The sequence below is a fragment of the Kribbella sp. NPDC049174 genome (genome assembly GCF_043197365.1).
Classification (GTDB): Bacteria; Actinomycetota; Actinomycetes; order Propionibacteriales; family Kribbellaceae; genus Kribbella.
In genome coordinates this window covers 57672-112963 of sequence record NZ_JBICSZ010000015.1, presented here as the reverse complement: position 1 = coordinate 112963, position 55292 = coordinate 57672, and the positions used below count along the sequence as shown (strand labels likewise).

Below are 55292 nucleotides of genomic sequence, written 5' to 3'. Positions count from 1 at the left end.
CCTTTGGATCGGTGCGGGCCGTGCGATGGATGTCATGGGTGCCGACCGATCACGCGGCCGTTGTGTGGGCGTGGGTGCGTGAGGTGGTCGCCCACCGGCGAGGGATGGCCCGCAACTGCGTAGCGATGTACACCGCGGAGAGCCCGACCAGCCCGTAAACGATCCGGGTCAGCGCGTTGGTCTCCCCGAACTCCATGCCGAACACAGCCGCGACCAGATCGAACCGGGCGAGCGCGACCAGGCCCCAGTTCAGGCCACCGACCACGAGCAGTACTACTGCGACAAGATCCAGCTTCTTCATTTTGTCCAACCTCCGTCTAGGTTTTGTCTAGACTATAGGAGCGGTTCTGAGAGGTTGTCAAGAATCCGTCTAGGTTCTGTATGGTTAGGGCATGGCCACGAACGAATCGCCCGCGGTACTGCGCATCGGTGAGCTGAGTCGCCGGCTCGGCGTCAGCGATCACGTGCTGCGCGCCTGGGAGCGGCGCTACGGCCTGCTCCAGCCGGTGCGGTCGGCCGGCGGATTCCGGCTGTACTCCGAGGCCGATCTTCACCGGGTCCAGCGGATGCAGGACCATCTTGCGCACGGATTATCCGCCGCCGAAGCCGCCCGCGCCGCCATCGGCGAGCAGCGGACGGCCGAGCCCTCCGAGCGTGCGAAACAGCCGAGCGAAGTAGGTCTCGACGGCCTGGCCGACGCCGCACGGACGCTGGCAACCGCACTGGACGAGTTCGACGAACCGGCCGCGCAGGCCGTCATCGATCACCTGCTGAGCATGCTGACCGTCGAGACCGTCATCCGCGACGTGCTGATGCCGTATCTGGGCGAACTCGGCGAGCGCTGGGCGCGCGGCTCGGTGAGCGTCGTCCAGGAGCACTTCGCGTCCAACGTCATCCGTGGCCGGCTGGCCGGCCTCGGCCGCGGCTGGGGGCACGGCCACGGGCCACGGGCGCTGCTCGCCTGCCTACCGGGGGAACAGCACGAACTGGCGCTGCTCGCGTTCGGGGTGGTCCTCAACCGCAACGGCTGGCGGATCAGCTACCTCGGCGCAGACACCCCACTGAACGAACTGACCCAAGCCACCACAGCAGCGCCGCCGGACCTGATCGTGCTGGCCGCGACCGCACCGGAGCGGTTCGACGGCCTGACCGAGCAACTGGCCCGGCTGGCCCGGATCGCGCCACTCGCGATCGCGGGCGCCGGCGCGACCCAGGAGATCGCAGACGCCATCGGTGCCCGGCTGCTGACCGAAGACCCCGTCACCGCCGCGGAACAGACGCCGGGCGCCACCCGCCCCCACACATCCGTGTAAGTGCAGACAGGCGAGCCCCGCCGCGGGACGCGGCGGGGCTCGTTGGTTGGCCGATCTAGTGGGTCATCGGCGCCGGCTCGCGGTGGCCGGTGTCGATGGCGAGGTCACCGACGTAGTTGTTGCGCAGGGTGAAACGGTCCCGACTGTTGGCCTTCACCCAGTCCGCGGCCTTCGCGGCGGCTGCGTCGGCCTGCGCCCGGGTCTCCCAGGTGCTGATGGAGACGAACGCTTCCTTGTCGATCTGGGCGACTCCGTAGGACACGAAGCCGTTGCTGTCCTTGAACAAGGGGACCATCCCGGCCTTCGCCTGGCTGACTACCTCGTCGAACGTGCCGGACTTGATGTCGTAAAGAGCAACGCGCGTGCAGCGCATGATGTGCCTTCCTATCGCGGAGCGGCTTGCGTAGACCCGCAAACCAGTTCCACCATCGAAGCTACGCTAGAATTTCAATACTGGCAATGCAGTTCCTAGATCTAGGCATCCAGTATGCTCCGTGTCATGGCTTGGGGATTTCTGACGAACCACGCGCAGGCGCTGCTGTGTATCGCGCATGACCCAGGCGTGCGACTGCGGGAGATCGCGACCACGCTCGGCATCACGGAGCGCGCGGCGTTCGGCATCGTCACCGATCTGGTGGACGCCGGATACGTGGTCAAGGACAAGAACGGCCGTCGCAACCGGTACGGAGTCCAGGTCGACAAGCCCTTGCCGGAGCTTCTGCTGCGACAGCGAACGGTCGGCCAACTGGTCGAGCTCCTCGCGCACACGGAACTGGAGACGCACGACGACACCTGAGATCAGGCTGCCAGGTCTGCGACGGTGGCGGCGACGAAGTCGATCTCTTCGGTGGTGTTGTAGTAGTGGGGCGACAGGCGTAGGCACCAGTCGACGTTCTTGTCGGTGAAGTCGAACTGGGCGAAGTCGTGGAAGCTCAATGCCGAGTTGATCCGCCTCGCGTCCATGGCCGCCTTGAACGGGTGCGGCTGCCAACCTTCGATCTCGAAGGTCACCAAGGCACCCAAGGTCGTTCCGCGGTCGAGGACGCGCACACCGGGGATGTCTGCGAGCTTCTCCCGCAGTCGAGCCGCGAGGGCAGGGGTACGACGAGCGATGGCGTCCAGCCCGATCTGGCGCGCATAACGTACGGCGGCAGCGCAACCCAGCACGGTGGCGTACGGGAACTCCCATTCCTCGAAGCGGGCCGCGGTAGCGGTCGGCTCGTAGCGGTCCGGTGCGACCCAGCGGGAGCCATGCATGTCGATGAACAGCGGCTCGTATCCCGCGGCCAGGACCCGGTCCGAGACGTACAGGAACCCTGAGGCCCGAGGCCCGCGCAGGAACTTGCGGCAGGTGGCGGTCAGCAGGTCGCATCCGATCTGCTCGACGTCGATCGGGTACTGGCCGACCGACTGACATGCGTCGACGAGGTAGAGCAGGTCCAGCTCGCGGCAGTGAGCGCCGATCTCGGCGACCGGCTGGACCAGGCCTGCATTGGTAGGGATGTGAGTGGCGGTCACCAGCCTGGGCCGGTGGGTGCGCATCAGCTTGGCCATCGCGGCGACGTCCACCCCACCTTCGGGCAGGTCCGGAGCGTGCACGATCTCCACGCCGAAACGTTTGCGCAGGGACAAGAACGCGATCTGGTTGGAGATGAAGTCGTTGCGGGTGGTGAGGATGACATCGCCGCGTTCGAACGGGATCGAGGACAAGGCAGTGGCGTAGGCATGCGTCGCGCTGCCGGAGAACGCGATGTTGCGCGGCGCGCAGTTGATCAGACCGGCGACCTCGTCGTAGAAGGCGCGCACCTCCTCGGCCCGGGCGGCCGACGCCTCGTAGCCCCCGATCGCCGCCTCCAGTTGGAGGTGCTCGACGACCGAGGTGAGAACCGGAGTCGCGAGCAGACCGCAGCCGGCGTTGTTGAAGTGCACGACGTTCTCGCAGCCGGGGGTGTCGGCGCGCAACCGCAGAAGTGATTCCGGAGTAATGCCAGTAGTGCTACTATGCAGCGTCATGTCAAACGGTAGCACTACTGACACCCTCGTGACGCGCCTGCGGACCCTCGTAGCCGACCTCGGCCCGGGCTCGAAGTTGCCGAGCAGTCGCGAGCTCATCGAGCGCTACCGGGTCGGACCGGGAACCGTCTCTCGTGCGATCGCCACCCTGACCGCCGAAGGCGCCGTGGTCACCCGCGCCGGTGTCGGCACGTTCGTCGCACCGCGGGTGGACCGCCCGGACGTCGTGAGCGACATGTCCTGGCAGGAGGTCTCACTGGCCGGCCGGGAGTACGACCCGGCCAACGCCGTCGAGGCGACTCATCTCCCCACTGGGGACGGGATCGCGTTGTCCGGCGGCTATCTCCACGAGTCACTGCAGCCAACCCGGTCGCTGGGAGCTGCCCTGGCCCGCGCCGCTCGCCGCCCTGACGCCTGGCATCGCGCTCCGACCGCCGGTCTGGAGCCGCTGCGTGCCGTTTTCGCACGTATGGCGGGAGGCGCGACCACCCCGCAGGACGTGCTCATCACCGGAGGCGGTCAGGGCGCACTGTCGATGTTGTTCCGCGCGATCGTGGCACCGGGTGGCCCGGTGCTGATGGAATCGCCCACCTATCCCGGCGCTCTCGCCGCGGCCAGAGCCGCCGGGCTGAGACCGATCCCCGTACCGATGGACGACGAGGGCATCCGGCTCGACCTGCTGGCCGACGTCTTCGCCATGACCGGCGCCCGGCTGCTCTACTGCCAGCCCACCTTCCACAACCCCACCGGAGTCGTGCTCGCCCCCGATCGGCGGCGCCGGCTCATCGAGGTCGCACGGTCCGCCAACGCGTTCGTCATCGAGGACGACTTCGCCAGGCACCTCCGCCACGGACTCGCTGCGCCGGCACCCCTCGTCACCGAGGACCACGACGGGACGGTCGTCTACCTGACCTCGCTGACCAAACCCGCCTCCCCCAGCCTGCGCATCGGTGCGGTGATCGCCCGCGGTCCGGTGATGCGTCGCCTGCTCGGCATGCGGTACGTCGACGACTTCTTCATCGCCAGGCCATTGCAGGAGGCCGCCGTCGAACTGCTCAGCACTCCCGGATGGGATCGCCACCTCAACTCGTTGAGGGCTGAGCTGAGAGACCGCTGTGCTGCCCTCGTCGGCGCGCTGGCGCGTCAGGTTCCCGACTACACGGTGTCCAACGTCCCGTACGGCGGGCTGCATCTGTGGGTGCGGTTGCCACCGGATCGCCAGGCGGCTGCCGTGGCTGACGCGTGCCGGGCCCGCGGCGTACTCGTCGATGCGGGTGATCGCTTCTTTCCCGCTGAACCGCCCGGGGCCTACCTGCGGCTGAACTTCGCCGCTGCCGGATCCGTGGCCGAACTCGCGAAGGCAGCGTCCAAGCTCAGCTGAACCCGGACAATCGGACTGGACTGACATCCGAGGGAGGACGTATGGGCTTGTCGGCGCGGCTAGTGGCAGCTGTTGATGCGTTACCGCTTGCACCCGGGATGCGGGTGTTGGAGATCGGGTGTGGGCCGGGGGCGGCGGCTCGGGAGGTGGCCCGGCGGGTTGGGCCGGAGGGGTTTGTGCTGGCTGTTGATCGGTCGGCCAAAGCGGTGGCTCAGGCGTTGGCGGGGTCGCCGGATGAGGTCGCGGCGGGGGCGTTGGCGGTTCGGCAGGTGGCGGTTGAGCGGTTTGCGCTGGAGGAAGGCGAGGCGCTGTACGATCTCGCGTTTGCCGTGAGGGTTGGGGCGCTCGACGGGCGGCATCCGGAGCTCGAGCGTGAGGCGCTGCAACGGATTTGGGCTGCTTTGGTGCCGGACGGGCGGCTGTACGTCGATGGCCGGGAGCTACATCGGTGACGTGTGCCAGGGGGTCAGCTTCGTCGGGTTGAGGACGATGTAGATCGTGGCTATCTGGGTCGCGGTCGTGGTCAGGGTGATTACCGCGATGGCCTGCGTGGTGTGGCGGAGGACCAGGCCGGGGTGGCCGTTGACTGGTTCGGTGGTGAGGTGGGTGCCGGGGCGGCGTCTCAGGAGGGTGGCGACGTAGACCGCTACCTGGTCGGCGCCCTGGAGGGGGTGTGGGGAGGTCCTGAGGTTGCCGCCGGTGTCGGTGATGACGGTGGCGTCGTCGGCGAGAGTGGCTCGGAGAGCTGGTACGTCGCCCGTCGTACAGGCGAGGGCGAAACGGTGGACGAGCGGGTCCACGTCCTCGGGTTCGAGTCCGTCGAGGCTGATGCTGCCGGCGACTTGGGCCAGCCAGGCTCGGGGTTCGGCGATTCGGGCTCGCTCGAGCGGGTCGAGGGCGTACCAGCGGCGGTAGGTTTCCTGGACGATGCGGTCGGCCGTGGCCGGGGATCCGAACCTCCAGCGGGCGATCTCGAGGAGGTGCTCGCGCTCGTCGAGCAGTTCGGCCAGTGATTCGACGGTTTCCATGTCAGTTCCCGAACGTCGTGAGCTTGTCCGGATTCAGCTGCCACAGCACCTGTTCGATTCCGTCCGCGGACGCGGTCACGGTCAATGCGGCGAAGGCCACACCGTCCCGGCGCAGAACCGCGACCGCTTGGCCGTTCGCCGTACCCAGCTCGACTTCGGCCCTCTCCCAGAAGCGATCCGCGAACGCCTTGTGGTACTTCGCCACCCGTTCCATCCCCACCACCGGGAAGCGGGAGGCGCGGACGACGCCGCCGCCGTCGGAGTAGCTGATGGCGTCCTCGGCGAGCAGTTGCTCGAGTGCCTCCAGGTCACCGGACCGGGCCGCGGTGACGAACGCACTCAGCAGTTCCCGCTGCTCCTGATCGGTGACGGGATTGTGCCGTCCCGCGACGATGCGTTTCCGCGCCCGGCTGACCAGCTGACGCGTCGCCGTCTCGGTGGACCCGATGATCTCGGCGATCTGGCTGTACGGATAGTCGAACGCCTCGCGCAGGATGTACGCCGCCCGCTCGGTCGGCGAAAGCCGTTCCAGAATCAGCAGTACGGCGAACTCCAGCGCCTCGTTGCGTTCGGCACCGAGCAGCGGATCCGCGCTGGTGTCGACCGGCTCCGGCAACCACGGCCCGATGTAGGTCTCCCGCCGTACCCGCGCGGACTGGGTCACGTTGATCGCGAGCCGGGTGATGGCCGTCGCCAGGTACGCCGCTGGATTCGTGACCGTACTGCGGTCGGCCGTCTGCCAGCGCAACCACACGTCCTGGACCAGGTCCTCGGCCTCGGAAGCGCTGCCGAGCATCCGGTACGCGATCCCGAACAGGCGCGGCCGTACCTCGGCGAACACCGCCGCGGCCTGCTCCAGATCCATCGAGGTCATTCTTCGCGGAACTTGATCTCGCGATGAGTGCCGTCACACAACGGCTTGTTCGCCGAGTGACCGCACCTGCACAAGGTCACCCGGTTGCGGGTCTCCAGGTCCTGTCCATCGGCCCGGTGGACCGGCAGACCGCCGGTGATCCACAGTGCGCTGGCCTGACCGTCCTCCTCCTCGAGGACCGAGATCGCCCGCGGCAGATCCGGCTCGATCGACTCCCCGCCGCGGCGAAGAGCGTAGCTGTACGACCCCGACGGGCAGTGGTCGATCCGTCCCATGACATCGGAGCGTACGTCGCTGTCCCCGGTGTCGGCGAGCATCTTGGCGATCGGCCGGGTCCGCCCGATGCAGAAGGCCGCGTGGATGCACAGTTCGCCGACGCGCTGCGCCGAGATGCCGACCCCGTCGTGCACATGCTGCAGTTCGCGGTACGGCGGCATCAGCGAAGCCTCCTTCCCGTCGAATCCGACCACCGCATGGGTCCCGTCGCAGAACGGTTTGGAGCCGGACTGACCACACCGGCAGAGTGCGTAGGTGTCCTCGGTCTCGATCTCGGGCCCGGTCTGCCAGGTGAGCGAGTCGTTGTTCTCGGACACGATCTTCTGCTTGCGCCGCAGCGGCACCCGGCCGTAGACGACGTACGGACCATTCGGCAGTACGGCGACCCGCTGCGACGCACCGACAGCCCATCGACGCGACGACGGTGCGACATAGTCGAAAGTAGGCCCTGCCGTACGACCGTCGTCCTCGGGCATCTGCATCAGCGCCGAGGCCTGCGCCTTGAGCGCATACATGGTGCCGGTGGCAACGGCCAGCATCCGCGGACTGCCGTTGAAGGCCTGCTCGAGCAGATGCAACACAGCGCAGTACGTGTGGTTGAACTCCTCCTGCGCAACGCGGATCGGGTGACCCTCAGGATGGTCGGTCAGGCGCGGGTTCGGCCGCATCGGGTGTACGCCGTCCGCGTCGAAGCCGATCGCCTCGCCGGTCGGGCCGGAGTCCGGGGTGTCGCCGCGCTGGAACCTGCGGCCGAGCTTGAGTTCCTGGAACCGGTAGTAGTGGGCGACCTCGTCGCGGTCCGGGTGGAACATGTCGGCGTCCCCGTCCCACACCTCGCCGCGCGCCGTACCTTCGCCCTGCTCGACGATCTCCTCCAGGGCCTCCAGCGCGGACTTGAGGCTGTCGACGACGACCAGCCGCCCGCCGCTGTGCCGGAAGTGGGCGTTGCTCACCTGCCGGGCGGGATCCCCGGAGAAGACCGCCTCCTCGCCCAACGTGGAACACAGCGACCGCAGTCCCTGTTCGATCGCGTCGTAGAACTGCCCGATCGTCTCGTAGTTGTCTCCTTCGGCCGGACCGCCAGGTGGTGCCGGCCGCTCGATCCGGAGGAACATCTCCAGCGCTTCAGGACCGAAGGGCGCCAGCGACAGTTCGAGCGAGCGGTCGCCGTGCGGCATCCGGCGCGGATGCGGTGGCAGCATCTCCGGCTTGTCCAGCTGCGGCCGACCGCCGACGGCGTTCAGGATGTTCGCGGCCAGCGCGAGGTGCAGCATCTCTTCGGAGAAGACACTCCCGACGACCTGGACGGCCTCCGGATTCCGCTGCGGGTCGAGCGAGTAGAGAGCGCAGAGGTACGGCGGAAGCGTCGCGTGCTCCAGTTCGACTGCCCACTGCAAGTGCTCTCGGAGGCTCTCCAACGTCCACGTCATACTGTTCTCCCCAGTCTGGTCGCGTGAATCAGTTGCATCGACAGGTGTCCGCCGTCGAAGAGACCGGCGAGCCGCCGGCCCTGACGAGCGGCGAGTGCGTACGCGCCCTTGGCGCGATGACGGGCCTCGACCATCGCGGCGACCTCCTCGACACGCCGGGACCACGATCGCGGCACCTCGGCAGGCCGATCGATCTGTTCCACGACGTCGAAGCCGGCGTCTCCGAGCAACGCATCGAGTTCCTCCTGGCCCGGGAAGTGGTTGCCGTCCGGCGGCCGGAGCAGATGTTTGCCCTGTGCAACGACAACGAGCAGTCCGAGCGACCCGCCGGGCACGAGCACACGATGGATCTCGCTGAGCAGGGCAGCCTTCTCCTCGACCGTGCAGAGCACCCCCAGACACCACGCGACGTCGACCGACGCCGTACGGAGTGGAATCCGACCGCCGTCAGCCAGTACGACGGGGAGCCCGAACAGCGTGGCCGCGGCACGGCAGGCGGCCGGCATCGGATCGAGCAGGATCGGGTCGACGCCGAACCGCTCGGCCGCCCACGCCGCAGGTCCACCGACGCCCGCACCGACGTCGAGCAGGCGCATACCGGCCGACAGTTCGCAGGCTTCGGCCAGCCAGGCCAGCGCGGTAGGGCTGGAGCTGCCGCGACAAGCGGCCGGTATCGCGTACCGATCGCCGAGCTGCCGTACGGCATCAGCCGTCCACCCAGCCACATCGTCGAACTCGGCAACCATCGCCGCAGCGGTCATCCCAGTCTCCCGTGAACGATCAGAAGCGGGGCCCCGGTTGCCGTCCGCTCGACAGCTAAGACAGGTCAGCTCGCCGCCGTGTGACAGCCGTGACACCGGGGCCCGGTCACAAACGCGCAAGCTGCCATGTCTGAGCTGGTGACATCCACTTCACGAAGGAGTTCCTGATGACTGACCAACGTCCTGTCGTCGTCCTCGTCCACGGCGCGTTCGCCGACGCCAGCAGTTGGAACGGTGTCGTCGAGCGACTACTCGAGCGGTCGATCGAGGTCGTCGCCGTCGCCAACCCGCTGCGCAGCCTGACCACCGACGCCGCCTACGTCCGCGACGTCATCGCGGGCATCGGCCGGCCCGTCCTGCTGGTCGCTCACTCGTACGGCGGCATGGTCATCACCGAGGCCGCGGCGCAGAACGACAACGTGATCGGCCTGGTGTACGTCGACGCGTTCGCCCCCGACCACGGCGAGAACGCGTTCCAGCTCTCACTCAAGTTCGCCGGCAGCACCCTGGGCGACGCGCTCAACGCCTACCCGGTCGCCGGCGGCAACGAGCTCGCCATCCGGCAGGACGTCTTCCAGCAGCAGTTCGCCGCGGACGTCCCGGCGGCGGAGGCGGCCCTGATGGCCGCGACCCAGCGCCCGGTCACCGAGGCCGCCCTGACCGAGGGGCTGCCGACCGAGACCCCGGCCTGGAAGTCGCTGCCATCCTGGTTCGTCTTCAGCGACGGCGACCGCAACATCCCCGTCGAGCTGCACCGCTACCTGGCCGAGCGTGCCGGCGCCAAGGGCAGCAAAGAGATCGCCGGCGCCTCCCACGCGCTCAGCGTCTCCGAACCGGCCGCTGTCACCGCAACCATCCTCGAAGCGCTCGGCAGCTGAACCCACCAGACCCCTGCCGGTCAACGCTGGCAGGCGCATCCCGGCAGGGGTTTGGTGACCAGGCGGGCTCCTCTCGTTCAGATCCTCGCGAGGTCCGCCCAGAGTTCCTCGGGGATCTCCGCGCTGTGAGCGGCGAGATTCTGGTGGACCTCCGCGGGCGTGCGCATGCCCAGGACGACGGACTTGATCGCCGGGTGGCGCAGGGGGAAGGCGATGGCGGCCTCGGGCACCGTCACGCCGTGCGACTCGCAGATGTCGGCGATGCGATTGGCCCGCTGCAGTACGTCGGGTGTCGCGGTCTGGTAGTCGAACTTCGCGGCCGGATCGGGGCGGGAGGTAGCGAGGATGCCGGAGTTGAAGACGCCGGCGGCCACCACTGAGACATCACGCTCCACGCACGCGGGGAGGAACGTGTCCAGGGCAGGCTGCTGAAGGAGCGTGTAACCGCCGGCGAGCATGACCACATCGACGTCGGTTTCGCGGACCAGGGTGGTCAGCTGGTCGACGTCGTACATGCCGGCACCGATTGCTTCGACCACGCCCTCGGCACGGAGTTCGGCCAGGGCCGGGTAGCCGAGGCGTAGTGCTTCGTCGAAGTGTTGCTCGGCGTCGTGCAGGTAGAGGATGTCGATCCGGTCGAGGCCCATCCGCTCCAGGGAGTCCTCGACGCTGCGTCGTACGCCGTCGCGGGAGAAGTCCCACACCCGGCGGTGCGTGGCCGGCACCTGGAAGGCCTCGTCCATGCGGCCCTGCGGATCCTGGGGCACCAGCAAGCGGCCCACCTTCGTCGACAGGACGAACTCGTCCCGTGGCTTGTCCCGCAGCAGCTCGCCGATGCGTCGCTCGGAATGACCGATCCCGTAGTGCGGCGACGTGTCGTAGTACCGGATCCAGCCGTCCCAGCCGGCCGCCAGTGCCGCGGCCGCGGTGGCATCGTCCAGCGGCTCGAACAGACCACCGAGCGGACCGCCGCCGAAGCCGAGTTCAGGGATTCTCACTGCTCGTTCTCCTTTGTCCGACGGGTGTGGGCCAACGCGGCGGCGCCGGCGAGCGCAGCCACGAACGACGGTACGGCCCACCATCCCAAAGCCTCATACAGCCGTACGGCGGCCCACGACCCGAGACTGCCGGCCGCGTACGCGCACACCATGTAAGCGGTGTTCATCGCGCTCCGGGAGCGTGGCGCGAGACGGTACATCCTGGTGACGTTGGCGACCATGCCCGACTGCATCGACACATCGAGCACCAGCACCCCGGCGACCAGAAGGCCGAGCCCGAGCGGTCCACCCAGAAGCGCACCCAGCATGAGTACGGCGGCCGCGCAGGTGCCGGCCAGGATCCACGATGTGACCACGTCCGGGCTTCGGCGATCGACCAACCGACCGGTCACCGGAACCAGGGCCATCGTGGCGATCGCCACCAGACTCACCCACCCAAGCGCACCGGCGCCGAGACCGAACTCGTCCCGCAGGACCAGGACCAACGTCGCCCAGGTCCCGGTGAACCCCGCGAACGAGCAGGCCTGGTAGAACGCCGATCGGCGCAGCCCGGGACGCAGCCGCAACTGATCGAGCGGTCGCCGTAAGTACCCCGGAAAGTCCACCGGCTCGACGCTCTCCGGCACCGGCAGCCGCGTCCACGCGACCACCGCGCACACCACTGCGAGGGCGGCCGCACCGAAGTACGCGTACCGCCAGGAGTACTCCTCGCCGAGATAGCCGGCCACCGCGCGCGAGGCGATCATCCCGGGGATGCCGACGCTGAGCAGGACGCTGTTCACGCTGCCCAGCCGTCGGGATCCGGTCATGCCCGCGACGTACGGTCCGATCACCGGGGAGGCCACGGTCGCGCAGCCCATCAGGAACGAGGCCAGCACGAGGACCGGCAACGACGGTGCGACGGCCGCGGTGAAGGCGAAGACCGAGACGCTGCCGAAGAGGATGGTGAGCAGGCGGCGCTGCGCCCCGGTATCACCGAGCGGTACGACGGCCAGGATGCCGGCGGCGTACCCAGCTTGCGGCGCGGTCACAACCAGGGCCGCATCCGCGGGCGGCACCTGCAGCGACGCGGCCACGTACGGCAGCAGCGCCTGCGGGAAGTAGACCATGCCGACACCGACGGCGGAGCACACTGCCAGTACGCCGAGCAGCGCTGTCTGTGGTCGTGCGTCGGGGGGAGCCTCGGTGAGCATGGGCTCGACTGTCCCCCGGCGTTCTGTCCGGCCGGGAACGATTTAGGATCCGGCTACATCGACGGAGGTGACGGCTGTGCTCACCTATGAGCTGACTTCGCGAGATCTCGAGGACGTCCGGTTCGCGATCTCGCCGGCCGCCGAGACCGTGCTGTCGCTGCGGGCGCTGCAGGACCCCGGCCGCTTCCCCTTCCAGCTGCCGTGGGTCCGCGCGGTTCAGCCGCTGCTCCCGGCGCTGGACTGGAGCGTGCTGCGCCTGCTGGTCAACGACACGATGGGCAGCCCGGACTTCCTCACGCCGCGTCCCACCTCGCCGCTGACCCAGATCCAGGACGAGCTCGATATCATCGCGGCGGTGGACCGGGCCACCTTCGACCGGCAGCTTGTCGCGGTGAACCGGGAACTGCCCGGCGAGCTGGCCGGTTCCGACGGCGTCTCCAGAGTGGTCGAGGCCCTGCGCGAGTACTGGCAGACGGTGATGGCGCCGTACTGGCCGCGGATGCGTACGGTCCTGTCCGCCGACATCAGCTTCCGCGGCCATGTGATCACCCAGCACGGCACCGGCGTGATGCTCAACGAGCTCGGGCCCGCGATCAGTTACGCCGACGGGCTGCTACGCATCGATCGGGTCGCCAATCCGAGCCGAACCGAGCGGATCGACGGCCGCGGACTGGTCCTGCAGCCGACCCTCTTCGGGCCGCACGCGGTCATTCCGTTCGACATCGGCGCGGAGCCGTTGCTCGGCTATCCACCGCGTGGTCAGGGACACCTCTGGACCGTCGCCGAACCACCGTCGCGGCGGGATCTCGGCCGGCTCGTCGGTACGGCGCGTGCCCGCATCCTGGCGCTGCTCACCCATCCCCGGACGACGAGCGACATCGCCGCGGAGCTGAAGGTCACCCCGTCCGCCGTGAGCCAGCACCTCCAACTGCTCCGGCGTACCGGACTGGTCGAGCCGCAACGCACCGGAAAGCAGGTGCTGTACCGGCCGACGGAACTCGCCGCGCTGCTCACCGGCACCGATCTGTTAGGGTCGAAAGTGCCGCGGGAGCTCACACCGGAGTGGGCTGAGAGGGCGACTGACGAGGGCGTCGCCGACCGCTGAACCTGAATCGGGTAATTCCGGCGTAGGGAGGAAGCGATGAACTACGACGTATGGGTCAACGGCACGGCCACGACCGTTCCACCGGATCGATCTGTGGCCGATCTGGTCCGGGAGTACTCCGACCGGCAGACCGGGATCGCGGTCGCGGTCAACCAGACCGTGCTCACCCGGGACGAGTGGGCCGCCACCATACTCACCGACGGCGATCGGGTCGAGATCGTCAGCGCGGTCCAGGGAGGCTGACATGGACGATCCACTGGAGCTCGGCGGCCGGACCTACACCTCCCGGCTGATCATGGGCACGGGTGGTGCCGCGAACCTCGAGGTGATGGAGGAGGCATTGATTGCCTCTGGCACCCAACTCACCACGGTCGCGATGCGCCGGCTCGGCACCGGCCACGAGGGCTCGATCCTCGACGTACTGAAGAAGCACGGCATCGAAGTACTGCCCAACACCGCCGGTTGCCACACGGCGGCGGAGGCTGTGCTCACCGCGAAGCTCGCCCGCGAGGCGCTGGAGACGGACCTGATCAAGGTCGAGGTTGTGGCCGACGATCACCTGCTGATGCCGGATCCGGTCGAGTTGCTGGATGCCGTGGACGCGTTGATCGCGGACGGATTCACCGTGCTGCCCTACACCAACGACGATCCGATCCTGGCGCGTCGACTCGAGCAGGCCGGATGCGCCGCGGTGATGCCGTTGGCCGCGCCGATCGGGTCCGCCCTCGGCATCCGCAATCCACACAACCTCGCGCTCATCGCCGAGGCCGCGAACGTCCCGGTGATCGTCGACGCCGGCATCGGTACGGCGAGTGACGCCGCGCTGGCCATGGAGCTCGGCTGCGACGCCGTCATGCTCGCCACCCCGGTCACCCGAGCCGAAAAGCCCGCCCTGATGGCCGCCGCGATGCGCGATGCCGTCAACGCCGGCCGTGCCGCCCGCCTGGCCGGCCGGGTCCCCCGCCGCTGGCACTCAGCCCTCGCCTCGTCCCCGGTGACAGGCCTACCGACCTTCTGAGAGGACCCTCCCAGCCAGGTCCGGGGCCTCGGTGAGGTCGATGGAGCGGTCGAGCAGTAAGGCGGTCAGGGACAAGGAGAGGTCCTGGTCGGGCTGTAGCGCCAAGGCGCTTTGCCAGGCCAGGGCTGGGCCGGCGCCTACGTAGTCGGTGGAGCGGAGGAACCACGGGCGCACACCGTCGGACTGCACGAGTAGCAAGGTGGTGACGGTGTCGCCGCGTTGCTGGACGAAGGCCAGCCAGGGGCTCAGGGAGCCGTAGGCGGCGTCAGTGCCTTCGCCGGCTTCGCTCAGCACCACAGTGGTTTCCGCGGACGGCAGTCGCCAGAAGATGCCGCCGTACCCGGCGCCGGGCCGTCCCGCGGTGGCCGGGCTGTCGATGCGGATCGGGCCGTAGCGGGCGGTGAGGACGCTGTTCCAGTCGAGTCGCCAGCCGCCTTCGGCCAGTGCGCCGCTGAGTCGTCGGCGTTCGACCAGTTGCGGCCGGCCCTGTTCGTCGTACCAGGTGATCTCGTCGGTCAGCGAGTTACCCGGACCGTCGTCGACGGTGACACCGCGGCTGCGCTGCTGGCCGTGGTTCGTCAGCAAGGTCGGACCGCGGCCGGGGAGGAACGTGCGGCCACCCCAGTGTGACGTTCCGTTGACTCCGGCAACGGCCAGTGAGACGCCGTAGTGATGCCGGTGATCGACCGGGCTCACCTCGGTCAACGGGTTGCCGCCGAGGGTTCGAACAGGATGCAGATAAGGCCGCGGTGAATGCACCTGCGGCATCCGACGGCCGAACTCGTAGTGCGCCAGCAGCCCCGACGAGGAACCCAGCACGAAGATGTCCCCCTGCTGCTGCCAGCGGATCGGCCCCAACCGCCCGCGCGGCGCATCCCCTTGCAACCGGGTCGCCTGCGGCACCGGACCGGTACTCGCCCGCAATGCCAGCCGCAGATCCGGTACGCCGTCCACCTCGCCCTCCGACCCCGCGATCTGCGCGTACAAGACCTGCCAGGCCAACTCACCCAACCCCTGCTGCGGAACCCGCACCGTCGTCAGCGACGGAACGGCGAACCGCGACAACCCGATGTCGTCCATCCCGGCCACCGACAGATCAGCCGGTACGGCGACGCCGACCTCGTTGAGCCTCGCCAGCAGACCGAAGGCGACCAGATCGTTGAACGCGACGACGGCCGTGACCTGGGACTCCAGCACCCGCTCGACCGCGGCGTACCCGTCCTCGATCGACGAACCGCACTCCAACCGGACGATCTCCAGCCCGGGGATCTCCCGCTCGGCGATCTCCAGTGAGCGCAGGCGATCCGTATTCGACGCGCTCCCCACCGGCCCGGCCAGGTAGGCGAGCCGCCGATGTCCGAGGCCGACGAGATGGTCGACCACGATCCGCACCGCCCTGCCGAAATCGACCCCGACCGTGGCGACGTCGGACGGCCCCTGGCGATTGACCAGGATGACCGGCTTCACCTCCGGCAGCAGCTCGAGCAGGCTGTCCTCGGCCAGCCGCGGCGAGACCATGATGAGCGCGTCGCACCGGCGCCGGGCCTCCACCGCGATATCCGCCTCGGCCATCGGGTCCTCGTCGGTTTCGGCGACCAGGACCCGGTAGCCGGCCGCGGCCGAAGCGTTGGTGATACCGCGCATGATCTGCTGGAACAGTGGGTTGCCCAGGTCCGGAACCACCAGCGCGACCATGTTCGTCCGGCCGAGGGACAGGTTGCGGGCCAGGTCGCTGGGCCGGTAGTTCAGCCGGTCGGCGGCGGCCCGGACGCGTTCGGCGATCTCCGGCGCGACGGTGAGGCGGCCGTTCATCACCCGCGACACGGTCGCCCGCGACACCTCCGCCGCCCGCGCGACGTCGGCGATCGTGATCGAGTCCTTCGGTGTCCTGCCCATCAAGCCGTCTCTCGCTCGGTTACCCGGACCGGGCCGAACACGGCCCCGCCACCATCCATCGTGCCTTGTGGCGCCGCCGCGAACAGCCCCACCTCGGCGCCGATCCACCGTCCCTCCACAGCCTGGAAGACCTTGGCGATCTCCACCCACTCACCGCCCGCCCGATAGGAGAACCGCACCACCGCATTCTCATCGACGTCAGCGGCCAAATCGACGTATGGCGTCTCCACTGGAGCCTGGTGGAGGAGGTCCTCATCCGGTGTACCGCGCTCGCGCAGTACGACGTCCGTCCCGGTCGGCGTGCGATGGAGGCCGATCCACGCATACGTCTGGCCCAGTACGACGAGACCGGCTCGAGCACCCGGCCCGCCGCCGTCGAGCCGGACGGACGTCTCGAACCGCCGGCGATGTCCGGGTAGCTGCTGCCCGAGCACCTGCGGGAGATTCCGCAGATCGCCGTCGTCGTCCGGGAACACAGCCAATCGCAATGAGCCGTCCTTCGGAGCGTCGTACCAGTCGGGCCGCGGGTTCGCCTGCCAGTGCCAGATCGGCGACAACTCCGGCCCCTCGAAGGCATCGCTCCGCTCGGGCTCACGCTGCTCGCCGGCCGGTAGCGGATGCCGCAGTACCGGCTCTCCGCCATCACCGATGACAGGCCAGCCGTCCTCCCAGGTCATCGGCTGCAGATGTACGACGCGACCCGCCGGACCGCGATCGGAGAAGTGCAGGAACCAGTCCTCGCCGGCCGGTGTGTCCACCCACGCACCCTGATGCGGCCCGTTGACCGGCGTCGATCCCTGCGCCAGTACGACGCGATCCTCGTACGGCCCGTACGGCGACCGGGCCCGGAACGCGGACTGCCACCCGGTCGTGACCCCTCCGGCCGGGGCGAAGATCCAGTAGTACCCGTCCCGCTTGTAGAACTTCGGCCCCTCGAGCGTCGTGTACCCGGGCAACTCGTCTCCGTCGATGACGGTCCGGGCCGGCCCGACGACTCGATCGAGGGCCGGCGACACCTCGCGGACGGTCAGCCGGTTCTTGATCCCGGCCCGGCTCTTCGCCCAGCCGTGCACGAGATAGCAGCGCCCGTCGTCGTCCCACAGCGGGCACGGATCGATCAGGCCGCGGCCGGCCAGCAGCAGCCGGGGCTCCGACCAGGCGCCCGCCGGATCGGCGGCGCTGAGCACGAAGATCCCGTGATCAGGATCGGGATAGACGATCCAGAACCGCCCGTCGTGGTGCCGGATGCTCGGCGCCCAGACACCGCCGCCGTGCCGCGGAATCCGGTAGTGCTCGACCGGCGGCACCTCGCGCAACGCATGGTTCACGAGCGTCCACGAGACCAGGTCGCGCGAGTGCAGCACCGGCAGTCCGGGCGCCCGGTTGAAGCTGGACGCGATCATCCAGTAGTCGTCGCCGACCCGGACCGCATCCGGGTCCGGCCAATCCGCGTCCAGCACCGGGTTGGCATACACAGGTCTCGCCCTCCGATCGGGAAACCGCCTTCCGAACCCTATTGCGAGCCCGGTGCGCTGTGTTACTTTCTCACGAAGAAACCGGTTTCTCAAACTGTTCCGGCGTGGAGAGAAGGACCAGATGACAGGCAGAGGGTGGATCCGGGCGACAGCGACGGCCGCGACCCTGGCGCTGGCGATCGGCGGTTGCGCCGGCCCGACCAGCGGCGGCGGCAGCGAGGCCGCGAGCAACCCCGACGACTGGGGTGAGGCGAAGGGCACCGTCCAGTTCTGGGACACCAACGCCAATCCGGCGCTGACCAAGAAGTGGGAGAAGTTGATCGGCGAGTTCAACGCCGCCAACCCCGACGTCAAGGTCGAGTACGTCGGCCTGCCCAACTCGTCGTACCTGCAGAAGGTCGACAACGCGCTGGCCTCCGGCGAGATCCCCGACGTCCTGCTGATCGGCAACGACGTCGCCCACCTGATCGCGCAGAACGCGCTGGTCACACTGGACGACGCGTACGAGAAGTCGGGACTGACCAGCAAGGTCGACGCGACGATGATCGCGAACGAGCGCCGCAACTCGTCGGACGCCAAGCTCTACAAGGCTCCGCTGAGCGCGCTGTCGGACGTGATCTGGTACCGGACCGACTGGCTGAAGCAGAAGGGCCTGGCCGAGCCGAAGTCGTACGACGACCTCTTCTCGATCGCCCAGCAGCTGACCGAGAAGGACAAGAACCGGTTCGGGTTCGCGTTCCGCGGCGGGCCGGGCTCGATGCCGCCGATGTTCGCGATGACGTACGGCCAGGCAGGGATCGGCACGTTCTTCACCGACGACGGCAAGGCGACCTTCAACGACCCGGAGGCGGTCAAGTCGCTCGAGCGGTACGCCGGGCTGTACGGCACCGTCAGCGCACCGGCCGACCTGTCCAACGACTACGCCAAGATCGTGGCCGCGTTCGACGGCGGCTCGGCCTGGGCGACCCACCACAACCTCGGCTCCACCCAGGACCACTTCAAGGCGCTCGGCCCGGCGAACGTGGCCGGCGTCCAGCCGTTCCCGAACGCCGACGGCGTCATCACCGCGACCGCGCCCGCGATCTCGGGGCTCGGCATCCTCGCGAAGAGCGAGAAGAAGGCCGCGGCCTGGAAGTTCGTCGAGTACATGAGTACGACGGCCAACTCGGAGTGGTGTGAGGCGGTCGGCCAGGTGCCGGCGAACACCGAGGCCGCCAAGGCGCCGTGGGTGCAGCAGTCGCAGCCGCTGCGGGCGATCGTCGAGACGTCGAAGAACCCGAAGACGCAGTACCTGCAGCTGCCGACGTACCTGCCGGACTGGAGCAAGATCCTCAAGACCGAGATGGAAGCCGACTTCCAGCAGGTGCTGCAGAAGAAGCTCACCGCGCAGGCCTTCGCGGACAAGTACGCCGCCCGGTTCGAAGCCGCGAAGAAGGAGTACGACGACTCTAAGTAACCATCACGCCCCAATCCTGAAGAAACCGGTTTCTCTGTGTGAGGAGACGTCATGCCGCCCAGACTCCGCACCACCACAATCTTCCTACTCAGCACTGCACTTCTCGGCCTTGCGCCGGTGCCGGCTGCAGTCGCACAACAAACCGCACCGACAACCACTCACGTCTCGGATCCGGCTCGACAGGTCCTCTCACCTGGTGATGGGTGGGCCTCGATGGGATCCGGTACGACGGGTGGCTCGGCGGCCGAGCGTGTCGTGCAGGTTCGGACGGCGGCTGAGTTGAAGGCTGCTGTGGCTGGGGACGAGCCGAAGGTCGTGCAGGTGGTCGGGAAGCTCGATGCCAACACCACCGACGACGGGCGGCCGATCGCCTGTCCGGAGTACAACGTCGCGCCGTACACGCTGGAGAACTACCTCCAGACCTACGACCCGGCGCACTGGACCGGACCGGCGACCGGCCCGATGGAGGATGCCCGCAAGGCCTCGTCGGCGAAGCAGGCCGAGCGGGTCCGGATGGACATCGGCGCCAACACGACCCTGATCGGTCTCAGCGACGCGCACCTGGTCGGGTTCGTGGTCAACATCGAGTCCGTCGACAACGTGATTGTCCGCAATCTGCGGATCTCCGACGCGTACGACTGTTTCCCCGGCTGGAACGGCGACACCTGGAAGACCGAGTGGGACAACGTCGTGGTCAGCCGGTCGACCCACGTCTGGCTGGACCACCTGACCCTCGACGACGGCGACACCGTCGACGCCGAGCAGCCGAAGTACTTCGGCGAACCGTTCCTGCGCCACGACGGCCTGCTCGACGTGGTCCGCCAGGCCGACCTGGTCACGATCTCCTGGAACAAGCTCAGCGGTCACGACAAGTCGTTGCTGTGGGGCAACGGTGACGGCGTCGTCGCCGACCGCGGCAAGCTCCGCGTGACCATGCACCACAACGAACTCACCGACCTGGTCCAGCGCGGTCCGCGGGTCCGCTTCGGCCAGGCCCACGTCTACAACAACCTGTACCGCGTCACCGACCCCGGCCGCTATCAATACTCCTGGGGTGTCGGCGTCGAGTCCTCGATCATTGCCCGAAGCAACTGGTTCCAGGGCGTCACCGCGGACCGCATCATCTACGACTGGGGCGGCACCGGCATCACCGAGTCCGGCAACTGGGTGAACGGCCGGCCGGCCGGCGTACTGGCCGCGTACAACGCCGCACACCCCGACGATCAACTGCTGCCGACGGTGTCCGGAAGCTCCGGCCCGCACCTGCGGATCAACCCCGCGCCGACTGTCCCCGCCCTGGTCGGCGCGTGGGCGGGTGCGGGCCGGCTGGACCAGAACAAGCAGCTCCTTCAACTGATGAACGCCCCGTCCACCACCACGGCCGACGGCCCGGTGTGGCCGGCCAAGGCGACCGGCATGGCGTCGATCCCGACTGCCGACCTTCCCCACGGAACCACCGGTGGGCTCGGCGGACAGCTCGTGGTCGCGGACACGGCCGAGAAGCTGACCCAGTACGCCGGTAGCCCCGAACCGCTGATCATCGTCGTCCGGGGCAGTCTGCGGATCCCGTTCGGCACCCAGGTCCCGGTCGCCTCGCACAAGACCATCATCGGCGCCGGTACCGTCGCCGAACTCGTCGGCGGCGGCCTGTTCCTGAACGGCACGCACAACGTGATCGTCCGCAACCTGCGGATCCGCGACTCCTACATCCCCGGCGACTGGGACGGGAAGTCGGCCGAGAACGACAACGACGGAATCCGGCTCGACACCGCACACCACGTGTGGATCGACCACGTCACGTTCGAGCGGCTCGGCGACGGTCTGGTCGACGTACGCAAGGACTCCGACTACGTGACGCTGTCGTGGAACGTCTTCAGCGCGCACAACAAGACGGTCGGTGTCGGCTGGACCACCAACGTGCTGACCAAGATCACGATGCACCACAACTGGTTCTCGAACACCTACCAGCGCAACGCGAGTATCGACAACACCGAGGCCGCGCACGTCTACAACAACTGGTTCCGCGGTTTCGGCCAGTACGGCACCATGTCCCGCGGCGCCGCCAAGGTAGTGGCCGAGAGCAACTACTACTCCGATGGCGAGGACCCGATCGTCGCTAAGGACCCGGCGTCGCAGATTGTCAACAAGAACAATGTCTTCACCAGCACCCGCGGCCGGCGCGACAACGTCGGTACGGCGTTCGATCCGGCGACGTACTACGCCTCGACCCCGGATGCCGCGAGCACGGTGCCCTCGACGGTCGGTGCCTACGCCGGCCCGACCACTCGCGACCGGACCTACGGCCGTACGGTCACCGTCGCACTCGACGGCACCGGCGACTTCGGCAGCATCGGCGCAGCCGTTGCGACCGTCGGAGGAGGCAGGCCGACCACGATCGTGGTGAAACCCGGTGTCTACCGCGAGATCGTCCGGATCTGGGCCTTCCAGGACAACCTGACCATCCGCGGCGCGACCGGCAACCCGGCAGACGTCGTCCTGACCTATGACCTCGCCGCCGGCCAGGAGAAGTTCTACGGCGGCACGTTCGGCGCGACCGGATCGGCGACGCTCGGCATCCTCGGCGACGACGTGACCGTCGAGAACCTCACCGTCGAGAACGGCTGGGACGAGCAGGCGAACTTCCCCAGCCAGGCGATCGCGCTGCGCACCGCCGGCGACCGGATCCGGCTGGACAACGTGCGCCTGCTCGGCAACCAGGACACGCTGCTGCTGGACACCCCGAACCGCGAGGCGATCGTCCGCACCTGGGTCACCGACTCGCTCATCCAGGGCGACGTCGACTTCATCTACGGCCGCGGTACGGCGGTGATCACCGACAGCACGATCAGGTCGGTGGACCGCGGCCAACCGGTCAACGGGTACGTCACCGCGGCCGCGACCGTCGACGCGAACCCGCACGGCTACCTGATCGAACGCAGCCGCTTCGAATCCGACGCCGCGGCCGGCACGGTCTTCCTCGGCCGTCCGTGGCATCCCAGCGGCGACCCCGGTGCCGACCCGCGCGTGGTGGTGCGGGACTCCTGGCTCGGCGCCCACACCGGTACGCCGGCTTGGACGGACATGAGCGGGTGGTCGTGGCGCGACGCGCGGTTCGCCGAGTACCGCAACACCGGCCCGGGCGCCGCGACCGGCGACGGACGGCCCCAGCTGACCGACACCGAGGCCGCCGCGGCCAACCGATCCGCCTGGCTGGCCGGCTCCGACGGCTGGCAGCCGGTCGACCGCGACTGACCCCGCAGCAACAACAAGGAGATTCCACGATGGCAGTTCTGCAGGCTGATCCGGCGCCGCCGGACACACAGGTCCGTCGGCGACCACGGGAGCGATGGACGCCGTACGCGCTGTTGGCGCCCACGCTGGTGCTCGTCGCGATCTTCCTGCTCTACCCCATCGGCAGTGTCGTGTACTACTCGCTGTTCAAGTACAACGTCACCAAGCCGCGCAGCAACGGCTTCATCGGCCTCGAGAACTACCAGAACATGCTGAGCGACCAGATGTTCTGGGACTCGCTGCGCTTCACCACCCAATGGGTCGTCGTCGAGGTCGGGCTCCAGCTGGTGCTGGGGCTCGGCCTGGCCCTCGTCATCAACGAGACGTTCGTGGGGCGGAGTCTGGCCCGGTCGCTGGTCTTCTCCCCGTGGGCGGTCGCCGGTGTGCTCACCACGACGATCTGGCTGCTCATCTACAGCCCGACCACCGGGTTCTCCCGCTATCTCGCCGACATCGGTATCGGCAGCTACGGCGAGAGCCCGTTGATCGACGGCACGTCAGCCTTCTGGGCCGCGGTATTGGCGGAGCTGTGGCGAGGTGTGCCGTTCTTCGCGATCCTGCTGCTCGCCGATCTGCAGACCATCTCGCAGGATCTCTACGAGGCCGCGGAGGTCGATGGCGCCGGGCGGCTGCAGCGGTTCTGGTCGGTGACCTTGCCGCACCTTCGCAACGCGATCGTCCTGTCGACGCTGCTGCGGGCGGTGTGGGAGTTCAACAATGTCGACCTGCTCTACACGCTGACCGGCGGCGGTCCCGGCAACGCGACCATGACGCTGCCGCTGTACGTCGCCCGGATGGCGGTCGACGCGAAGGAGTTCGGCTACGGCTCCGCGCTGACCGTGTCCGCGTTCCTGATCCTGGCGATCTTCTCGATCGCGTACCTCAAACTCTCCCGCGTCGGCCGGGAGGCCTCATGACCACCGTTCTTGAAGCGCCGACCCAAAGCCGTCCAGCGGTCGATCGTCGACAATCCGAGCGCAAGACCCCCGACAACCGGCAAGCACCGCGGTGGATGATCTATGCGCCGCTCGCGTTGTATCTGCTGTTCACGCTGGTGCCGTTCTACTGGATCCTGCTGTTCAGCCTGCGCCCGGCCGGTTCTACCTCCGTGCTGCCATGGCCGATCACGTTCGAGCACTACGCGACGGTCTGGAACGGCGCCGGGTTCGCGGTGTTCTTCAAGAACTCCGTCGTCATCGCGTTGTTCACCCTGTTCGGTACGACGGTGTTGTCGCTGCTCGGCGGCTACGCGCTGGCCCGGTTCCGGTTCCGCGGCCGGGGTGCGTTCATGGTGATGACGTTGTGCACGCAGTTCATCCCGGGCGCGATGATGCTGATCCCGCTGTTCGACATCTTCCGCACCATCGGGCTGATCAACACCCCGTGGAGCATCGTCATCGCCGACACCGTGTTCGGGTTGCCGCTGTCGCTGATCATGATGGCCGGGTTCATCCGCAACATCCCGATCGAGCTGGAGGAGGCGTCCTGGGTGGACGGATGCGGCCGGCTCCGCGGCTTCCTGACCGTCGTCCTGCCGCTGCTGCGGCCCGGGATGGTGGCGATCAGCTCGTTCGCCTTCATCGGGTCGTGGAACAACTTCCTCTTCGCGCTGATGTTCCTCAACGACCAGGACCAGTTCACCATCCCGGTCGGGCTGAGCTACATGCTCGGTGAGTACAGCGTCGACTTCGGCGCGTTGGCGGCGGGTGGCGTGGTGGCCGTCGTACCGGTTGTGCTTGTCTTCGCCTATGTGCAGAAGTTCCTGGTGCAGGGCCTGTCGGCGGGCGCGGTGAAGGGTTGAGACCGACTGCGTTGGGTGGGTACGACGACTGGCCGGGGTTCGTTCGGGACGCCTTGCCGCTGACCGGTGACGAACTCACCACGAGTGTCGCCGGGCTGCTCGGCGTACCCGAACCACCTCGGCCGCCGGCGGTGCGGATTGTCGACGATTGGCAATCGGACGGTGTCCACGGCCGGGTGCTCGAGTGGAGCACCGGGTTCGGTCCGCCCACTCGTGCCTGGCTGGTGCGTCCTGATGATCCCGGGCCGCATCCTGGGTTGCTCGGGCTGCACTGCCACGCGGGTGTGAAGTCGGTCGGCGCGGAGCGGCTCGTCGAGACGCCTCGGCCGAGTGCCGGCGCGGTCAGACTTCGCCAGGAGCTCTACGAGGACCGGGCCGTCGCGAACGAACTCGCCCGCGCGGGTTTCGTGGTGCTGTGTCACGACACGTTCGCGTGGGGCTCGCGCCGGTTCGGGCTCGATCCGCTGCCGTGGCGGCTGCGCGACGTGATGGCGACGTACGAGGCAGCCTGGCTGGCGGCGGATCACTCCCCTGGCGACGACGAGTGGTACGACGTCGCCGCCGGCCATCACGAGAACACAGTCGCCAAGGCAGCCGGGCTCCTCGGTACGTCGTTCGCCGCGATGGTCGCGTACGACGACCTCGTCGCCCTCAGCGTGTTGCGCCAGCTCGACGCGGTGGACGCGGACCGGGTCGGCGTCTTCGGCTTCTCCGGCGGCGGTGGGCGCTCGGCGATGCTCACCGCCCTCGATCCGCGCATCAAGGCGTCGGCGATCGTCTGCATGATGACCACGTTCGACTCACTCATCCCGGCGTACCTCGACGCCCACTCCTGGCTGTTCACCACCCCCGGCCTGGCCCGCCACCTCGACCACCCGTCCCTCACCGCCGGCCGAGCCCGCCACCACCAGCTCGTCGTCTACGCCGAGGACGACGCCCTCTTCCCACCCCAAGGCATGCTCGCCGCCGACCGCGAACTCACCGAACACTTCCACCACGGCCCCGCCACCTACCAAGGCCTCTTCCTCCCCGGCCCCCACCGCTTCGACCGCCAAATGCAGGACGCGGTCAAGACCTTCCTGCTGTCGTCGCTCTGAGGCGGACCTCCAAGGTTGCGCCGCCGGTTGGTGAGGTGTGGATCTCGATGGTGCCGTGGTGGCGGCGGACAACTTCGGCGGCGATCGCCAGGCCGAGGCCCGCGCCGCCGGTGTCGCGGGAACGGGCCGAGTTGAGGCGGACGAAGCGCTCGAAGACGCGGGCCCGGTCCGCCGGCGGGATGCCGGGACCGTCGTCGGAGATGGTGAGTACGACGGTGCCGTCCGACTCCGCCAGACTCAAGGCGATCCGGCTGCGGGCGTGCCGGGCGGCATTGTCGGCGAGATTGTGGATCATCCGGGCCAGCGCGGTCGCCTCGCCGCGCACCTGACCGGCCGACACCGCCGAGGTGTCGACGGCGAGATCTGTTGCCATACGCAACCGTTCTGACTCGGCGAGGACGAGGTCGTCCAGGTCGACCGGCGTACCCTGCGGTTCGGTGTGGTCCTCGTCGGAACGCGCCAGCAGCAGGAGGTCGTCGACGAGGTGCTGCATGCGCACGTCCTCGGCCAGGACAGTGGTTGCCAGCGCGTCCACGGTGGTGCTGTCCGGGTGAGCCTGCGCGACCTCGGCGTGCTGGCGGATCGCCGCGATCGGAGACCGCAACTCGTGCGACGCGTCGGAGACGAATCGCTGCCTGCTCTCGTGCGAACGCTGCAACCGGTCGAGCATCCGGTTCATCGTCCGCGCCAGCCGGCCGATCTCGTCCAGGCGTACGGCGGGAACCCGGCGATGCAACTCGGTCGCGGTGATTTCGTCCACCTCCCGTCGAATGGCGGTCACCGGCGCCAGGACCCGCCCGGTCACGATCCAGGTCACCGCACCCACGATCAGCATCATCACCGGCACACCGACCACCAGTACCCGGCTGACGAATCGGGTCGAGTCGAGTACGTCGACCAGCGGCCGCCCGACGACCACTTCGCCACCCGACTCGACCGGGGCGGCGGCAAAGACGAAGTCTTCCGAGTAGCCGGAAGGTCCGACCTTGACGCAGCCAGTGCCAGGCGCGGCGAGCTTGCCGGCGTCCGAGGCGCCGACCACAGAACCGGATCGGTCGATCAGCTGCACGAGCTCGGCGCTCGTCGACGACGTTCGCACCGCGGAGTCCGACGACAGCTGCGACGCCCGTTCGCGAGCTTCGGTGCAGACCTGAGCTGTGAGCACCGAACCGAGCAGCGCGACCAGAACGACGGCGCCGGCCACCAGCGCCACACCGACCACCAGCACCGCGGCCAGCGTCACCCGGATTCGCATGTCATCGCCAACCGGTAGCCCGCGCCGCGCAGGGTGGTGATGGCGTCCTGGCCGAGTTTGGTGCGGAGGCGGCGGATGTAGACCTCGACGATGTTCGGGTCACCCTCGAAATCGAAGTCCCAGACGTGATCGAGGATGGTCCGCTTCGACACCACCTGACCGTGCCGCCGGAGCAGGAACTCCAGCAACGACAGCTCGCGCGTCGTCAGCACCAACTCGGCCTCACCACGCCAAGCACGCCGCGTCGCCGGATCCAGCCGGAGCTCGCCGGCTTCCAGTACCGCCGGTCGATCGGCCGCTCCCCGTCGTACCAAGGCCCGCAGTCGTGCGATCAGGACGGCGTACGCGAACGGCTTGGTCAGGTAGTCGTCGGCGCCGAGGTCGAGCGCCCGGACCTGGTCGGCGTCCGCATCTCTTGCCGTGAGCATCAGAATCGGCGTCCAGACCTGCTCGGCCCGCAGCGTCGCACAGATCTCGAACCCGTCGATCTCCGGCAGCATCAGATCCAGCAGGACGACGTCGTACCCGTGCTCGCGCGCGAGCCACAACCCGTCCGTCCCGGTCAGCGCGACGTCGACGGCGTACCCCTCCGCCTCCAACCCGCTGCGCAGACCGCCGGCCAGCCGGGGCTCGTCCTCCACCACCAGTGCCCGCATCAGCCACCTCCAGGCCGATCGTCTTCCATTGTGGCTGAATCCGGGCTGAATGCACCGTTCAGCGAGCATTCAGCACCACGGTCCTACCGTCGGCCACATGGCAACCATCGAGGCGATCGACCTCAGCAAGCGGTACGGCGCGCGCAACGCCCTCGACGGACTCACCTTCGCCGCGGACCCCGGCGACGTGATCGGCCTGCTCGGCCCCAACGGCGCAGGCAAGACGACCACGATCCGCCTGCTCACCACGATCCTCGAACCCACCGGCGGAACCTTCACAGTGGCGGGCATCCCGGGCGATCGACCGGACCGGATCAGGCAACGCATCGGCGTCCTGCCGGAGAGTGCCGGCTACCCGGCCCGGCAGACCGGCAGCGAATACCTCCGCTACGCGGGGCGGCTGTTCGGCCGCGGCCGGAAGGATGCACGCGATGTCGCCGACCGGTTGCTCACCGAGGTCGGCCTCGGCGACCGGGCCGGTGCGCGGATCTCGACGTACAGCCGCGGTATGCGGCAACGACTCGGGATCGCCCGGGCGCTGATCAACGATCCCGCGGTCGTGTTCCTCGACGAACCGACGCTCGGCCTCGACCCGGCCGGCCAGCGCGAGATCCTCGCCACCATCGGCGAGATCAGGCGAGGCGCCACGGTGGTGTTGTCGACGCACACTCTGACCGAGGTCGAGCAGGTCTGCAACCGAGTGATCGTCCTCGACCAGGGCCGGCTCCGCGCGGACGGATCGCTTGCCGAAGTCGTCGGTACGGGCAGCTTGAGCGATGCGTTCCTCAGCCTCACCGAGGAGGCGGGTCATGACTGAAAGCCGATGGGAGGTCGTCGCCGAGCAGGAGTGCCGGGACCTCTGGATCGGCGGTCGCGGGCCGACGTTGGTGTTCGGGTTCAGCGTGCTGCTCAGCGCGATGACCTATCTGGCCGCGACCAACCAGGCGATGAACTTCCTCGAACAACGCGAAGCGGTCAACCTCACCGTCCAGATCGGGCTGGCGGTGGGTGTCCTGCTCACGGTCGTGGTCAGCGCGGACGCGATCAGCGGTGAACGCGAGCGCGGAACCTTCGAAGGCCTGCTGCTCACCCCGGTGTCCCGGCGCGGGATCATCGTCGGCAAGCTCGCCGCCGCGTCGACCATGTGGCTGGCCTGCCTCGTCGTCACGCTGCCCTACCTGTGGGTCCTCGGGCGCGGCGTGGCGGGCGCCGTACCGGCAGCGCTCCTCGCCCTCACCGTCGGGACGCTGGTCGCGACCGGTCTCGGCGGGGTCGGCCTGCTCATCAGCGCGGGCACGAACTCCAACAAGACCAGCCTGGCGTGCGGATTGCTGGTGCTGCTCGTGTTGTTCGCACCGACGCAACTGCCGGCGCTGCCGAAGACGGGGATCGGTGAAGTGATCACCCGGGCCAATCCGATCGGTTCGGCACTGCACTACATCTCGCAGATCCTCGTGAGCCGGCGCGGCTGGACGCACGACCTCAGCTACCTGGCCTCCCCGGTCCTCGTCGCGCTGGTCGTCACCGGCGTCCTGATCGTGGCCGGCCCACGACTTGTCCGACTGACCGCGGGGCTGCGATGAACACGCTGGGCCTGCTCGCCGCCGTACTGCTCTCCGATCCGTCGATCACCATGAACCAGGACGAGCTCAACGCTGTCATCGGGCAGACGCTCACGGTCGAGTCGGTCGTATCCGGCCCGGCGATCGCCCACCTCAACGTGGTCAGCCTCGACGGGGTGTACGTCGATCTGGAGGATTGGTCCCAGGACGTCACGCGATCGGTGCCGGCTGAGGAAACCGCGCTGGATTGGGAGTTCCAGGCGGTCAACCCAGGCCGCTTCGCGGTGTACGTCGTACTGATCCCGCAGAACGGCCCCCTCGTCGCCGGCCCACCCGTCCACGTCACCGTCTCCCGCCGCGAAACCCTGGACACCGGCGGCGCCCTCCCCGTAGCCGTCGCCGTCCCAACCATCCTCGGCTTCGCCGCACTCGCAGCCCGCCGCCGTACATCGACAGGCTTCTGGAGGTAGCCGAGCGGTTCCGGGAGGAATGCGGTGGTGTTGGGAGGGCTGGGCGGGTGAGGATGGCGGGAGGACGACTCTTGGAGGAGTGTTTTGAGCAAGCTCTCGTATCCCCGGCCTGAGGGTGTTGCGCCGGGGAATGGGTACAGCCATGTGGTGACTGGGCCGGGGCAATGGGTGGCGGTTGCCGGCCAGGTCGCGTTGGATGCTGATGGCAACTTTGTTGGGGTCGGTGATCCGGCGGCGCAGGCGCGGCAGGTGTTCGCGAATCTGGATGCCTGTCTGAAGGCGGCCGGTGCGACCTTCGCTGACGTGGTGAAGCTGAACTTCTACGTCACCGACATCGCCTTCCTGCCGGCCATCCGCACCGCCCGCGACGAGTACGTCGACACCACCAACCCACCCGCCAGCACCGCGGTCCAGGTCGGCGCTCTCTTCAGCCCCAACGCCCTCCTCGAAGTCGAGGCCTACGCAGTCGTCTAACGCAGTAGGTCTACCGCGGCCCGGGCTGCTTCGCCGATGGCTGTGTCTACGCGGGGTTGGCGGAAGTCGCCGCGGGCGGCGAGGGTGAAGACGGCGATCGCGAAGGCGGCACCATCGGGCAAGGTGACCACGCCGACGTCGTGGCGGAGGGCTCCGAAGGTGCCGGTCTTCCCGGCGACGCGGACGCCGTCATGCGGGAAGCCGGAGGCCATCCGGTGCTGGAAGAGCTGCCGATGCATCGTCGCCTTCACGAACTCCGTCTGCCCGTCCGACAACAGCTCCCCCGCCCACAACCGCCGGAGCAGCAACGTCATGTCGCGCGGACTACTCGCCGACGCGTTCGCCGCCTCGTAGACACCCACTGGATCAGTCCGGTCGTTGTCAGCCAGTACGGCGAGCGCCGCATCCGGACTGTCCAGCCCCGTACGCCGCTGCAGATCACGCAGATGCGCAGCAGTCCCCCGCCGTACCCAGGTCCGCTGCAAACCGAACGACTCCAGCAACTCCGCCAACCGCCGCAGCCCGACCAGATCCAGCAACGCATCGGCCGACGCGTTGTCCGACACCGTCATCATCAACACAGCCAGGTCCCGCAGCGACATCGTCACCGGATCCGCCAGCACCGACAGCCCGGTCGGCCCAGCCGTCCGCTCAGCCGGATCCAACGTCAATCTCGACAGCGGATCGATCTCCCCGAGATCCACCAACCGGCAGAACCCAGCCAGCAACGGAAGCTTGTAGACCGACGCCATCGGTACGACGCCATCCGCGTCCACCTCGACCGTCGACTCAGGCGAGTCCAACGCGACCGCGTGCAGCCAACCCCGGACGCCCGCATCCTCGAAGACCGCCCGAATCCGCGCGCTCACGACACCACCAGCGCATCCGTCAGCTGCGCCATCACGTCAGCCGGTCGCAGGAACGGCGTACGCGTCCTGGACCACACCAACCGCAGCCGCACCGGCAGCGGATCGTCGACGAGCCGATGCCGCCCGACCCCCGGCGCCGTCAACGACGGATCGGCCGTCACCACGATCGCCTGACCCGCGGCCGCCATCGCCAGCCCGGCCCGCTCATCCGTCACCACGACCGTCCCGCCGTCGGGCCGATGCAACGCCAACGTGTCCAGGAACAGGTCGCGAGCCGCCGGCGCCTCAGCCCGTGGCCGTACGGCGACCGGCGCCCCACCCAAGCGCCGCAACTTCACCTCGTCACCGTCATCCGGCACGACCGACGTCGGCACCAGCGCCCACGTCGGCAACAACGTGACCGGACCGGCCTCGAGCCCGTCCAGTACGGCGGGATGCAGTACGACGGCCATCGTCAGCCGACCCGCGGACACCTGACCGACGAGCGAACTGGTCGGCGCGGACACCACCGTCACCCGGCTCCCCGGGATCGCCGCGCCACACGCAGCCGCCACCGCGGCGCCGGTCGACGGCGGAACCTCCGGCGCCAGCCCCAACCGGATCTCCGGTCCCTCCGGATCACGCGCGACCGCGGCCTGATGAAGCTCCTCGATCGTGCTCAACGCCCGCCGCGCGTACGGGAGCAAGGCCGCGCCGGCCGCGGTCAGCTCGACCCCTCCCTGCCCGCGCTCGAACAGCTTGGCCCCGACCAGCGCCTCCAGCCGGCGCAGCCCCTGCGACAGCGGCGGCTGGGTGATGCCGACCACCCGGGCGGCGTCACCGAAGTGCTGCTCCTCGGCCAGCGCGATGAAGATCTGCAGATGCCGCTCAGTCAGCATGCCCCGCTGACCTGCGGCGATATGTCCCGGCAATCGGATCATGCGCAAGAGCATATTCGACATGTCCGACCGCGCTCACCTTGACTGAAGGCTCAGGTACGGCGAGAGGAGACAGCGTGAAGGTGAGTCGCAGGGGAATCATCACGGGCGCCGCGGCGGCCGGTGCCACCGGAGTCATCGGCGTGGCCGCCCGAGGCGCAGCCGCAACCACGGACGCATCAACTGCAGAGGCAGCAACAACGAGCGAGGCAGCAACAATCCAGGCCGGCGCAACCAAGGAGCCGGTCGAACTCACCTGGCTCGGGACGCACGCGTGGCAGATCCGGTCGGGGAAGAGCATCGTCCTGACCGATCCCTGGATCACCCGGTTCAAGACCGGCACGTTCACGCCCGAGGGCGCGGACCCCAAGACCAAGCTGGTGATCGAGCCGGACGTGATCGACCGCTACATCTCCACGGCCGACGCGATCCTGGTGCACCACGGCCACTACGACCACATGGCCGACGTACCGTACGTCGCGAAGAAGACGCAGGCGACGGTCCTCGGCACCGAGTCGCATCTGAACATGCTCCGCGCGATGCGGACGCCGGAAGAGCTGCTGTCACCGGTGCGCGGTGGTGAGTACCTGCCGTTCGAGGGCTTCACGATCGAGGTCTTCCCATCCCTCCACTCCTGCAGCGGACGGCACCACACCTACGCCTACCCCGGCTACCGACTCGACGGTGTCCCGCCGCGGCCGCGCGTGATCGAGGACCTGCTCGAAGGCGGCACGCTCGCGTACGTGATCACGATCGGCGGCGTCCGGATCCTCAGCCTGAGTACGGCGAACTTCGACCCGAACGCCCTGCGCGACCTGCAGGTGGACGTCGTCTTCGCGGCGCCCGGTGGCGAGCTCGGGATCACCGACCGGCTGCTGCGCACGATCAAGCCGGTGCGGAAGGTCATCGCCACGCACTGGGACGACTTCGACCTGCCGTTGGACAAGCCGAGCGTTCCGTGGACCGATCTGACGAAGCTCCGCATGTCGGTCGAGACCGCCGGTGCGGAGTTCGTCGTGCTGGATCACCTGGAGAAGATCACGCTTTGACCCGGTAGTGGTACTGCGAGACGGTCCGGAACCCGAGCCGGTCGTACAGGGCCCGGGCCGGCTCGTTCTCCGCGACGACCTGCAGGAACACTCGCCGGACCCCCAAGGTCGTTGCCTTCTGCAACAACGTGCGGATGACGGCGAGGGCGAGCCCCTGCCGGCGGAACCGCTCGTCGACGGCCAGGCAGTACAAGCCGGCCCAGTCGTCGACCAGGGCGAGCCGGCCGATCGCCTTGACCGGACCAACCGAGGGAATCGTCGCGTAGAGAGCCCGGCCGCGATTCAGGATCTGCCGGGCGGCCGCCTGCTCGTCCTCCCCGCCGTGCCCGTCGATGCGCCACCAGGCGTCCATCCACGCATCGTCGGGCACCGAGGAAATATTCACGTCGACCGGCACGTCGGGCAGCCGGTCGAGGAGGTCGGCCACCTCGGCGCACTGCACCAGCGTCGGCGCCTGTACGACGTAGCCGCGAGCCTCGAGCCGGTCGTCCAGATCGGTCGGCTGAGCCGCCGGGCTGACATGGAAGCACGGCGTGATGCCGTGCGCCTGATACAGGTTTTCCACGTAGTCCAACGCTCTTTCGAGGTCGAACGGCGCACTCGCGGGCAGCACGGAGTTGGCTCGCTTGGTGACGCCGCGGTTGCGGCGGACGACCCAGCCGTCCAGTTCGGTCTTGGCCTCCGCGGGCCAGCCCTGATTCATCAGACTGTCGATGCCAGCTGCACTGATCACTCCACCCAGCGTAGAACCAAGCGAATCAACTTGCAACCGATTGGATGATTATTCACTCAGACCGGATACAGCGTCCGCGAGTACGTCGATGCCCTCAGCAACAGCCTTCACGGTCAGACCGCCGTACCCGAATACCAGCCCGGCCGGTCCGTGCCCGGCCATCCAGTACGGCGCCAACCCGTAGACCCCAAGTCCACGCTCCAGCGCGGCCGCCGACACCGCGCTCTCGGACAACCCCTCCGGCAACCACGTCATCACGTGCAGACCGGCCGACACCCCCACCGGCACGAGCTCCGGCAGCCGCTCACCCAGCCGCTCAACCAGCGTGTCCCGAAGCTGCCGATACTGCGGCCGCATCCGCCGCAGGTGCCGGTCGAACTCCCCGCGCGCCACGAAGTCCGCGAACGCCAACTGATCGAGCACCGGCGACCCGCGATCGTCCGTTGTCTTCGCCTCGGACATCGCCCCGACCAGCCGAGCCGGCAGGATCAGCCACCCGAGCCGCAGCCCCGGCGCCAACGTCTTGCTCGCGGTCCCGGCGTACGCCACCCGGTCCGGTGCCAGCCCCTGCATCGCCCCGATCGGCTCCCGGTCGTACCGGTACTCCGCGTCGTAGTCGTCCTCGATGACCAAGGCATCCCGCCGTACCGCCCAGGCGACCAGCGCCGCCCGCGTCTCCGCCGACGCCACCGCTCCGGTCGGGAACTGATGCGCGGCGGTCACCAGTACGACGTCCGCACCGGACTGCTCGAGTGCGTCGACATCGACCCCGGTCTCCAGCACCGGTACGCCGACCACCTCGAGCCCGGCCGCCGTCGCCACGTCGCGCAACTCGTTGTCGGACGGATCCTCGACCGCGAGCCGCCGGTAGCCCTGTTTCGCCAGGACCTGCAGCAACAACCGCGATCCCTGGGCGAAACCGTTGCAGATCAGCATGTTCTCGGGCTTGGCCGCCGTACCGCGGACCCGGTTCAGGTAGTCGGCCAGCGCGTGCCGGAGTTCGAGCGCGCCGCGTCCGTCGATGTAGGCGAAGCTCCGATGCGGCGTCTCGTTCAGCACCTTCCTGATCGACCGCAGCCAGGCGGCGCGGGGGAACTGGGAGACGTCGGGCTTGCTGTACTTGAAGTCGATCCGTGGCGGCATCGTGGTCGGTCGAGCGGTTGAGGATGCCTCGACCACGGCGATGTCGGCAACCTGGGTGTAGCCGCCGCCGCGGCTGACCAGGTACCCCTCGGCGACGAGCTGCTGGTACGCCTCGACCACGACGCCACGGGACAGTCCGAGGTCCTGGGCGAGGGCCCGGGTCGACGGCATCACCGTGTCGGCGCGCATCAGACCCTGCCGGATCCGGTCCCGGATCGCCTTCTCCAGCTGCTGGTGCAGCGGCACGCCGACATCCCGTCGGAGCTCGACCAACAGCTCGGCGGCGCCGGAACTGGTCCTGTTTCGGCTCACACAACTGGACCTTATCGGAGTACCGCCACGCTGTCAGGGTGATGGAAGAGCCCGAACAACCGAGCCCGAAACAACCGAGCCCGAACAACAGAGCCCGAACAACAGAGCCCGACACCAAGGAGCGGACCGATGGACAAGCTGCTGCAGGCCGGCGACACCGGCTACGACGAGGCCCGGAGCGTCTGGAACGCGATGGTCGACCGCTATCCGGCCGCGATCGCGCGCTGCCACGACACCGCCGACGTCGTCGCCGCGGTTCGGTTCGCCCGCGAGGCCGGTCTGGAGATCGGCGTCCGCTGCGGCGGCCACAGCATCGCCGGCCACGCCGTCCCCGACGGCGGCCTGATGATCGACCTGACCCCGATGAACGCGGTCCGGGTCGATCCGGACCGCCAGCTGGCCTGGGTCCAGGGCGGCGCGTTGCTGGGTGAGCTGGACGAGGCCGCGCAGCGGTACGGTCTGGCGACGACCGCGGGCAACGTCTCGCACACTGGCGTCGGCGGACTGACCCTCGGCGGCGGCATGGGCTGGCTGGCCCGGCAGTTCGGGCTGGCGTGCGACAACGTGGCGTCGTACGAGCTGGTCACCGCGGACGGCGACGTGGTCCGTGCGAGTGCCGACGAGAACGCCGAGCTGTTCTGGGGGCTGCGCGGCGGTGGCGGCAACTTCGGGATCGTCACGTCGTTCGAGTTCCGGCTGCACCACATCGGCACCCGGGCGCTGGTCGCCGAGTTCACCTACCCGTCCTCGGCGGGTTTCGACGTACTGCGGACTTGGCGCGAGCTCAACGCCACCGCGCCCCGGCAGGCGACCTTCACCGCAAGCATCACGCCCGACGCCGTGACCGTCGGGTACGTGTGGGTCGGCGACGGCGGTTTCGAGTTGCTGGATGCGTTCCGCGCCATGGGCCCCACCGACGAACAGGTCGAGGAGATGCCGTACCTGACGCTGCAGAGCCGCGACGACAACGTGCAGGGTCACCGCTACCGCCGTTACTGGAAGGGCCACTACTTCAAGGCCCTGCCGGACGACGCGATCCGCGCGCTGCTGCGCACCCCGGGTGTGTCCGCGAGTCTGCAGGCGTACGGCGGTGCGATCGCCGACGTACCGGACGACGACGCGGCGTTCAGCCACCGGGACACGCTGTTCGAGTTCGTCACCGCGACCCGCTGGGTGGACCCGGCCGAGGACGCGGCCCGGATCGGCCGGCTCCGTGAGTACGCCGCGACGCTGGCGCCGTACGCGAACGGCGCCTACCTCAACACCCTCAACGGCGACGCGATCAGCCGCGCCTTCCCGCCGGCCAAGCTGACCCGGCTGACCGCACTCAAGACGGCGTACGACCCGGCGAACGTCTTCCACCTCAACCAGAACATCCGGCCCGGCGGGGCAGCTACCACCGACGCCGCCTGACTGGTACTTGTGGACGGTGGACTTCGAGGCGGTGTTCGCCGACGTGGCCCGGGTGATCGAGGGTACAGGCGTGGTCATCATGGCGATCGGCCTCGCCGTCGTCCTGATCCGCTACGTGTACGACGTACTCCGCAAGGGCGCCGGCAGCTACCAGCAGCTGCGGGTCAGCCTCGGCCGGGTGATCCTGCTCGGCCTCGAGATCCTCATCGTCGGCGACATCATCCGCACGATCATCGTCCAGGCATCCGTCGAGAGCGTGCTGGTCCTCGGCCTGATCGTGGTGATCCGCACCGTGCTCAGCTTCGCCCTCGAGGTCGAGATCTCCGGCGCGTGGCCGTGGCAGAAACGTCCCGTCAAAGCGGACTGAACCTGTCCGCTTGGGGTTCTACGGTGGCACCATGACAGCCACCGAGAGCTTCTTCGAAGACTATGCGGCCGCCCTCCTCGCGCGCGACGAGAAGCGGATCGCCCGGATGTACGCGGTGCCCTCGCTCATCGTCTTCCCCGGCCAGTCGATCCCGGTCACCAGCGAACAACAGACCGAGCAGTTCTTCGCCTCGTCCTGGGCGCAGTACGAGGGTGTGGACGCCGTGCAGAGCAAGATCTCGGTGATGGCATCGACCTCGGCGAGCATCTGGGCCGATGTCACCTGGTCGTACGACGGTGAACCGCGCGAACGTTTCTGCTACCAGCTCGCCGACGGGCCGGACGGCTGGAAAATCGCCGTGCTCACTCCACTGGACCAGGCATGATGGACGGGTGATCACCGAGTTGACCCCCGAACTGGCGGCGACGATCGAGGCGGCGTTCAACCGGCGGGACCGGTCGAACATGCAGCCCACGATCGACTTCTTCGAGAACCTGCTCACCGAGCACCCGGACAATCCCTATGTGCTGTACGAGGTCGGCGGTTCGTACGACACCGACGGCCAGGAGGAGAAGGCGGTCGAGTACTACGAGCGCGCCCTGCCCGGGCTGACCGGTGAGACGCGACGCAAGTGTCTCCTCCAGTACGGCAGCACCCTGCGGAACCTGGAGCGCTTCGACGAGTCCCTGGACGTCTTCAAGGCGGCGTGCGCCGAGTTCCCCGAGTCGGACTCGCTGCGGGTGTTCAAGTCGCTCACCCTGCACGCGGCCGGCCACAAGGACAAAGCGCTCGCCACCCTCCTCCTGGTCATCGCCGATCGCCTCGGGACCCCCGAGATCAAGCGCTACGAGGCCGCCATCCGCGGCAACGCCGACTACCTCGCCAACCTCTGACGATCAGCAGGCACAGGCGATACCGCGCGGCGCGGTGAGCGGGTCGGCCGGGCGGCGTTCGATGCCGTCAGCGGTTTCCACCGGCAGGCCTTCGCGGGACCAGTACTCGAATCCGCCGATCATCTCCTTGACCGGGTAGCCGAGCTTGGCGAACTCGAGCGCGGCCTTCGTCGCACCGTTGCAGCCCGGCCCCCAGCAGTACGTCACCACAGTCACACCCTCCGGTACTACGGACGTCGCACGGGCCGCGATCTCGCGGGTCGGCAGGTGGATCGCGCCGGGGACGTGGCCCTGGTCCCAGCTCTCCTGGCTGCGGCTGTCGACCAGCACCCAGCCGGTCGCCCCCGCGCCGATGTCCGCGGCCACATCCGACACATCGGCCTCGAAGGACAGCCGGCCGGCGAAGTGCGCGACCGCGGCGTCCCGCTCGGCGGCGGGCGTCTGCAGAACAGCCGAAGTGTGCAGGTCAACGGGCATCTCGGGGCTCCTTCTCGATCAGCGGAGCCACCAGCGTCGGGCATCGCCATGGTCGAGCAACAGTGGCAGAAATGCCCTAGTACCACAAGATCCAGTCAGCGACTGATCTTGGCCCGCGCCCGGGCGACCTTGATCGCGGTCGTCAGCGTCTCGACGTCGTACGCCCCGTAGTGCCGCTGCCCGTTGATGAAGAACGTCGGCGTGCCGGACACCCCGCTCAGATCGGCCGACTCCACGTCCTGCGCGACCCGCGCCGCCGCCACGTGCCGCTTCACCTCGTCGTGCAACTTGTCCTGGTCCAGCCCGAGTTCCTCGGCGTACCGGAGCAGATCCTTGGGCTGCAGGTTCTCCTGGTTCGCGAGCAGCAGATCGTGCATCTCCCAGAACGCACCCTGCGCGTCCGCCGCCTCGGACACCTCCGCCGCGATCTGCGCCCGCGGATGGACGTCGCTCAGCGGCAGATGCCGCCACACGTACCGGAGGTCGTCGTCCTTCAGCAGATCCCGTACGACCGTCTCGGCGAGCCCGCAGTACGGGCACTCGAAGTCGCCATACTCCACCAACGTCACCGACGCCGTCTCCGGACCGCGGATGTGATCCCGCTCGGGATCGACCGGGTCGATCAGATCCACCAACTCATCCGCGTCGCCGAGCAGGGCGATCGCCTTCTTCGGCGGAGAGAGCAACTTGGCCGCGCGGAACACCAGCCAGGTCAGCGCCGACGCCACCACGACCGCCGACAGCAGCCCGAGCTTGGCCTCCGCCAGCAACGGCCCCTCGAAGGCAATTGTTGCTATTAGCAACGAGACCGTGAAGCCGATGCCGGCGATCGTGCCGCTGCCGATCACCGCCGCCCAGCCGACCTGCGGCCGGTAGCGTCCGCCGGAGAAGCGGGTGAGCAGCCAGGACACCACCGACACCGCGACCGGCTTGCCGACCACGTACCCGACCAGGATGCCGAGCGTGATCGGCGACGTGTACGCCTGACCGAGGAAGTCCAGATCGATCGTGATGCCGGCGTTCGCGAGGCCGAACAACGGGACGATCAGGTAGCTGGTCCACGGGTGGTAGAGGTACTGCAAACGCTCGTTCGGCGAGATCGTCGCGGTCAGCCCGACGGTCGCGGAGCGGGCCAACTCGGGCGTCGGCTGCTCGCGGAACAGCCGGAACAGCCCGGTCGCCTGCTCGAGCTCCTCACGGCCGGGTGAGTACGCCGACGCCGTCAGGCCGATCGCGAGCCCGGCGACCACGGGATCGACGCCACTGGTCAGCAAGGCGGCCCACGTGACGACGCCCAGTACGACGTACGCCCAGGCCTTGCGCACTCGCAGTACCGCCAGAACCACCACTGCGGCGAAGGCGAGAAGGGCGAGCGCGAGGGGTTTGAGGGCGATGTTCTCGCTGTAGACGACGGCGATGACGAGCAGCGCGAGCAGGTCGTCGACGACGAACACGGTCAGCAGGAACACCCGGACGCGATCGGGCACGCCGCGGCCGACCAGCGCGAGCAGGCCGAGGGCCAGCGCGGTGTCGGTCGACATCGCGACACCCCAGCCGTGCGCGCCCTCGCCGCCCGCGTTGAAGGCCAGGTAGATGAGGACCGGCAGGATCATCCCGGCGACGCCGGCCGCCAGCGGCAGCACGAACCGGCTGCGGTCGCGCAGGTCGCCGAGGTCGAACTCGCGCCGCGCCTCCAGCCCGACGACCAGGAAGAACAGTGTCATCAGGCCGCTGTTGATCCACTCCCGCAGATCCAGGCTGAGCACGTCGCCGCCGAGCCCGATCGACAGCTCGGTCCGCCAGAAATCGTCGTACATCCCCGGCGCGAGATTGGCCCAGAGCAGCGCGATCAGGATCGCCGCGGCGAGCACTCCGGAGCTGCCCGCTTCGGTCCGCAGGAAGGCGCGCACCGGTGCCGCGAACTCCCGCCGCCAGCTCGTCCGGCCGCTCAGCAGCGCGGGGAAGTCCGTCATGGATTCACTGTATCGTTCTGGGTTCAAGGACCCAGAAAAATCTCCGGCCCGACCGGCTAACAGTTTGGGGGGTAGGGGCTGCATTATGTCTCCTGAGGATCACTCCAGCCAAGGGGTGCCTGATGGCTCGCGCACGACTGGAGTCCCCTTGACCGAGCAAGACCTCGCCGCGACGTCGGCGGACGCTTTCGCCCACCTGGCGATCGAGTTGCACGACGCTCCGGGGGTGGAGGAGACGATCGACGCGGTCGTCCAGTTCGCCCTGCAGGCGCTCAGTTGTACCTACGCCGGCGTCGCCCTGTACGCCCGCGGGTCACAGCCCGAGGTCGCGGCCGTGACCGACCCCGTGGTCGCCGATGTGTACACCCTGCAGATCAACAACCAGAACGGCCCGCTCGTCACCGCACTACGGGACCGGACGCCGATCCTGATCCGCGACACCCTCACCGACGACCGCTGGCCCGAGTGGGCCGAGAAAGTCGCCGGCCTCGGTGTCCGCAGCGTCCTCGACGTACCGCTCGCCACCGGGAACGAGACCCGCGCGACGGTCGGCGTCCTCGGCCTCTACAGCGACCGCCCCGACGCGTTCAGCCAGGACGACGAGGCGATCGCCCACATCCTCGCCCGGCACGCCTCCGTCGCGGTCGCCTCCGCCCGCCACGAGGAGACCATGGCCCAGGCCGTGGACGCCCGCAAACTCGTCGGCCAGGCGATGGGCATCCTGATGGAACGCTTCGACGTCGACGGCGACCGAGCCTTCGCCATCCTCAAGCGCTACTCCCAGGACACCAACACCAAACTCCGCGACGTAGCCCAACAACTGATCGACACCCGCAAACTCCCCCACTGACCACACTCGGTCAGTCACCGCCCAGGACGTTGCTGATGCAACAGTTTGTGGTCAGTTGCGGGCGCCGGTGGCGCGTTTGATGGTGTAGTCGAAGGCTCGGTCGGGGAGAAGGCGGCGGAGGGTTACCAGGGGTTTGGCGGCGAACCCGACGAGGTAGCGGGTTCGGGGGCGTCGGGCGGTGACGGCTTTGGCGATGGCGTCGGCGATGACGGTGGGTGGGGAGCTGCGGCGGTCGGCCATCTCCGAGTCCATCGACTTCGCCATGGCTTCGGCCTGGTTGGCGTAGGGCCCGGCGGCGGAGACCTTGCGGAGGTTGTCGGCGGCGATGCCGCCCCACTCGGTCCTGATGCCGCCTGGCTCGATCACGACCACGTCGATGCCGAACGGCTTGACCTCCAGGCGGAGGCAGTCACTGAGTGCCTCGAGGGCGAACTTGGTGCCGTGGTACCACCCGCCCAGCGGGGTGTAGATCTTGCCGCCCATCGAGCTGATGTTCACGATCCTGCCGCTGCGCTGCGCGCGCATCCCCGGCAGCACGAGTTGGATCAGCCGTGCCGCCCCGAACACGTTCACCTCGAACTGGTACCGCGCCTCGGACAGCGGCACCTCCTCGAGAGCGCCGTACGAGCCGTAGCCGGCGTTGTTCACCAGTACGTCGATCCGCCCGGACTCGGCCAGGATGCGTTCGATCCCCGACTGCATCGAGTCCTCGTCGGTGACGTCCATGGCGAGCGGCCGGATGCCGTCGGCGGCGAGTTTCTCCATCCGGTCGACCCGGCGGGCGGCGCCGTACACAGTGAAGCCGAGGCCGTGCAGCTTGCGGGCAGTGGCCTCGCCGATACCGGACGAGGCACCGGTGACGAGCGCGATCTTCGGGGTCATGGCCGTCCTTGCAGCTAAGATGAACTCCGGTTCACGATTATCATGAACCACGGTTCACAATATTTCAAGGAGTCAGATGAGCCCGCGCGCCGACGCCGTCCGCAACCGGCAGAAGATCCTCGACGCCGCCCGCGAGCAGATCACCCGGCACGGGCCGGAGGCCGGAATGGACGAGATCGCCGCCGCGGCCGGCGTCGCAGTCGGCACGCTCTACCGCCATTTCCCGAACAAGACCGACCTGGTCACAGCGGTCATCGCGGAGTACCTGGGCCACGTCGCCGACGATGCCGAGGCCGCGAACGAGCGAGTCGCGGCCGGCGCCAAGCCGATGGACGAAATCACCTCGTTCGTCGAACGCGTCCTCGAGGCCTCCGCCACCGACCACGCAGTGAAGGCCGCGGCCCGCACACTCGGCGCCGACACGGTCGACGAACCCGCCGAAACCCGAGCCCGCACAGCGGTCGGCACCCTGATCAAGGCCGCCCAGGACGACGGCGACCTGCACCCCGACGTCACCGTCGACGACTTCTATCTGCTGATCTCCTCCGCGCCCATCGACCAACCACCGGCAGTCCGCGCCCGCTGGCTCACCCTCGTTTTCCCGGGCCTCACCACCCGAGGTCGCGGCTCCGACTGAGCACACGGTGGTGATTCATCAACCGTTTGAAACGTTAAGAAAATATAGGAAACTGGCGAACGCCTTCCCGGCAGATCGGGTGCATACTTCAAGAAGAATTGGGTACTCCGCCCGCGACTGGTCCGCATCGCCTTGTTGTGTCGACATCTGCGGACCGTTGGGTTGAGCTTGACGCCGGGGCTTGTGCGGCCAGAACCGCGGACCGGGTCACGTCCCGGCGTCCAACCCAGCCTCCTTTCCACCGTTTACGCTGGGCGCGTGGGTGAATGGCGACCATTGACCGGTCCGTCGCGGCAGGTGGCGCTGGAGATCCTGCTGGACGGTCCGTTGTCGCGCGCCGAACTGTCCCGCCGGGTGGGGTTGTCGCCGGGCAGTCTGACCCGTTTGACCAAGCCGATGGTGGAATCCGGCCTGCTCGTCGAGCTGACCGCCGGACCGACGGACGCACGCGTCGGCCGACCATCGCAACCGCTCGACCTCGATCCGGCCGCCCACCACTTCGTCGGTATCAAACTCACCGGTGACACCGCGATCGGCGTCCTGACGACCCTGCGTGCCGAGGTGATCGCCAGCGCCGAACGCCCGCTGACCGATCACACTCCGTCCGCGGTGGCTCGGCTCGTCCTCGAACTGGCCGACGACCTCGCCGTGCAGGTGCCCGGGGAGCGCCCGATCACCGGCCTCGGCGTGACCGTGGGCGGTCGGGTGACGGACAACTCCGAGGTCCGCTGGGGACCGTACCTGAACTGGGTCGACGTGCCACTCGGCGAGATTCTCGCGGCCGACACAGACACCCCGGTCGTCGTCGTGAACGATCTCAACGCGCTGACCGAGGCGACGCACTGGTTCGGCGCCGGCCGCGGCTTCGACCGCTTCGTGTTGCTGACGATCGGAGTCGGCGTCGGGTACGGACTGGTGCTCCACAACCGGACCGTCGACAGCCCCGACACGAGTATCGGCCTGATCGGCCATCACCCTCTCATTCCGGACGGGCCGCGCTGCGACCGCGGTCACCACGGGTGCGCACTGAGCCTGCTGACCGTCGGCGCCATCACCGACCAGGTCGGTCGCGCGCTCGGCCGGCCCGTGGAGTACGAGGAATGCCTCGACCTCGCCGCCAAGGGCGACGCTGCCGCGTATCCGGTGGTCAGCAGGGCCGGCCGCGCCCTGGGCCGACTCATCGCCGCCGCGGCGAACTTCACCATGCCCGAGCTGGTGGTGCTCGGCGGTGAGGGCGTCCGGCTTGCGGAGGTCGCCCACGACGAACTGCTCGCCGCGCTGCACGCCGACCGCCACCCGTCCGCCGCGGAGCTTCGCATGGTCCTGCAGCCCGCCGACTTCACCGAATGGGCCCGCGGCGCCGCGGTCGTCGCCATCCAGACGTTCGTACTCGGAAAACAGTAACTGACTATCATCGATTAAACAGTTACACTCGATCGCATGAGCGAGCTGTTGAGGCGATGGGTCGAGGGCTGGCGGCTGTGCCGGGGGCTGGCACCGGTGATCGAGTACGACGACGCAGTGGCCGTCGTACTGCGATTGCCGGGGCGCGAGCGGGAGTTGTTCGCGCTGACGGATGACCCCCTGGTCGTGGATCGACTGGCGGCCGGGATGGTCGAGGATGTCTGGCTGACCGTGACCACGCAGCACGGTGCCGGGGTGGCCCGACGGCTCGCGGCCGCCGGGCTCGAGCCGTTCGCGGAGCAGAAGCTGCTGATGTCGATCGACCTACGCGATCACCCGCAGCCGGCGACCTCGTTGAGCGAAGTCCAGGTCTGGCCGTCGGGGGATGAGCCGTATGAACTCGAGATCACTTCCGCGGGCCCGCTGGAGTATGTGCGGATCCTGGCCGTGGACGGCACGATCGCGGCGCGGGGGATGGCGTCGATTGTCGACAATGACGCGGTGATGCACGACATCCAGACCGATCCGGCACATCGGCGGCGTGGGCTGGGCAGCGTGGTGATGGGCGCGTTGAGCCGGCGCGCGGTCGAGCGGGGCGCCGACTCGGGCCTGTTGATGGCAACGGTGGAAGGCGTTCACCTCTACCGCACGCTCGGCTGGTTGCCGGAAGCAACCATGGTGACCGCGAGGGGATCAGGCGGATCGGGCGCGGTGAGCGGCGACCTTGGTGCGGTTCTGACAGGCCGTTGAGCAGAACCGCTGAGTGCGGCTCCGGGTCGAGTCCAGGAACAGATCCTCGCACTTGACCGCCTCACACCGGCGGAGGCGATGAACGTCTTCACTGCCCAGCAACATAGCGGTTGCGGTCGCGAACTCCGCGATCCATCCGGCCGCCTCATCCGGATCCCCGAAGTGCAGGTGCCATGGCGCATCCTCGTGCCGGGTCAGCTGTGGCGCCGCCTTGGTCGCCTTGAGCAGTTCGTTCACCACCTGAACCGCCCCGTCGACATCGCCTTCGGGGAGGTGGCCCAGAGCGTCGTACAAGACCCGCCCACCGGACGCGAACGCCGTGACGTCCACCTCGACCGGCTGGTCGGTGGTCAGTCGCAGTACGTCGTGCACAGCAGCCGCATCCGGTGCAGCGGCCGGACGACCCTGTCGCCAAGCGGATCCGAAGGCGTTGCCCAATGCGATCGCCGCCAGCAACGACGCCTTCAGGTGATCCGTGGCTTCCACCTGTCCAGTATGCCGTGGGAAAGTTCGCCGGACCGGCGGATTTCATTCATCTGGATGAGCTGCGTCATACCAGGGTCGTAGCCGCCGGCCGGACACATCCTTCCGCGAACCGATGAAGTCGTTGGTTGCCGGAAACAACAATGGCGGCTATGAACCTGGTCCAGAGCCCGTCCCGCCATCGCCCGGCAGTCCGTGGGACCGCCGGCCTGTCCGAGGCGGTCGTCGACCTCTCGGCGGTTCGCGACAACATTCGCACCTTCCGTCGCCTCGTGCCAGCCGGCGTTATGGCCGTCGTCAAGGCGGATGCCTTCGGTCACGGTGCAGTACCGGTGGCCCGTGCGGCCGTCGAGGCCGGCGTGACCTGGCTCGGCGTCGCCCGCGCCGAGGAAGCGCTGCAACTGCGAGCCGCCGGGTTGACCGTACCGATCCTCACCTGGCTGTACGACGCCGCCGAGCTCATGCTGCTCGGCGATGTCGACGTGGACGTGAGTGTCTCGACGATCGCCGAACTGCAGCGGGTGCTCTCCAATCCGTCGGTTCACCACGTGCAGCTCAAACTCGACACCGGCCTGCACCGATCCGGTAGCGCACCCGATCAGTGGATCGAAGTCACCCGAGCCGCCGCACACTACGAAGCCCTCGGCGCCCTCACGGTCCGCGGCATCTGGTCGCACCTCTCGCACGGCGACTCACCGGATGCCGTCCAGAGCCGCAGGCAGTTGCAGCTGCTCCGTACCGGCGTGATCCTGGCTCGACGGGCTGGTCTGCGGCCCAGCGTCGTCCATCTGGCCAACTCCGCTGGGGCAATCACGCTCGATGCGCCCGACCTCGACCTGGTCCGGATAGGCGCTGGGCTCTACGGCATCGACGAGACCGGCATCGGGCTGCGGCCGGCGATGCGGCTGATGAGCAAGCTGGCCCAGGTGCGACGGATCCGCGCTGGTGAAGGGGTTTCGTACGGACATGACTTCGTCGCGGAGCGGGACACGACTGTGGCGCTCGTTCCGCTCGGGTACGCGGATGGCATTCCGCGCATCGCCACTGGACAGGCGAGCGTGCTGTGCCGAGGAGTCCGGATGCCCGTGATCGGGCGGATCGCGATGGACCAGTTCGTCGTGGATGCCGGCGAACTGCCGGTCGAGGCGGGTGAACCGGTGACGATCTTCGGCGACGGATTGCGCGGCGAACCGACCGCACAGGACTGGGCCGACTGGGCCGGCACCATCCCGCACGAGATCTACTGCGGCATCGGATCCCGAGTGGCCCGCCGGTACGAGGAGGCGGCCCGATGAAGGTCGCAGTCGTGATGGGCGGCGCGAGCCCCGAACACCAGGTGTCCCTGGCCAGCGGCCGGGGTATCGCCAAGGCGGTCAGCCTCCTCGGCCACACCGCGATCCCGCTGGTGATCGATGCCGAGGGCAACTGGGTGGACGGCCAGCACGAGGCGATCGAGATCCTGCAGGCCTGTGACGTCACCGTCCCGGCCCTGCACGGCGAAGGCGGCGAGGACGGCACGCTCCAGGGATTCCTCCAACACCTGAAGATCCCGTACGTCGGCAGCGGCGTGGCAGCCAGTGCCGTCGGACTGGTCAAGCACCTCACCAAGGCCGTCCTGAGGGCACACGGCATCGCGGTCACGCCGGGTGTCACGCTCGCCGGTCCCGACCTGACCGACACCGAGGCCGCGATGCGGAAGCTCAAGGCGGCCGGTCTCGACTTCCCCGTCTTCGTGAAGCCTGGCAACGGTGGCTCGAGCTTCGGTGTGGCCCGGGCGACGGACCTTCCGGCGCTCTCACAGGCGATCGCGGCGGCCGCCGTCCTCGATCCGCACGTGCTGGTCGAGCGGGAGATGGTCGGCCGGGAGATCGACCTTGCCGTGCTGGAGTTCCCGGACGGGCGGATCGAGGCCGCGCCGGCGCTGGAGATCCACAGCGATCCGGAGCAGCCCTTCTTCAACGCGACCGCGAAGTACGACAGCAGCGCCACCAGGTTCGTCGTACCGGCACCGCTGGATCCGGAGACGGCCGAGCGACTGCGCCGTACGGCGATCGAGGTCTTCGAGGTGCTCGGGTGCGAAGGGCTCGCCCGGGTCGACTTCTTCGTCCCGGCGGACGGTGAGCCGGTGGTCAACGAGATCAACACCTTCCCCGGGTTCACCCCGGCGTCGCAGTTCCCGCGGATGTGGGCGGCGGCCGGGACGAGCTACGCCGAAGTGGTCGACACCTTGCTGCGGACGGCGGTGGCGCGCGGATGACTGTTCTGTTGAGCGACGACCGGATCACCCGGATCCCGGCGATCGAGAGCGGTGAACCGCTGATCGATCTGTTCACGCGGGGCATCTCGACACCGGATCGGCAGTTCGCCCGGGAGAGCGTCGCGGACCGGCTCGCGATGGCCGGCGCCTTCCTGCCGGCCGGCGTACGACTGCATGTCGTGGAAGGGCTGCGACCGCTCGAGAGCCAGCAGGACATCTACGACGACTACCGCACCGAGCTCGAGCGGCTGCACCCGGGGATCTCGGACCACGACGTCCACGTGCTGGCGAGCCGGTTCGTCGCTCCGGTCGAGATCGCCCCACATGTCGCCGGGGCCGCCGTCGACCTGACGCTGATCGGAGCGCACGGCCCACTCGACCTCGGTACGCCGATCGACGCGACGCCCGAACAGAGCAACGGCGCGTGCTTCTTCGATGCCGCCAACATCAGCCGGGAAGCCCGGGCGAACCGTTCCCTGCTGGCCGACGTCCTGACCGCCGCGGGTCTGGTGAACTACCCGACCGAGTGGTGGCACTGGTCCTTCGGCGACCGCTACTGGGCCTACCTGGAGGACCGCCCCAACGCCATCTACGGCCCATCCTCAACCACTTCAGCCCTGGCGCACTGACCCGGGCCACCCCGGCGCGGGCACAGCCCCCTCGGCGTTTGATAGACGCTGCCTATCAGGTCATAGGCAGCATTGCTTTGACCCTGCGGTGCTGGCGACGGAATGTTGTATACATGACGAGCGAGGTCGTGGCCGCTGCCTCCGTCCCGGTTCCCGGGCGTGCCCTACGAGTGCGAGAGATAGCCACCGAGCTGAGACGGCTCCGGGGTGCGTTGATCCCGATCCTGCATGCGATCCAGGAGGAACTGGAGTACGTCGACCAGGGCGACATCCCGGTCGTCGCCGACGTACTGAACATCGCCGTGGCCGAGGTCCATGGCGTCGTCACGTTCTACAAGGACTTCCGCCGGACGACGGCCGGCCGGACCACCGTGGCGATCTGCCAGGCCGAGGCGTGCCGATCGGTCGGCGCGGTCGCGCTGGCCGAGCACGCCAAGCGCAGTACCGGCTGCGGGTTCGGTGAGACCACCGCGGACGGCCGGCTGAGGCTGGACGAGGTGTTCTGCTTCGGCAACTGTGCACTCGGCCCGGCGGTTCAGGTCGGCGACAAGCTGCACGGACGGGTCACTCCGGCCCGGCTCGACGCGATCCTCGGGGAGGCACGATGACGAAGGTCTACGTCCCGCGGGACGCCGCCGCGCGATCGGTCGGCGCCGACGAGGTCGCCGAACGGATCACCGCGACAGGTGGCGTCGACGTCGTCCGGACCGGCTCGCGCGGCATGCTCTGGCTGGAACCGATGGTCGAGGTCGAGACACCCGAGGGGCGCGTCGGCTACGGACCGGTCGCACCCGAGGACGTCGACGGGCTGGTCGCGGCCGGGATGCTCCAAGGCGCGGTCCGCGCCATCGGTGCGTACCTCGGCCTGGTCGAGGAGTTGCCGTGGATGAAGCGGCAGCAGCGACTCACGTTCGCCCGGGTCGGAGTGATCGATCCACTCTCCGCCCAGGACTACACGGCGCACGGCGGGAATGCGGGCCTGAGGCAAGCACTTTCGCTGACGCCGGCCGAGGTGGTCGAGACCGTGGTCGACTCCGGCCTGCGCGGGCGCGGCGGCGCCGGGTTCCCGACCGGGATCAAGTGGCGCACCGTGCTCGGCGCTTCGTCCGACCTGAAGTTCGTCTGCTGCAACGCGGACGAGGGCGACTCGGGAACCTTCGCGGACCGGATGCTGATCGAGGGCGATCCGTTCACGCTGATCGAGGGGATGACGATCGCGGCGTACGCGGTCGGCGCGACCGAAGGCTATGTCTATCTGCGGTCGGAGTACCCGGATGCGGTCGCAACCCTGAAGGCGGCCATCGAGATCGCCCGCGAGGAAGGCTGGCTGGGTGAGAACATCCTCGGCTCGGGCCTGACCTTCGACCTGCATGTCAGGGTCGGCGCCGGCGCGTACATCTGCGGCGAAGAGACGTCGATGCTGGAGAGCCTCGAAGGCAAGCGTGGCGAGGTCCGGGCCAAGCCGCCGATTCCCGCGCTGGAAGGGCTTTTCGGCCGGCCGACCGTGGTGAACAACGTGTTGTCGCTGGCAACCGTCCCGACGATTCTCGCCAACGGCGCAGAGGCCTACGCCTCGTACGGGACCGGCCGTTCGCTCGGGACCAGCGTCTTCCAGCTCGGCGGGAACGTCGCTCGCGGCGGGATCGTGGAGACCGCCTTCGGGATCACCCTCGGCGAACTCGTGAACGACTTCGGCGGCGGTACGTCGTCCGGCCGGCCGGTGCGCGCGGTCCAGGTCGGCGGACCGCTCGGTGCCTATCTCCCGGTCGAACAGTTCGACCTGCCGATGGACTACGAAGCGTTCGCGGCCGCCGGTGCGATGGTCGGGCACGGCGGGATCGTGGTGTTCGACGAGACCGTGGACATGGCCGCGATGGCCCGGTTCGCGTTCGAGTTCTGCGCGGCCGAGTCGTGCGGCAAGTGCACGCCGTGCCGGGTCGGCGCGGTCCGCGGTGTGGAGACGATCGACCGGATCGTGGCCGGTGACGACCGGCAGAAGAACCTCGTGCTGCTCGACGACCTGTGCGAGTTGATGACCGACGGCTCGCTCTGCGCGATGGGTGGGCTGACGCCCATGCCGGTCCGCAGTGCCGTCCGCCACTTCGGAAAGGACTTCGAGGCATGACCCTGCTCAAGGAACCCGACTTCGGTACGCCGGCCCGCCCCGGCGAAGCCACCGTGGAACTGACGGTCGACGGCGTCGACATCTCCGTTCCACCTGGTACGTCGGTGATGCGCGCGGCCAAGCAGGCCGGGCTGGACATCCCCAAGCTCTGCGCGACCGACAGTCTCGAGGCCTTCGGTTCCTGCCGGTTGTGCATCGTCGAGATCGACGGCGTCCGCGGTACGCCGGCCTCCTGTACGACGCCGGTCGCGGCCGGCATGGTGGTCCGGACCCAGAACGAGCGGCTCGGGAAGCTGCGTCGCGGCGTGATGGAGCTCTACATCTCCGACCACCCGCTCGACTGCCTGACCTGTTCGGCCAACGGCGACTGCGAACTGCAGGACATGGCCGGGGTCACGGGTCTGCGCGAGGTCCGGTACGGCTCCGGCGTCGAGGCCGGCGCGAACCACATGGGCGCGCCGACCGACACCTCCAACCCGTACTTCGACTTCGAGGCGTCGAAGTGCATCGCGTGTTCACGATGCGTCCGGGCCTGTGACGAAGTACAGGGAACTCTCGCGCTGACGATCGAGGGTCGTGGCTTCGACTCCAAGGTCGCCGCGGGTGCGGGTGTGTCGTTCATGGAGTCGGACTGTGTGTCGTGTGGCGCGTGTGTGCAGGCGTGCCCGACCGCGACCCTGCAGGAGAAGTCGGTCATCGAGCTCGGGATGCCGACGCGGTCGGTCGTCACGACCTGCGCGTACTGCGGTGTCGGCTGCTCGTTCAAGGCCGAGCTGCGCGGTGACGAGCTGGTCCGGATGGTGCCGTACAAGAACGGCGGCGCGAACGAGGGCCACTCGTGTGTGAAGGGGCGCTTCGCCTTCGGGTACGCCAGCCACCCGGACCGGGTGCTCGAGCCGATGGTGCGGGACTCGATCGAGGACGAGTGGCGGAAGGTCTCCTGGGACGAGGCGATCGGCTTCACCGCTCGCCGGCTGCGCGAGATCCAGGCCGAGCACGGCCAGGGCTCGATCGGCGCGATCACCTCGTCGCGGACCACGAACGAAGAGGTGTACGTCGTCCAGAAGATGGTTCGCGCCGTTTTCGGCAACAACAATGTCGACACCTGCGCCCGGGTCTGCCACTCGCCGACCGGATACGGCCTGAAGCAGACCTTCGGCGAGTCGGCCGGGACCCAGGACTTCAAGTCGGTCGAGGAGGCCGACGTGATCCTGGTGATCGGCGCCAACCCGACCGACGGGCACCCGGTGTTCGCGTCCCGGATGAAGAAGCGGCTCCGCCAGGGCGCCAAGCTGATCGTCGCCGACCCGCGCCGGATCGACCTGGTCCGTTCCCCGCACATCGAGGCCGAGCACCATCTGCAGCTCGCCCCGGGGACCAACGTCGCGATCATCAACGCGATCGCGCACGTGGTCGTCACCGAGGATCTGGTCGACCGCGCGTTCGTCGCCGAGCGGTGTGAGGACTTCGAGACCTGGGAGTCGTTCATCGCGCGGCCCGAGCACAGCCCGGAGGCGGTCGCGGACATCACCGGCGTACCGGCCGAGGAGATCCGCGCGGCGGCCCGGCTGTACGCGACCGGCGGCAACGCCGCCATCTACTACGGTCTCGGCGTCACCGAGCACAGCCAGGGCTCGACCATGGTGATGGGGATGGCGAACCTCGCGATGGCGACCGGCAACATCGGCCGGCGCGGTGTCGGCGTCAACCCGCTGCGCGGCCAGAACAACGTCCAGGGCTCCTGCGACATGGGCTCGTTCCCGCACGAACTGCCCGGCTACCGGCACGTCTCGGACGACGGCGTCCGCGAGGTCTACGAGCAGCTCTGGGGTACGCCGCTGCTGAACGAGCCCGGTCTGCGGATCCCGAACATGTTCGACGCCGCGATCGACGGCTCCTTCCGGGCGCTGTTCGTGCAGGGCGAGGACATCGCCCAGTCCGACCCGAACACCCAGCACGTGTTCGCGGCGCTCGGCGCGCTGGACCTGCTCGTCGTCCAGGACCTGTTCATCAACGAGACGGCGAAGTTCGCGCACGTGCTGCTGCCCGGTACGTCGTTCCTGGAGAAGGACGGCACGTTCACGAACGCGGAGCGCCGGATCAACCGGGTCCGCCCGGTGATGGCGCCGCAGACCGGTAAGCAGGAGTGGGAGATCGTCTGTGAGATCGCCCAGCAGATGGGCTATCCGATGCACTACGATTCAGCCAGCCAGATCATGGACGAGATCGCACTCACCACCCCGACGTTCATGGGGGTGTCGTTCGACAAGCTCGACACGATGGGCTCGATCCAGTGGCCGTGCAACCTCGAGCACCCGGACGGGACGCCGATCATGCACGAGGACGAGTTCACCCGGGGCAAAGGCAGGTTCATGGAGACCGTGTACGTGCCGACCAGCGAGCGGTCGACCCGGAAGTTCCCGTTGATCCTGACCACCGGGCGGATCCTGTCGCAGTACAACGTCGGTGCGCAGACCCGGCGTACGGCGAACGTCGCCTGGCATCCCGAGGACATCCTCGAACTGCATCCGCACGACGCCGAGGTCCGGGGCATCGAGGACGGCGACACGGTCGCGCTGTCGAGCCGGGTCGGCCGGACCACGCTGCGGGCCAAGCTGTCCGACCGGATGCCGGTCGGGGTCTGCTACACCACGTTCCACCACCCGGTGACCGGGGCGAACGTGATCACCACGGACAACTCGGACTGGGCGACGAACTGCCCGGAGTACAAGGTCACCGCCGTACAGGTCGACCTGCTGGCCCAGCCGACGTCCACGCTCGCCGAGCGCGAGCCGGTCATCGCCGGCGGTGGGAGATGAGCGGCACGACGCTGCCGTCGTACGTGCGGCTGGCCAACGAGATCGCGGCCCAGTTCGCGCACCGTGCGCCGGCGGACGCGGCGACCGCGATCGCCAGCCATATGAAGGTCGCCTGGGACCCTCGGATGAAGAAGGCCCTGATCGCCCACGTCGAAGCCGGTGCCGAGGACCTCGACCCGGTTGCCGCGCTCGCCGCACAACAGTTGGTCGCCGCCAAGTGACCCAGCCAGACGACACCCCGCCACCGCCTTCCGAAGGCCTTGGCCTTCGGAAGCGGCGGCATGCCGACGCTGTGCTGCCGTGGGATGTTGCTCGGGAACTGGCTCATGCGGCCGCGACGCCCTCGAAGGCGGTGTCTCGGTCGTTGGCTGAGGCTGAGGGCGCTGTGTTGGCGACGCCGCTGGTCTCACCCGTTGCTGTGCCACCTGTGGACCGGTCAGCCATGGACGGGTACGCCGTGTGTGGTGCTGGGCCGTGGAGGCTTGTTGGGCACGTTGCAGCGAGCTCTCCCACCCCACCGGAGTTGGCTGCGGGTGAGGCTTGCAGCATCACGACCGGGGCAGCCGTGCCTGCCGGCACTACATCGGTGGTGCGCGACGAAGACGCTGTACCCGTTGGCAATCTGGTGCACGGGCCGGACGAGGCTGGGCGGCACATCAGGCGGGCCGGCGAGGAGTGCGCTGCCAACGAGATGCTGCTGCCGGCTGGTGTGGTTGTGGATCCGCCCGTGCTGGGCGTTGCGGCGTCGGTCGGCCTCAACCGACTCACTGTCATACCGCAACCGCGAGTGGCAGCTGTTGTGACCGGTGACGAGTTGGTCCACCGCGGCCCTTCGGGTCCAGGACGTGTGCGTGACGCCATCGGTCCAATGCTGCCCGGCCTGATCACTCGCTCAGGTGCACTAGCTAGTCCCATCACGCATCTACCGGACGACCGGACCGCGTTGATCGACACGCTGCGGTCGGCCGAGGCGGAGCTGATCTTCGTGTCCGGCTCGTCGGCGTCCGGGCCGGCGGATCATCTGCGCCCGGCGTTGTCCGCCCTCGGCGCCGAGCTGATCATCGACGGCGTGGCGTGCCGGCCCGGCCATCCACAGGCGTTGGCGCGGCTCGCCGACGGTCGGTTGGTCGTCGGCCTGCCCGGCAACCCGTTCGCGGCGCTGACCGCGTTCCTCACCTTGGGGGTCGCCGCGATCCTGCGGATGCGCGGTCTCCCCCTTCCTGCGTTGACGGTTGCGCCGGTACCACGTGGGCTGGCGTGCCATCCGCGCAGTACCCGCCTCGTTCCCGTCCGCGTCACCGCACAGGGCGCCGTACCGCTGGGGCATGGTGGGTCCGCGATGCTGCGCGGGGTCGCCGCGGCGGACGCACTTGCCGTGGTCGACCCCGGGCCGGCCGAGGCGATCGCGGCGCGGCTGCTTCCACTCGATCCAGGAGCTCGACCATGGGGCGTTTGATCGCACGTCGTCCGGTATTGCGGCTCGGTCCGAAGGGCGACCGGACCCGGCCGGACTCGATCGCCGTCGAGGAACCACTCGAACTCCGCGTCGACGGCAAATCACTCGCAGTCACCATGCGTACGCCGGGGCACGATGTCGAACTGGCCCACGGGTTCCTGCACACCGAGGGTGTGATCGGCAGTGTCGACGACATCCGCGACGCCCGGTACTGCGACTCGCGCGACGACGAGGGCCGCAACACCTACAACGTCCTCGACGTCGGACTCGCACCTGGTGTGCCACCGCCAGTGACCGGTGTCGAGCGCAACTTCTACACCACGTCGTCCTGTGGCGTCTGCGGTAAGGCCTCGCTGGACGCCGTACGCCTGAAGACGCGCTACTCGCCCGCCGACGACCAGGTCCGGGTTCCGTACGACGTTCTGGCCGGTCTGCCCGACGCACTGCGGGAAAGACAGCAGGTGTTCGACCGCACCGGCGGCTTGCACGCGGCCGGGCTGTTCACCGCCACCGGTGAGCTCCTCGTCGTCCGCGAGGACGTCGGCCGGCACAACGCCGTCGACAAGGTCATCGGCTGGGCCGTCCTCGCCAATCACATCCCGGCCCGATCCTGCATCCTGATCGTCTCCGGCCGCACGTCGTTCGAACTCGCCCAGAAGGCCGTCATGGCCGGCATCCCGGTCCTGGGCGCCGTCTCCGCCCCCAGCTCGCTGGCCGTCGATCTCGCCGACGAGTCCGGCCTCACCCTCGCCGGCTTCATCCGCAACGGCTCCATGAACGTCTACACCCACCCGGACCGCATCGACGTCAGCGCCGCCCGCTCAGCCGGGTAGTCAGGAAGCGGCGGAGGTGTTCTCGGCGTTGGTGGACGGGGTGACCCAGAGGCAGTCGGCGGTGCCGTCGGCGAGGCGTTGCTGGTAGACGTCGACCTTGTGGGTGATCACGTTCAGGCACTGGTTGAGTTCCTGGATCTGGGCGGTGACGTGGTCCTGGTGGCTGCGGAGCAGGGCCAGCCGGGCCTGTTCGTTGCCGGGGCCCTGGCGGACCAGGTCGGTGTACTTGCGGATGGTGTCCAGCGGCATGCCTGACGAACGGAACTTGATGCACATGTCGAGCCACTCGACGTCGTCCTCGGTGTAGACGCGGCGGCCGT

General features: G+C 68.5%; 56 protein-coding genes, 1 pseudogene and 1 riboswitch (1 of these 58 only partly in view). Of the genes and pseudogenes, 35 read left to right on the top strand and 22 right to left on the bottom strand.

Annotation, left to right across the window (positions count from 1 at the left end; all coding sequences use genetic code 11):
* Nucleotides 1-49: 49 nt before the first annotated feature.
* Nucleotides 50-301 (bottom strand): DUF378 domain-containing protein, encoded by a 252-nt coding sequence (locus ACGFIF_RS41650; RefSeq protein ID WP_393162960.1) that lies wholly within the window; start codon nt 299-301, stop codon nt 50-52.
* A 91-nt stretch (nt 302-392) separates the two neighbouring features.
* Between ACGFIF_RS41650 and ACGFIF_RS41645 the strand changes: the two genes are divergently transcribed.
* The gene (locus tag ACGFIF_RS41645) at nt 393-1313 is read left to right on the top strand and encodes a MerR family transcriptional regulator (RefSeq protein WP_393162958.1); all 921 of its coding nucleotides are present in this window, start codon (nt 393-395) and stop codon (nt 1311-1313) included.
* A 55-nt stretch (nt 1314-1368) separates the two neighbouring features.
* Here the strand turns inward: ACGFIF_RS41645 and ACGFIF_RS41640 are convergent, their stop codons facing one another.
* Nucleotides 1369-1686 (bottom strand): antibiotic biosynthesis monooxygenase, encoded by a 318-nt coding sequence (locus ACGFIF_RS41640; protein WP_393162956.1) that lies wholly within the window; start codon nt 1684-1686, stop codon nt 1369-1371.
* 126 nt (nt 1687-1812) lie between these two features.
* On the opposite strand from ACGFIF_RS41640, the gene ACGFIF_RS41635 reads away from it, so the two are divergent.
* Entirely contained in the window at nt 1813-2109 is a 297-nt protein-coding gene (locus ACGFIF_RS41635) for a helix-turn-helix transcriptional regulator (protein ID WP_393162954.1), read from the top strand.
* A 2-nt stretch (nt 2110-2111) separates the two neighbouring features.
* On the opposite strand, the gene ACGFIF_RS41630 is transcribed toward ACGFIF_RS41635, so the two are convergent.
* The gene (locus ACGFIF_RS41630; RefSeq protein ID WP_393162952.1) at nt 2112-3326 is read right to left on the bottom strand and encodes an aminotransferase class V-fold PLP-dependent enzyme; all 1215 of its coding nucleotides are present in this window, start codon (nt 3324-3326) and stop codon (nt 2112-2114) included.
* Between ACGFIF_RS41630 and ACGFIF_RS41625 the strand changes: the two genes are divergently transcribed.
* A complete protein-coding gene (locus ACGFIF_RS41625; protein ID WP_393162950.1) occupies nt 3325-4707 on the top strand; it encodes a PLP-dependent aminotransferase family protein in 1383 nt (460 codons plus the stop codon). The genes ACGFIF_RS41630 and ACGFIF_RS41625 overlap by 2 nt on opposite strands.
* Before the next feature lie 41 nt (nt 4708-4748).
* A complete protein-coding gene (locus ACGFIF_RS41620) occupies nt 4749-5159 on the top strand; it encodes an SAM-dependent methyltransferase (RefSeq protein WP_393162948.1) in 411 nt (136 codons plus the stop codon).
* Here the strand turns inward: ACGFIF_RS41620 and ACGFIF_RS41615 are convergent.
* The 4 genes from ACGFIF_RS41615 to ACGFIF_RS41600 are packed head-to-tail and all read right to left on the bottom strand — an operon-like array spanning nt 5148 to nt 9076.
* A complete protein-coding gene (locus ACGFIF_RS41615) occupies nt 5148-5735 on the bottom strand; it encodes a hypothetical protein (protein ID WP_393162946.1) in 588 nt (195 codons plus the stop codon). The genes ACGFIF_RS41620 and ACGFIF_RS41615 overlap by 12 nt on opposite strands.
* A gap of 1 nt (nt 5736) precedes the next feature.
* Complete coding sequence (locus ACGFIF_RS41610; RefSeq protein WP_393162944.1) at nt 5737-6600, bottom strand: RNA polymerase sigma-70 factor; 864 nt, start codon at nt 6598-6600, stop codon at nt 5737-5739.
* A gap of 5 nt (nt 6601-6605) precedes the next feature.
* Nucleotides 6606-8315 (bottom strand): ferritin-like domain-containing protein, encoded by a 1710-nt coding sequence (locus ACGFIF_RS41605; protein ID WP_393162942.1) that lies wholly within the window; start codon nt 8313-8315, stop codon nt 6606-6608.
* Complete coding sequence (locus tag ACGFIF_RS41600) at nt 8312-9076, bottom strand: class I SAM-dependent methyltransferase (RefSeq protein ID WP_393162940.1); 765 nt, start codon at nt 9074-9076, stop codon at nt 8312-8314. The genes ACGFIF_RS41605 and ACGFIF_RS41600 overlap by 4 nt, the downstream gene beginning before the upstream one ends.
* Nucleotides 9077-9243: 167 nt before the next feature.
* Between ACGFIF_RS41600 and ACGFIF_RS41595 the strand changes: the two genes are divergently transcribed.
* Complete coding sequence (locus ACGFIF_RS41595; RefSeq protein ID WP_393162938.1) at nt 9244-9954, top strand: alpha/beta fold hydrolase; 711 nt, start codon at nt 9244-9246, stop codon at nt 9952-9954.
* Nucleotides 9955-10031: 77 nt separating this feature from the next.
* Here the strand turns inward: ACGFIF_RS41595 and ACGFIF_RS41590 are convergent, their stop codons facing one another.
* Together ACGFIF_RS41590 and ACGFIF_RS41585 are read right to left on the bottom strand one after the other, a co-directional pair.
* Nucleotides 10032-10952, bottom strand: a complete 921-nt coding sequence (locus tag ACGFIF_RS41590) for an aldo/keto reductase (protein ID WP_393162936.1) — start codon at nt 10950-10952, stop codon at nt 10032-10034.
* Nucleotides 10949-12145: an MFS transporter gene (locus tag ACGFIF_RS41585; protein WP_393162934.1), complete on the bottom strand. Its 1197-nt coding sequence runs from the start codon at nt 12143-12145 to the stop codon at nt 10949-10951. Before ACGFIF_RS41585 ends, ACGFIF_RS41590 begins: the two co-directional genes overlap by 4 nt.
* A 274-nt stretch (nt 12146-12419) precedes the next feature.
* Between ACGFIF_RS41585 and ACGFIF_RS41580 the strand changes: the two are divergent.
* The 3 genes and pseudogenes from ACGFIF_RS41580 to ACGFIF_RS41570 all read left to right on the top strand — a co-directional run.
* Nucleotides 12420-13055 (top strand): annotated as a pseudogene (locus ACGFIF_RS41580) (DUF5937 family protein); the annotation flags it as partial.
* Nucleotides 13056-13179: 124 nt separating this feature from the next.
* Nucleotides 13180-13296: riboswitch (TPP riboswitch) on the top strand.
* Nucleotides 13287-13493 (top strand): sulfur carrier protein ThiS, encoded by a 207-nt coding sequence (gene thiS, locus ACGFIF_RS41575; RefSeq protein WP_393162932.1) that lies wholly within the window; start codon nt 13287-13289, stop codon nt 13491-13493. It overlaps the preceding riboswitch by 10 nt.
* Nucleotide 13494: 1 nt before the next feature.
* The gene (locus tag ACGFIF_RS41570) at nt 13495-14268 is read left to right on the top strand and encodes a thiazole synthase (protein WP_393162930.1); all 774 of its coding nucleotides are present in this window, start codon (nt 13495-13497) and stop codon (nt 14266-14268) included.
* Here the strand turns inward: ACGFIF_RS41570 and ACGFIF_RS41565 are convergent.
* Both ACGFIF_RS41565 and ACGFIF_RS41560 read right to left on the bottom strand, forming a co-directional pair.
* Complete coding sequence (locus ACGFIF_RS41565; RefSeq protein ID WP_393162928.1) at nt 14254-16164, bottom strand: DUF6807 family protein; 1911 nt, start codon at nt 16162-16164, stop codon at nt 14254-14256. The genes ACGFIF_RS41570 and ACGFIF_RS41565 overlap by 15 nt on opposite strands.
* Nucleotides 16164-17639 carry a family 43 glycosylhydrolase gene (locus ACGFIF_RS41560; RefSeq protein ID WP_393162926.1) on the bottom strand — a complete coding sequence of 492 codons (1476 nt, stop codon included), beginning with the start codon at nt 17637-17639 and terminating at the stop codon, nt 16164-16166. Before ACGFIF_RS41560 ends, ACGFIF_RS41565 begins: the two co-directional genes overlap by 1 nt.
* A 121-nt stretch (nt 17640-17760) precedes the next feature.
* Here ACGFIF_RS41560 and ACGFIF_RS41555 point away from each other — a divergent pair, with 121 nt between their 5' ends.
* The 5 genes from ACGFIF_RS41555 (at nt 17761) to ACGFIF_RS41535 (ending at nt 25284) form a co-directional block, all read left to right on the top strand.
* Nucleotides 17761-19095, top strand: coding sequence for an ABC transporter substrate-binding protein (locus ACGFIF_RS41555; protein ID WP_393162924.1), 1335 nt, complete (start codon nt 17761-17763; stop codon nt 19093-19095).
* Nucleotides 19096-19308: 213 nt separating this feature from the next.
* Nucleotides 19309-22347: a pectinesterase family protein gene (locus ACGFIF_RS41550; RefSeq protein WP_393162922.1), complete on the top strand. Its 3039-nt coding sequence runs from the start codon at nt 19309-19311 to the stop codon at nt 22345-22347.
* 29 nt (nt 22348-22376) lie between these two features.
* Nucleotides 22377-23303, top strand: a complete 927-nt coding sequence (locus ACGFIF_RS41545) for a carbohydrate ABC transporter permease (RefSeq protein WP_393162920.1) — start codon at nt 22377-22379, stop codon at nt 23301-23303.
* Complete coding sequence (locus ACGFIF_RS41540; protein ID WP_393162918.1) at nt 23300-24187, top strand: carbohydrate ABC transporter permease; 888 nt, start codon at nt 23300-23302, stop codon at nt 24185-24187. The genes ACGFIF_RS41545 and ACGFIF_RS41540 overlap by 4 nt, the downstream gene beginning before the upstream one ends.
* Nucleotides 24184-25284, top strand: coding sequence for a hypothetical protein (locus ACGFIF_RS41535; protein ID WP_393162916.1), 1101 nt, complete (start codon nt 24184-24186; stop codon nt 25282-25284). Before ACGFIF_RS41540 ends, ACGFIF_RS41535 begins: the two co-directional genes overlap by 4 nt.
* Here ACGFIF_RS41535 and ACGFIF_RS41530 read toward each other — a convergent pair.
* Both ACGFIF_RS41530 and ACGFIF_RS41525 read right to left on the bottom strand, forming a co-directional pair.
* Entirely contained in the window at nt 25256-26539 is a 1284-nt protein-coding gene (locus ACGFIF_RS41530) for a sensor histidine kinase (RefSeq protein ID WP_393162914.1), read from the bottom strand. The genes ACGFIF_RS41535 and ACGFIF_RS41530 overlap by 29 nt on opposite strands.
* Nucleotides 26524-27195 (bottom strand): response regulator transcription factor, encoded by a 672-nt coding sequence (locus ACGFIF_RS41525; protein ID WP_393162912.1) that lies wholly within the window; start codon nt 27193-27195, stop codon nt 26524-26526. The genes ACGFIF_RS41530 and ACGFIF_RS41525 overlap by 16 nt, the downstream gene beginning before the upstream one ends.
* Before the next feature lie 97 nt (nt 27196-27292).
* Here ACGFIF_RS41525 and ACGFIF_RS41520 point away from each other — a divergent pair, with 97 nt between their 5' ends.
* The 4 genes from ACGFIF_RS41520 to ACGFIF_RS41505 all read left to right on the top strand — a co-directional run bounded on the left by ACGFIF_RS41520 (nt 27293) and on the right by ACGFIF_RS41505 (nt 29701).
* Nucleotides 27293-28012, top strand: coding sequence for an ABC transporter ATP-binding protein (locus ACGFIF_RS41520; RefSeq protein WP_393162909.1), 720 nt, complete (start codon nt 27293-27295; stop codon nt 28010-28012).
* Entirely contained in the window at nt 28005-28778 is a 774-nt protein-coding gene (locus ACGFIF_RS41515; RefSeq protein WP_393162907.1) for an ABC transporter permease, read from the top strand. The genes ACGFIF_RS41520 and ACGFIF_RS41515 overlap by 8 nt, the downstream gene beginning before the upstream one ends.
* Complete coding sequence (locus ACGFIF_RS41510) at nt 28775-29227, top strand: hypothetical protein (protein WP_393162905.1); 453 nt, start codon at nt 28775-28777, stop codon at nt 29225-29227. The genes ACGFIF_RS41515 and ACGFIF_RS41510 overlap by 4 nt, the downstream gene beginning before the upstream one ends.
* An 84-nt stretch (nt 29228-29311) precedes the next feature.
* Nucleotides 29312-29701, top strand: coding sequence for a RidA family protein (locus ACGFIF_RS41505; protein WP_393162903.1), 390 nt, complete (start codon nt 29312-29314; stop codon nt 29699-29701).
* On the opposite strand, the gene ACGFIF_RS41500 is transcribed toward ACGFIF_RS41505, so the two are convergent.
* Nucleotides 29698-30570 (bottom strand): serine hydrolase, encoded by an 873-nt coding sequence (locus ACGFIF_RS41500; RefSeq protein ID WP_393162901.1) that lies wholly within the window; start codon nt 30568-30570, stop codon nt 29698-29700. The genes ACGFIF_RS41505 and ACGFIF_RS41500 overlap by 4 nt on opposite strands.
* The gene (locus tag ACGFIF_RS41495) at nt 30567-31490 is read right to left on the bottom strand and encodes a LysR family transcriptional regulator (protein ID WP_393162899.1); all 924 of its coding nucleotides are present in this window, start codon (nt 31488-31490) and stop codon (nt 30567-30569) included. The genes ACGFIF_RS41500 and ACGFIF_RS41495 overlap by 4 nt, the downstream gene beginning before the upstream one ends.
* 74 nt (nt 31491-31564) lie before the next feature.
* On the opposite strand from ACGFIF_RS41495, the gene ACGFIF_RS41490 reads away from it, so the two are divergent.
* On the top strand, nt 31565-32536 hold the full coding sequence (locus ACGFIF_RS41490; RefSeq protein ID WP_393162897.1) for an MBL fold metallo-hydrolase: 972 nt from the start codon (nt 31565-31567) through the stop codon (nt 32534-32536).
* Here the strand turns inward: ACGFIF_RS41490 and ACGFIF_RS41485 are convergent.
* Both ACGFIF_RS41485 and ACGFIF_RS41480 read right to left on the bottom strand, forming a co-directional pair.
* Nucleotides 32526-33269: a GNAT family N-acetyltransferase gene (locus ACGFIF_RS41485; RefSeq protein WP_393162895.1), complete on the bottom strand. Its 744-nt coding sequence runs from the start codon at nt 33267-33269 to the stop codon at nt 32526-32528. The two genes, ACGFIF_RS41490 and ACGFIF_RS41485, sit on opposite strands and share 11 nt — an antisense overlap.
* 48 nt (nt 33270-33317) lie before the next feature.
* The gene (locus tag ACGFIF_RS41480; protein ID WP_393162893.1) at nt 33318-34724 is read right to left on the bottom strand and encodes a PLP-dependent aminotransferase family protein; all 1407 of its coding nucleotides are present in this window, start codon (nt 34722-34724) and stop codon (nt 33318-33320) included.
* 129 nt (nt 34725-34853) lie between these two features.
* On the opposite strand from ACGFIF_RS41480, the gene ACGFIF_RS41475 reads away from it, so the two are divergent.
* Genes ACGFIF_RS41475 through ACGFIF_RS41460 form a run of 4 tightly spaced genes read left to right on the top strand, consistent with a single transcriptional unit; the run spans nt 34854 to nt 37397 of the window.
* Entirely contained in the window at nt 34854-36137 is a 1284-nt protein-coding gene (locus tag ACGFIF_RS41475; protein ID WP_393162891.1) for an FAD-binding oxidoreductase, read from the top strand.
* Between the two features lie 16 nt (nt 36138-36153).
* A complete protein-coding gene (locus tag ACGFIF_RS41470; RefSeq protein ID WP_393162889.1) occupies nt 36154-36504 on the top strand; it encodes a DUF1622 domain-containing protein in 351 nt (116 codons plus the stop codon).
* A 31-nt stretch (nt 36505-36535) separates the two neighbouring features.
* Nucleotides 36536-36889, top strand: coding sequence for a DUF4440 domain-containing protein (locus tag ACGFIF_RS41465; protein ID WP_393162887.1), 354 nt, complete (start codon nt 36536-36538; stop codon nt 36887-36889).
* A gap of 7 nt (nt 36890-36896) precedes the next feature.
* Nucleotides 36897-37397 (top strand): tetratricopeptide repeat protein, encoded by a 501-nt coding sequence (locus ACGFIF_RS41460; protein WP_393162885.1) that lies wholly within the window; start codon nt 36897-36899, stop codon nt 37395-37397.
* Between the two features lie 3 nt (nt 37398-37400).
* Here the strand turns inward: ACGFIF_RS41460 and ACGFIF_RS41455 are convergent, their stop codons facing one another.
* Nucleotides 37401-37874 carry a rhodanese-like domain-containing protein gene (locus ACGFIF_RS41455; RefSeq protein ID WP_393162883.1) on the bottom strand — a complete coding sequence of 158 codons (474 nt, stop codon included), beginning with the start codon at nt 37872-37874 and terminating at the stop codon, nt 37401-37403.
* A gap of 95 nt (nt 37875-37969) precedes the next feature.
* A complete protein-coding gene (nhaA, locus tag ACGFIF_RS41450) occupies nt 37970-39847 on the bottom strand; it encodes a Na+/H+ antiporter NhaA (RefSeq protein ID WP_393162881.1) in 1878 nt (625 codons plus the stop codon).
* Between the two features lie 148 nt (nt 39848-39995).
* Here nhaA and ACGFIF_RS41445 point away from each other — a divergent pair, with 148 nt between their 5' ends.
* On the top strand, nt 39996-40697 hold the full coding sequence (locus ACGFIF_RS41445) for a GAF and ANTAR domain-containing protein (protein ID WP_393162879.1): 702 nt from the start codon (nt 39996-39998) through the stop codon (nt 40695-40697).
* Between the two features lie 51 nt (nt 40698-40748).
* Here the strand turns inward: ACGFIF_RS41445 and ACGFIF_RS41440 are convergent, their stop codons facing one another.
* Complete coding sequence (locus ACGFIF_RS41440) at nt 40749-41579, bottom strand: oxidoreductase (RefSeq protein ID WP_393162877.1); 831 nt, start codon at nt 41577-41579, stop codon at nt 40749-40751.
* 76 nt (nt 41580-41655) lie between these two features.
* Here ACGFIF_RS41440 and ACGFIF_RS41435 point away from each other — a divergent pair, with 76 nt between their 5' ends.
* From ACGFIF_RS41435 to ACGFIF_RS41425, 3 genes are all read left to right on the top strand, one after another.
* Complete coding sequence (locus ACGFIF_RS41435; RefSeq protein ID WP_393162875.1) at nt 41656-42216, top strand: TetR/AcrR family transcriptional regulator; 561 nt, start codon at nt 41656-41658, stop codon at nt 42214-42216.
* 258 nt (nt 42217-42474) lie between these two features.
* Nucleotides 42475-43620 (top strand): ROK family protein, encoded by a 1146-nt coding sequence (locus tag ACGFIF_RS41430; protein WP_393162873.1) that lies wholly within the window; start codon nt 42475-42477, stop codon nt 43618-43620.
* A gap of 36 nt (nt 43621-43656) precedes the next feature.
* Complete coding sequence (locus ACGFIF_RS41425) at nt 43657-44370, top strand: GNAT family N-acetyltransferase (RefSeq protein WP_393162871.1); 714 nt, start codon at nt 43657-43659, stop codon at nt 44368-44370.
* Here the strand turns inward: ACGFIF_RS41425 and ACGFIF_RS41420 are convergent.
* Nucleotides 44314-44856 carry a CGNR zinc finger domain-containing protein gene (locus ACGFIF_RS41420; protein WP_393162869.1) on the bottom strand — a complete coding sequence of 181 codons (543 nt, stop codon included), beginning with the start codon at nt 44854-44856 and terminating at the stop codon, nt 44314-44316. The genes ACGFIF_RS41425 and ACGFIF_RS41420 overlap by 57 nt on opposite strands.
* 149 nt (nt 44857-45005) lie before the next feature.
* On the opposite strand from ACGFIF_RS41420, the gene alr reads away from it, so the two are divergent.
* The 9 genes from alr (at nt 45006) to fdhD (ending at nt 54972) form a co-directional block, all read left to right on the top strand.
* The gene (alr, locus tag ACGFIF_RS41415; protein ID WP_393162867.1) at nt 45006-46148 is read left to right on the top strand and encodes an alanine racemase; all 1143 of its coding nucleotides are present in this window, start codon (nt 45006-45008) and stop codon (nt 46146-46148) included.
* On the top strand, nt 46145-47110 hold the full coding sequence (locus tag ACGFIF_RS41410) for a D-alanine--D-alanine ligase (RefSeq protein WP_393162865.1): 966 nt from the start codon (nt 46145-46147) through the stop codon (nt 47108-47110). Before alr ends, ACGFIF_RS41410 begins: the two co-directional genes overlap by 4 nt.
* Nucleotides 47107-47739: a M15 family metallopeptidase gene (locus tag ACGFIF_RS41405; protein ID WP_393162863.1), complete on the top strand. Its 633-nt coding sequence runs from the start codon at nt 47107-47109 to the stop codon at nt 47737-47739. Before ACGFIF_RS41410 ends, ACGFIF_RS41405 begins: the two co-directional genes overlap by 4 nt.
* A 113-nt stretch (nt 47740-47852) precedes the next feature.
* On the top strand, nt 47853-48347 hold the full coding sequence (locus tag ACGFIF_RS41400; protein ID WP_393162861.1) for an NAD(P)H-dependent oxidoreductase subunit E: 495 nt from the start codon (nt 47853-47855) through the stop codon (nt 48345-48347).
* Nucleotides 48344-49864, top strand: coding sequence for a formate dehydrogenase beta subunit (locus tag ACGFIF_RS41395; RefSeq protein ID WP_393162859.1), 1521 nt, complete (start codon nt 48344-48346; stop codon nt 49862-49864). Before ACGFIF_RS41400 ends, ACGFIF_RS41395 begins: the two co-directional genes overlap by 4 nt.
* On the top strand, nt 49861-52683 hold the full coding sequence (fdhF, locus tag ACGFIF_RS41390; protein WP_393162857.1) for a formate dehydrogenase subunit alpha: 2823 nt from the start codon (nt 49861-49863) through the stop codon (nt 52681-52683). The genes ACGFIF_RS41395 and fdhF overlap by 4 nt, the downstream gene beginning before the upstream one ends.
* The gene (locus tag ACGFIF_RS41385; protein WP_393162855.1) at nt 52680-52904 is read left to right on the top strand and encodes a formate dehydrogenase subunit delta; all 225 of its coding nucleotides are present in this window, start codon (nt 52680-52682) and stop codon (nt 52902-52904) included. The genes fdhF and ACGFIF_RS41385 overlap by 4 nt, the downstream gene beginning before the upstream one ends.
* Nucleotides 52901-54139: a molybdopterin molybdotransferase MoeA gene (locus tag ACGFIF_RS41380; RefSeq protein WP_393162853.1), complete on the top strand. Its 1239-nt coding sequence runs from the start codon at nt 52901-52903 to the stop codon at nt 54137-54139. The genes ACGFIF_RS41385 and ACGFIF_RS41380 overlap by 4 nt, the downstream gene beginning before the upstream one ends.
* A complete protein-coding gene (gene fdhD, locus ACGFIF_RS41375; RefSeq protein WP_393162851.1) occupies nt 54127-54972 on the top strand; it encodes a formate dehydrogenase accessory sulfurtransferase FdhD in 846 nt (281 codons plus the stop codon). Before ACGFIF_RS41380 ends, fdhD begins: the two co-directional genes overlap by 13 nt.
* On the opposite strand, the gene ACGFIF_RS41370 is transcribed toward fdhD, so the two are convergent.
* Nucleotides 54973-55292, bottom strand: partial view of a MerR family transcriptional regulator gene (locus tag ACGFIF_RS41370; RefSeq protein ID WP_393162849.1) — the 3' portion only. 115 nt of this gene lie beyond the right edge of the window; 320 of the gene's 435 nt are visible here — the last part of the coding sequence; its start codon lies off the right edge, out of view; its stop codon occupies nt 54973-54975.

What these genes read in the sequence shown, in the direction of transcription:
- ACGFIF_RS41550 (WP_393162922.1), top strand. Translation starts at nt 19,309, where the DNA reads ATGGGATCCGGTACGACGGGTGGCTCGGCGGCCGAGCGTGTCGTGCAG.
- fdhF (WP_393162857.1), top strand. Translation starts at nt 49,861, where the DNA reads ATGACCCTGCTCAAGGAACCCGACTTCGGTACGCCGGCCCGCCCCGGC.
- ACGFIF_RS41395 (WP_393162859.1), top strand. Translation starts at nt 48,344, where the DNA reads ATGACGAAGGTCTACGTCCCGCGGGACGCCGCCGCGCGATCGGTCGGC.
- ACGFIF_RS41400 (WP_393162861.1), top strand. Translation starts at nt 47,853, where the DNA reads ATGACGAGCGAGGTCGTGGCCGCTGCCTCCGTCCCGGTTCCCGGGCGT.
- ACGFIF_RS41525 (WP_393162912.1), bottom strand. Translation starts at nt 27,195, where the DNA reads ATGCGGGCACTGGTGGTGGAGGACGAGCCCCGGCTGGCCGGCGGTCTG.
- ACGFIF_RS41405 (WP_393162863.1), top strand. Translation starts at nt 47,107, where the DNA reads ATGACTGTTCTGTTGAGCGACGACCGGATCACCCGGATCCCGGCGATC.
- ACGFIF_RS41620 (WP_393162948.1), top strand. Translation starts at nt 4,749, where the DNA reads ATGGGCTTGTCGGCGCGGCTAGTGGCAGCTGTTGATGCGTTACCGCTT.
- ACGFIF_RS41435 (WP_393162875.1), top strand. Translation starts at nt 41,656, where the DNA reads ATGAGCCCGCGCGCCGACGCCGTCCGCAACCGGCAGAAGATCCTCGAC.
- ACGFIF_RS41475 (WP_393162891.1), top strand. Translation starts at nt 34,854, where the DNA reads ATGGACAAGCTGCTGCAGGCCGGCGACACCGGCTACGACGAGGCCCGG.
- ACGFIF_RS41515 (WP_393162907.1), top strand. Translation starts at nt 28,005, where the DNA reads ATGACTGAAAGCCGATGGGAGGTCGTCGCCGAGCAGGAGTGCCGGGAC.
- alr (WP_393162867.1), top strand. Translation starts at nt 45,006, where the DNA reads ATGAACCTGGTCCAGAGCCCGTCCCGCCATCGCCCGGCAGTCCGTGGG.
- ACGFIF_RS41565 (WP_393162928.1), bottom strand. Translation starts at nt 16,164, where the DNA reads ATGGGCAGGACACCGAAGGACTCGATCACGATCGCCGACGTCGCGCGG.
- ACGFIF_RS41440 (WP_393162877.1), bottom strand. Translation starts at nt 41,579, where the DNA reads ATGACCCCGAAGATCGCGCTCGTCACCGGTGCCTCGTCCGGTATCGGC.
- ACGFIF_RS41465 (WP_393162887.1), top strand. Translation starts at nt 36,536, where the DNA reads ATGACAGCCACCGAGAGCTTCTTCGAAGACTATGCGGCCGCCCTCCTC.
- ACGFIF_RS41425 (WP_393162871.1), top strand. Translation starts at nt 43,657, where the DNA reads ATGAGCGAGCTGTTGAGGCGATGGGTCGAGGGCTGGCGGCTGTGCCGG.
- thiS (WP_393162932.1), top strand. Translation starts at nt 13,287, where the DNA reads ATGAACTACGACGTATGGGTCAACGGCACGGCCACGACCGTTCCACCG.
- ACGFIF_RS41495 (WP_393162899.1), bottom strand. Translation starts at nt 31,490, where the DNA reads ATGATCCGATTGCCGGGACATATCGCCGCAGGTCAGCGGGGCATGCTG.
- ACGFIF_RS41615 (WP_393162946.1), bottom strand. Translation starts at nt 5,735, where the DNA reads ATGGAAACCGTCGAATCACTGGCCGAACTGCTCGACGAGCGCGAGCAC.
- ACGFIF_RS41385 (WP_393162855.1), top strand. Translation starts at nt 52,680, where the DNA reads ATGAGCGGCACGACGCTGCCGTCGTACGTGCGGCTGGCCAACGAGATC.
- ACGFIF_RS41600 (WP_393162940.1), bottom strand. Translation starts at nt 9,076, where the DNA reads ATGACCGCTGCGGCGATGGTTGCCGAGTTCGACGATGTGGCTGGGTGG.
- ACGFIF_RS41625 (WP_393162950.1), top strand. Translation starts at nt 3,325, where the DNA reads ATGTCAAACGGTAGCACTACTGACACCCTCGTGACGCGCCTGCGGACC.
- ACGFIF_RS41585 (WP_393162934.1), bottom strand. Translation starts at nt 12,145, where the DNA reads ATGCTCACCGAGGCTCCCCCCGACGCACGACCACAGACAGCGCTGCTC.
- ACGFIF_RS41520 (WP_393162909.1), top strand. Translation starts at nt 27,293, where the DNA reads ATGGCAACCATCGAGGCGATCGACCTCAGCAAGCGGTACGGCGCGCGC.
- ACGFIF_RS41545 (WP_393162920.1), top strand. Translation starts at nt 22,377, where the DNA reads ATGGCAGTTCTGCAGGCTGATCCGGCGCCGCCGGACACACAGGTCCGT.
- ACGFIF_RS41540 (WP_393162918.1), top strand. Translation starts at nt 23,300, where the DNA reads ATGACCACCGTTCTTGAAGCGCCGACCCAAAGCCGTCCAGCGGTCGAT.
- ACGFIF_RS41595 (WP_393162938.1), top strand. Translation starts at nt 9,244, where the DNA reads ATGACTGACCAACGTCCTGTCGTCGTCCTCGTCCACGGCGCGTTCGCC.
- ACGFIF_RS41640 (WP_393162956.1), bottom strand. Translation starts at nt 1,686, where the DNA reads ATGCGCTGCACGCGCGTTGCTCTTTACGACATCAAGTCCGGCACGTTC.
- ACGFIF_RS41645 (WP_393162958.1), top strand. Translation starts at nt 393, where the DNA reads ATGGCCACGAACGAATCGCCCGCGGTACTGCGCATCGGTGAGCTGAGT.
- ACGFIF_RS41610 (WP_393162944.1), bottom strand. Translation starts at nt 6,600, where the DNA reads ATGGATCTGGAGCAGGCCGCGGCGGTGTTCGCCGAGGTACGGCCGCGC.
- ACGFIF_RS41635 (WP_393162954.1), top strand. Translation starts at nt 1,813, where the DNA reads ATGGCTTGGGGATTTCTGACGAACCACGCGCAGGCGCTGCTGTGTATC.
- ACGFIF_RS41530 (WP_393162914.1), bottom strand. Translation starts at nt 26,539, where the DNA reads ATGCGAATCCGGGTGACGCTGGCCGCGGTGCTGGTGGTCGGTGTGGCG.
- ACGFIF_RS41410 (WP_393162865.1), top strand. Translation starts at nt 46,145, where the DNA reads ATGAAGGTCGCAGTCGTGATGGGCGGCGCGAGCCCCGAACACCAGGTG.
- ACGFIF_RS41455 (WP_393162883.1), bottom strand. Translation starts at nt 37,874, where the DNA reads ATGCCCGTTGACCTGCACACTTCGGCTGTTCTGCAGACGCCCGCCGCC.
- nhaA (WP_393162881.1), bottom strand. Translation starts at nt 39,847, where the DNA reads ATGACGGACTTCCCCGCGCTGCTGAGCGGCCGGACGAGCTGGCGGCGG.
- ACGFIF_RS41555 (WP_393162924.1), top strand. Translation starts at nt 17,761, where the DNA reads ATGACAGGCAGAGGGTGGATCCGGGCGACAGCGACGGCCGCGACCCTG.
- ACGFIF_RS41605 (WP_393162942.1), bottom strand. Translation starts at nt 8,315, where the DNA reads ATGACGTGGACGTTGGAGAGCCTCCGAGAGCACTTGCAGTGGGCAGTC.
- fdhD (WP_393162851.1), top strand. Translation starts at nt 54,127, where the DNA reads ATGGGGCGTTTGATCGCACGTCGTCCGGTATTGCGGCTCGGTCCGAAG.
- ACGFIF_RS41510 (WP_393162905.1), top strand. Translation starts at nt 28,775, where the DNA reads ATGAACACGCTGGGCCTGCTCGCCGCCGTACTGCTCTCCGATCCGTCG.
- ACGFIF_RS41630 (WP_393162952.1), bottom strand. Translation starts at nt 3,326, where the DNA reads ATGACGCTGCATAGTAGCACTACTGGCATTACTCCGGAATCACTTCTG.
- ACGFIF_RS41650 (WP_393162960.1), bottom strand. Translation starts at nt 301, where the DNA reads ATGAAGAAGCTGGATCTTGTCGCAGTAGTACTGCTCGTGGTCGGTGGC.
- ACGFIF_RS41570 (WP_393162930.1), top strand. Translation starts at nt 13,495, where the DNA reads ATGGACGATCCACTGGAGCTCGGCGGCCGGACCTACACCTCCCGGCTG.